This window comes from Mucilaginibacter sp. 3215, from assembly GCF_050433785.1.
Taxonomy (GTDB): Bacteria; Bacteroidota; Bacteroidia; order Sphingobacteriales; family Sphingobacteriaceae; genus Mucilaginibacter.
In genome coordinates, this window is the sequence record NZ_JBNPWO010000017.1 from 1 (window position 1) to 57,671 (window position 57,671).

The 57,671-nt window shown below is 44.5% G+C and carries 49 protein-coding genes and 1 riboswitch; of the genes, 27 read left to right on the forward strand and 22 right to left on the reverse strand.

Annotated features, from left to right (window positions below; all coding sequences use genetic code 11):
• The first annotated feature begins 511 nt into the window (after positions 1–511).
• The 3 genes from ABIC84_RS21835 to ABIC84_RS21845 all read left to right on the forward strand — a co-directional run bounded on the left by ABIC84_RS21835 (position 512) and on the right by ABIC84_RS21845 (position 2,819).
• Entirely contained in the window at positions 512–1,411 is a 900-nt protein-coding gene (locus tag ABIC84_RS21835) for a LysR substrate-binding domain-containing protein (protein ID WP_429264931.1), read from the forward strand.
• Positions 1,412–1,488: 77 nt separating this feature from the next.
• A complete protein-coding gene (locus tag ABIC84_RS21840) occupies positions 1,489–2,499 on the forward strand; it encodes an NAD(P)/FAD-dependent oxidoreductase (RefSeq protein WP_429264932.1) in 1,011 nt (336 codons plus the stop codon).
• Positions 2,500–2,501: 2 nt separating this feature from the next.
• Complete coding sequence (locus tag ABIC84_RS21845; RefSeq protein ID WP_274986207.1) at positions 2,502–2,819, forward strand: 2Fe-2S iron-sulfur cluster-binding protein; 318 nt, start codon at positions 2,502–2,504, stop codon at positions 2,817–2,819.
• A gap of 182 nt (positions 2,820–3,001) precedes the next feature.
• Here ABIC84_RS21845 and ABIC84_RS21850 read toward each other — a convergent pair whose 3' ends face one another.
• From ABIC84_RS21850 to pdeM, 4 genes are all read right to left on the reverse strand, one after another.
• Complete coding sequence (locus ABIC84_RS21850) at positions 3,002–3,787, reverse strand: succinate dehydrogenase/fumarate reductase iron-sulfur subunit (protein ID WP_429264933.1); 786 nt, start codon at positions 3,785–3,787, stop codon at positions 3,002–3,004.
• A 104-nt stretch (positions 3,788–3,891) separates the two neighbouring features.
• Positions 3,892–5,826 carry a fumarate reductase/succinate dehydrogenase flavoprotein subunit gene (locus ABIC84_RS21855; protein ID WP_429264934.1) on the reverse strand — a complete coding sequence of 645 codons (1,935 nt, stop codon included), beginning with the start codon at positions 5,824–5,826 and terminating at the stop codon, positions 3,892–3,894.
• Positions 5,827–5,868: 42 nt separating this feature from the next.
• A complete protein-coding gene (locus tag ABIC84_RS21860; protein WP_090530615.1) occupies positions 5,869–6,660 on the reverse strand; it encodes a succinate dehydrogenase cytochrome b subunit in 792 nt (263 codons plus the stop codon).
• Between the two features lie 181 nt (positions 6,661–6,841).
• Entirely contained in the window at positions 6,842–7,525 is a 684-nt protein-coding gene (pdeM, locus tag ABIC84_RS21865; protein WP_426583963.1) for a ligase-associated DNA damage response endonuclease PdeM, read from the reverse strand.
• 145 nt (positions 7,526–7,670) lie between these two features.
• Between pdeM and ABIC84_RS21870 the strand changes: the two genes are divergently transcribed.
• Complete coding sequence (locus tag ABIC84_RS21870; RefSeq protein WP_274986202.1) at positions 7,671–8,045, forward strand: DUF6249 domain-containing protein; 375 nt, start codon at positions 7,671–7,673, stop codon at positions 8,043–8,045.
• Positions 8,046–8,208: 163 nt separating this feature from the next.
• Here ABIC84_RS21870 and ABIC84_RS21875 read toward each other — a convergent pair whose 3' ends face one another.
• Complete coding sequence (locus ABIC84_RS21875) at positions 8,209–8,724, reverse strand: DinB family protein (RefSeq protein WP_426583961.1); 516 nt, start codon at positions 8,722–8,724, stop codon at positions 8,209–8,211.
• On the reverse strand, positions 8,699–9,916 hold the full coding sequence (locus tag ABIC84_RS21880) for a sensor histidine kinase (RefSeq protein WP_426583959.1): 1,218 nt from the start codon (positions 9,914–9,916) through the stop codon (positions 8,699–8,701). The genes ABIC84_RS21875 and ABIC84_RS21880 overlap by 26 nt, the downstream gene beginning before the upstream one ends.
• A 169-nt stretch (positions 9,917–10,085) precedes the next feature.
• On the opposite strand from ABIC84_RS21880, the gene gltX reads away from it, so the two are divergent.
• Positions 10,086–11,609, forward strand: a complete 1,524-nt coding sequence (gene gltX, locus ABIC84_RS21885) for a glutamate--tRNA ligase (RefSeq protein ID WP_429264935.1) — start codon at positions 10,086–10,088, stop codon at positions 11,607–11,609.
• A gap of 120 nt (positions 11,610–11,729) precedes the next feature.
• On the opposite strand, the gene ABIC84_RS21890 is transcribed toward gltX, so the two are convergent.
• The 5 genes from ABIC84_RS21890 to ABIC84_RS21910 all read right to left on the reverse strand — a co-directional run bounded on the left by ABIC84_RS21890 (position 11,730) and on the right by ABIC84_RS21910 (position 16,475).
• On the reverse strand, positions 11,730–12,485 hold the full coding sequence (locus ABIC84_RS21890; RefSeq protein WP_429264936.1) for a 2-phosphosulfolactate phosphatase: 756 nt from the start codon (positions 12,483–12,485) through the stop codon (positions 11,730–11,732).
• A 198-nt stretch (positions 12,486–12,683) separates the two neighbouring features.
• A complete protein-coding gene (gcvT, locus tag ABIC84_RS21895; protein WP_429264937.1) occupies positions 12,684–13,763 on the reverse strand; it encodes a glycine cleavage system aminomethyltransferase GcvT in 1,080 nt (359 codons plus the stop codon).
• A 437-nt stretch (positions 13,764–14,200) separates the two neighbouring features.
• The gene (locus ABIC84_RS21900; protein ID WP_429264938.1) at positions 14,201–14,689 is read right to left on the reverse strand and encodes a TlpA family protein disulfide reductase; all 489 of its coding nucleotides are present in this window, start codon (positions 14,687–14,689) and stop codon (positions 14,201–14,203) included.
• A gap of 39 nt (positions 14,690–14,728) precedes the next feature.
• Positions 14,729–15,745 carry a Gfo/Idh/MocA family oxidoreductase gene (locus ABIC84_RS21905; protein ID WP_429264939.1) on the reverse strand — a complete coding sequence of 339 codons (1,017 nt, stop codon included), beginning with the start codon at positions 15,743–15,745 and terminating at the stop codon, positions 14,729–14,731.
• Positions 15,746–15,866: 121 nt separating this feature from the next.
• A complete protein-coding gene (locus ABIC84_RS21910) occupies positions 15,867–16,475 on the reverse strand; it encodes a DUF4142 domain-containing protein (RefSeq protein ID WP_090530637.1) in 609 nt (202 codons plus the stop codon).
• A gap of 196 nt (positions 16,476–16,671) precedes the next feature.
• On the opposite strand from ABIC84_RS21910, the gene ABIC84_RS21915 reads away from it, so the two are divergent.
• The 6 genes from ABIC84_RS21915 to ABIC84_RS21940 all read left to right on the forward strand — a co-directional run bounded on the left by ABIC84_RS21915 (position 16,672) and on the right by ABIC84_RS21940 (position 21,902).
• Positions 16,672–17,277 carry a hypothetical protein gene (locus ABIC84_RS21915; protein WP_429264940.1) on the forward strand — a complete coding sequence of 202 codons (606 nt, stop codon included), beginning with the start codon at positions 16,672–16,674 and terminating at the stop codon, positions 17,275–17,277.
• Between the two features lie 39 nt (positions 17,278–17,316).
• Positions 17,317–17,976: a DUF6624 domain-containing protein gene (locus ABIC84_RS21920; protein WP_090530642.1), complete on the forward strand. Its 660-nt coding sequence runs from the start codon at positions 17,317–17,319 to the stop codon at positions 17,974–17,976.
• Between the two features lie 542 nt (positions 17,977–18,518).
• Entirely contained in the window at positions 18,519–19,916 is a 1,398-nt protein-coding gene (fumC, locus tag ABIC84_RS21925; RefSeq protein ID WP_373615222.1) for a class II fumarate hydratase, read from the forward strand.
• A 187-nt stretch (positions 19,917–20,103) separates the two neighbouring features.
• On the forward strand, positions 20,104–20,544 hold the full coding sequence (locus ABIC84_RS21930) for a fumarate hydratase (RefSeq protein ID WP_176625408.1): 441 nt from the start codon (positions 20,104–20,106) through the stop codon (positions 20,542–20,544).
• Positions 20,544–21,338, forward strand: a complete 795-nt coding sequence (locus tag ABIC84_RS21935; RefSeq protein ID WP_429264941.1) for a S1/P1 nuclease — start codon at positions 20,544–20,546, stop codon at positions 21,336–21,338. The genes ABIC84_RS21930 and ABIC84_RS21935 overlap by 1 nt, the downstream gene beginning before the upstream one ends.
• Positions 21,339–21,449: 111 nt before the next feature.
• A complete protein-coding gene (locus ABIC84_RS21940; RefSeq protein ID WP_429264942.1) occupies positions 21,450–21,902 on the forward strand; it encodes a low molecular weight protein-tyrosine-phosphatase in 453 nt (150 codons plus the stop codon).
• A 7-nt stretch (positions 21,903–21,909) separates the two neighbouring features.
• Here ABIC84_RS21940 and ABIC84_RS21945 read toward each other — a convergent pair whose 3' ends face one another.
• Positions 21,910–22,452 carry a GNAT family N-acetyltransferase gene (locus ABIC84_RS21945; RefSeq protein ID WP_429264943.1) on the reverse strand — a complete coding sequence of 181 codons (543 nt, stop codon included), beginning with the start codon at positions 22,450–22,452 and terminating at the stop codon, positions 21,910–21,912.
• A 161-nt stretch (positions 22,453–22,613) separates the two neighbouring features.
• Here ABIC84_RS21945 and ABIC84_RS21950 point away from each other — a divergent pair, with 161 nt between their 5' ends.
• The 3 genes from ABIC84_RS21950 to ABIC84_RS21960 all read left to right on the forward strand — a co-directional run bounded on the left by ABIC84_RS21950 (position 22,614) and on the right by ABIC84_RS21960 (position 26,865).
• Entirely contained in the window at positions 22,614–23,843 is a 1,230-nt protein-coding gene (locus ABIC84_RS21950; RefSeq protein WP_175490032.1) for a DEAD/DEAH box helicase, read from the forward strand.
• Positions 23,844–24,018: 175 nt separating this feature from the next.
• Positions 24,019–25,014 (forward strand): glycoside hydrolase family 43 protein, encoded by a 996-nt coding sequence (locus tag ABIC84_RS21955; protein ID WP_429264944.1) that lies wholly within the window; start codon positions 24,019–24,021, stop codon positions 25,012–25,014.
• A 234-nt stretch (positions 25,015–25,248) separates the two neighbouring features.
• Complete coding sequence (locus tag ABIC84_RS21960; RefSeq protein ID WP_429264945.1) at positions 25,249–26,865, forward strand: aminopeptidase P N-terminal domain-containing protein; 1,617 nt, start codon at positions 25,249–25,251, stop codon at positions 26,863–26,865.
• A gap of 308 nt (positions 26,866–27,173) precedes the next feature.
• Here ABIC84_RS21960 and ABIC84_RS21965 read toward each other — a convergent pair whose 3' ends face one another.
• The 5 genes from ABIC84_RS21965 to ABIC84_RS21985 form a co-directional block, all read right to left on the reverse strand.
• Positions 27,174–29,081 (reverse strand): beta-N-acetylhexosaminidase, encoded by a 1,908-nt coding sequence (locus ABIC84_RS21965; RefSeq protein WP_429264946.1) that lies wholly within the window; start codon positions 29,079–29,081, stop codon positions 27,174–27,176.
• Between the two features lie 266 nt (positions 29,082–29,347).
• Positions 29,348–30,475, reverse strand: a complete 1,128-nt coding sequence (locus ABIC84_RS21970; RefSeq protein ID WP_426583927.1) for an acyltransferase family protein — start codon at positions 30,473–30,475, stop codon at positions 29,348–29,350.
• A gap of 113 nt (positions 30,476–30,588) precedes the next feature.
• Entirely contained in the window at positions 30,589–32,370 is a 1,782-nt protein-coding gene (locus ABIC84_RS21975; protein WP_429264947.1) for a RagB/SusD family nutrient uptake outer membrane protein, read from the reverse strand.
• Positions 32,371–32,393: 23 nt separating this feature from the next.
• Positions 32,394–35,894: a TonB-dependent receptor gene (locus ABIC84_RS21980; protein ID WP_429264948.1), complete on the reverse strand. Its 3,501-nt coding sequence runs from the start codon at positions 35,892–35,894 to the stop codon at positions 32,394–32,396.
• Positions 35,895–36,113: 219 nt separating this feature from the next.
• Positions 36,114–37,178: a FecR family protein gene (locus tag ABIC84_RS21985; RefSeq protein ID WP_429264949.1), complete on the reverse strand. Its 1,065-nt coding sequence runs from the start codon at positions 37,176–37,178 to the stop codon at positions 36,114–36,116.
• A gap of 241 nt (positions 37,179–37,419) precedes the next feature.
• Here ABIC84_RS21985 and ABIC84_RS21990 point away from each other — a divergent pair, with 241 nt between their 5' ends.
• The gene (locus ABIC84_RS21990; RefSeq protein WP_429264950.1) at positions 37,420–37,980 is read left to right on the forward strand and encodes an RNA polymerase sigma-70 factor; all 561 of its coding nucleotides are present in this window, start codon (positions 37,420–37,422) and stop codon (positions 37,978–37,980) included.
• A 281-nt stretch (positions 37,981–38,261) separates the two neighbouring features.
• On the opposite strand, the gene ABIC84_RS21995 is transcribed toward ABIC84_RS21990, so the two are convergent.
• Both ABIC84_RS21995 and ABIC84_RS22000 read right to left on the reverse strand, forming a co-directional pair.
• On the reverse strand, positions 38,262–39,599 hold the full coding sequence (locus tag ABIC84_RS21995) for an efflux RND transporter periplasmic adaptor subunit (RefSeq protein ID WP_090530676.1): 1,338 nt from the start codon (positions 39,597–39,599) through the stop codon (positions 38,262–38,264).
• A 36-nt stretch (positions 39,600–39,635) separates the two neighbouring features.
• Complete coding sequence (locus tag ABIC84_RS22000) at positions 39,636–41,081, reverse strand: TolC family protein (RefSeq protein WP_429264951.1); 1,446 nt, start codon at positions 41,079–41,081, stop codon at positions 39,636–39,638.
• A 101-nt stretch (positions 41,082–41,182) separates the two neighbouring features.
• Between ABIC84_RS22000 and ABIC84_RS22005 the strand changes: the two genes are divergently transcribed.
• Both ABIC84_RS22005 and ABIC84_RS22010 read left to right on the forward strand, forming a co-directional pair.
• Positions 41,183–41,803, forward strand: coding sequence for a polysaccharide deacetylase family protein (locus ABIC84_RS22005; RefSeq protein WP_429264952.1), 621 nt, complete (start codon positions 41,183–41,185; stop codon positions 41,801–41,803).
• Positions 41,804–41,938: 135 nt separating this feature from the next.
• Positions 41,939–42,685, forward strand: a complete 747-nt coding sequence (locus tag ABIC84_RS22010) for a class I SAM-dependent methyltransferase (RefSeq protein WP_429264953.1) — start codon at positions 41,939–41,941, stop codon at positions 42,683–42,685.
• A gap of 3 nt (positions 42,686–42,688) precedes the next feature.
• Here the strand turns inward: ABIC84_RS22010 and ABIC84_RS22015 are convergent, their stop codons facing one another.
• The 3 genes from ABIC84_RS22015 to bshA all read right to left on the reverse strand — a co-directional run bounded on the left by ABIC84_RS22015 (position 42,689) and on the right by bshA (position 45,903).
• On the reverse strand, positions 42,689–44,077 hold the full coding sequence (locus ABIC84_RS22015) for a voltage-gated chloride channel family protein (protein WP_429264954.1): 1,389 nt from the start codon (positions 44,075–44,077) through the stop codon (positions 42,689–42,691).
• Positions 44,078–44,135: 58 nt separating this feature from the next.
• Positions 44,136–44,200, reverse strand: a riboswitch (Fluoride riboswitch).
• 262 nt (positions 44,201–44,462) lie between these two features.
• A complete protein-coding gene (locus tag ABIC84_RS22020; protein ID WP_090530691.1) occupies positions 44,463–44,654 on the reverse strand; it encodes a hypothetical protein in 192 nt (63 codons plus the stop codon).
• Positions 44,655–44,748: 94 nt separating this feature from the next.
• Positions 44,749–45,903: an N-acetyl-alpha-D-glucosaminyl L-malate synthase BshA gene (gene bshA / locus ABIC84_RS22025; protein ID WP_090530693.1), complete on the reverse strand. Its 1,155-nt coding sequence runs from the start codon at positions 45,901–45,903 to the stop codon at positions 44,749–44,751.
• Between the two features lie 176 nt (positions 45,904–46,079).
• Here bshA and ABIC84_RS22030 point away from each other — a divergent pair, with 176 nt between their 5' ends.
• The 10 genes from ABIC84_RS22030 to ABIC84_RS22075 all read left to right on the forward strand — a co-directional run bounded on the left by ABIC84_RS22030 (position 46,080) and on the right by ABIC84_RS22075 (position 57,548).
• Positions 46,080–46,502 (forward strand): VOC family protein, encoded by a 423-nt coding sequence (locus ABIC84_RS22030; RefSeq protein WP_426583907.1) that lies wholly within the window; start codon positions 46,080–46,082, stop codon positions 46,500–46,502.
• Positions 46,503–46,698: 196 nt separating this feature from the next.
• The gene (locus tag ABIC84_RS22035; RefSeq protein WP_426583905.1) at positions 46,699–47,373 is read left to right on the forward strand and encodes an energy transducer TonB; all 675 of its coding nucleotides are present in this window, start codon (positions 46,699–46,701) and stop codon (positions 47,371–47,373) included.
• Between the two features lie 54 nt (positions 47,374–47,427).
• Positions 47,428–47,931 carry a hypothetical protein gene (locus tag ABIC84_RS22040; protein WP_429264955.1) on the forward strand — a complete coding sequence of 168 codons (504 nt, stop codon included), beginning with the start codon at positions 47,428–47,430 and terminating at the stop codon, positions 47,929–47,931.
• Between the two features lie 234 nt (positions 47,932–48,165).
• Entirely contained in the window at positions 48,166–50,484 is a 2,319-nt protein-coding gene (locus ABIC84_RS22045) for a PSD1 and planctomycete cytochrome C domain-containing protein (protein ID WP_429264956.1), read from the forward strand.
• Between the two features lie 4 nt (positions 50,485–50,488).
• Positions 50,489–51,946, forward strand: a complete 1,458-nt coding sequence (locus ABIC84_RS22050; protein WP_091167486.1) for a DUF1501 domain-containing protein — start codon at positions 50,489–50,491, stop codon at positions 51,944–51,946.
• 202 nt (positions 51,947–52,148) lie between these two features.
• A complete protein-coding gene (locus ABIC84_RS22055) occupies positions 52,149–53,174 on the forward strand; it encodes a hypothetical protein (RefSeq protein ID WP_429264957.1) in 1,026 nt (341 codons plus the stop codon).
• Between the two features lie 25 nt (positions 53,175–53,199).
• The gene (locus ABIC84_RS22060) at positions 53,200–55,356 is read left to right on the forward strand and encodes a c-type cytochrome domain-containing protein (protein WP_429264958.1); all 2,157 of its coding nucleotides are present in this window, start codon (positions 53,200–53,202) and stop codon (positions 55,354–55,356) included.
• A gap of 474 nt (positions 55,357–55,830) precedes the next feature.
• Positions 55,831–56,838: an NAD(P)H-dependent glycerol-3-phosphate dehydrogenase gene (locus ABIC84_RS22065; protein ID WP_426583894.1), complete on the forward strand. Its 1,008-nt coding sequence runs from the start codon at positions 55,831–55,833 to the stop codon at positions 56,836–56,838.
• A 29-nt stretch (positions 56,839–56,867) separates the two neighbouring features.
• Positions 56,868–57,179, forward strand: coding sequence for a hypothetical protein (locus ABIC84_RS22070; RefSeq protein WP_429264959.1), 312 nt, complete (start codon positions 56,868–56,870; stop codon positions 57,177–57,179).
• Between the two features lie 48 nt (positions 57,180–57,227).
• Positions 57,228–57,548 carry a hypothetical protein gene (locus ABIC84_RS22075; RefSeq protein WP_090530718.1) on the forward strand — a complete coding sequence of 107 codons (321 nt, stop codon included), beginning with the start codon at positions 57,228–57,230 and terminating at the stop codon, positions 57,546–57,548.
• Positions 57,549–57,671: the final 123 nt, after the last annotated feature.

The window sequence follows — 57,671 nt, forward strand, 5'->3', positions numbered from 1 at the left end:
CCCTGCAGCCGCACCGCCCAGCATCGTTCTGCTCGTTTTCACCCGAAGCTGATCTGCTGCGAAAAACCACATTTTTTATCTTGTCATGGGTAGCCTGTCGAAGGACGCGCGCAGAGGCCCACCCGCTATGCTTCGACAGGCTCAGCATGACCCCATTTTTTAATTATGTCATTAAGCAGCGTGGCAATCGCACGGACGCATAGCCGCCGTGTATAGTACGCGATGCCGCGCTGCATAATGACATAATTGTAGGTTATTGATTACTAAGTGTGTTTTCCGACCTGTTTTATAGGCTGGGCGTTGCCTGCGGCCCGGGCTTTCCGTTACAAGTCCTCGCTTTTCCTTCCCACAATCCCAATCCACGCTGTGGGCTTTACACTGCAATCCCTAACGCTGCCCTCGCACAACATCCTTAAAATAAATTCCTTATGTCATAGCTATTTTTTCAGGTTGCCTTTATGCTTACTCACAATGCCATGCCGGATAAACTATTTATTCCTAAATTGGCCCAATGATATTTGATTTCAGGCTGAAGGTTTTTTATACGGTAGCACAGCGGTTAAGCTTTACCAAAGCTGCATCCGAACTGTTTATTACCCAGCCGGCGGTCACCAAACATATCAAGGAACTGGAGCAGCAACTCAGTGTACAGTTGTTTAAACGAAACGGCAATAATATTTCCCTTACCGCCGCCGGCAAGATCCTTGAAAAATACGCCGAGAAAATTTTTCAAACCTACACCGACCTGGAAACTGAACTGGCCCAGCTTAATACCCTGGAGGCTGGTACGCTGCACATAGGGGCCAGTACCACCGTGGCGCAAACTATTTTGCCCAAGCTGCTGGCCATGTTTAAAAAAACATATCCCAAGGTTACTTTCAATTTTATCCAGGCCAATACCGATCAGATCTCCCAGCTGGTGTTAGCCGAAAAAATAGATATTGCCATTGTAGAAGGGGCTGCCCATTCGCCGCAATTATCCTATACCGATTTTATTAAAGATGAAATTGTACTGGTGACCAGCGCTAACAATAAGTTATCCAAAAAGACCGAGATCACACCCAAACAATTGCCTGCCATTCCCTTGGTTTTAAGGGAAGCCGGATCGGGCACCCTGGATGTTATCTTCAATGCCCTGGCCGCCGTGCAAATCAACCCTAAAGACCTGAACATCGAGATTCAACTGGAGAGCAGTATCGCCATAAAACAATATCTTTTATACTCAGAAACAGCAACATTTCTCTCCATCCAATCGGTAGTAAGCGAGTTAAAATACAACGAGCTCACCATTATTGATGTTAAAGGATTAGAGATTTTCCGCACTTTTCAGTTCATACAATTGCATGGCAAACACAGCAAGCTGATAGAGTTATTTAAACGTTTTTGCCTTGCCAATTATAACTTAAAGTAATCTCATATTACTTTATATCATTTGATTGCCAGTTAGTTTAGCGGCAAATTTGATTGCTGAATCAAAGGCGATCATACATGGAAAAAATTACTACCGATATCTGCATTATAGGCGCGGGACCTGTTGGTTTATTTGCTGTTTTTGAAGCCGGGCTGCTAAAAATGCGCTGCCATCTTATCGATGTGCTGCCACAGGTTGGCGGCCAGCTTTCCGAAATCTATCCGCATAAACCTATTTATGATATTCCCGGTTATCCTGATGTTACCGCACAGCAACTGGTGGATAATTTGATGCTGCAGATAGCCCCGTTTCACCCCACCTTTAGTTTGGGCGAGCGGGTAGAAAACCTGCAACGCAATGATGACGGTTCCTATGACATCATTACTAACGACGGCACAACCGTTCATTGCCAGGTAGTAGTAATTGCCGGCGGCCTTGGCTGTTTTGAACCCCGCAAACCGGAAATTGACCGCCTTACGGATTTTGAGGGAAAAGGCGTAGCCTATATGGTGAAAAATCCCGAACATTTTCGTGATAAAAAAGTGGTGCTTGCAGGTGGCGGCGATTCCGCCCTGGACTGGGCTATCTTTCTGAGCAATGTAGCCGAGCGGGTTACACTGGTCCATCGGGGGGACACTTTTCGCGGAGCACCTGATAGTGCCGAAAAGGTATTTGAACTGGCCAGGGAAGGCAAAATCGACCTGATCCTTAAATCAAATGTAGTTGCCTTAACCGGCGATGACTGCCTGCGGGAGATCACCCTGCTTGACCGGGACCAGCAGGTAAGCCATATTGAAGCCGACCACCTCATTCCTTTATTTGGCCTTAGCCCTAAGCTTGGCCCTATTGCAGACTGGGGTTTGAATATCGACAGATCAGCCATCGCGGTAAATACAGTTGATTACAGCACCAATATTGAACGCATTTATGCCATTGGCGATATCAATACCTACCCGGGTAAGCTTAAGCTGATACTCTGCGGTTTTCATGAAAGTGCCTTAATGGCCCAAAGTGCTTTCAAATATGTTTACCCGGAGCAAAAACTGAGTTTTAAATACACCACCGTTTACGGTGTAAGCGCTTTTTAGCCATGATAAATTTAACCATAATTGACCGCGATGGCGGCAGCAGGCCCGTTGAAATTCCGGAAGGCATAAACCTGAGCCTGATGGAAGTACTGAAGGCATCCGAGTACGATATACTGGCTACCTGCGGCGGCATGGCGCTTTGTGCTACCTGTCATGTACAGGTGATAGAAGGGCCCGAAGAATATTTTACTGCTACGGATACCGAGCTCGACGTATTGGATACGCTCCCCTACGCTCCACCCGCAAGTCGGTTGGCCTGCCAGATCAGGATCTCCGAAGACATGGATGGGATGGTATTTAAGCTGGTGGGAGAGGAGTAAAGTCGAAAGTCTTAAGTTTTAAGTCTTAAGCCGGATAAAAAAAGATTTGTATGCTTATTTCCAAAAACGGATGAGCGTTTTTATTGTCTTACTTTATTTAAACCCGTTTTAACAACTACTGAATAAAACATAAAACGGCCCGGACAAGCCGGGCCGTTTACTATATCCTAACAGAAGATCAATTAATGACCTTGCTCGTGTACTTCTTCTTCCCTGAACAGTTTCGCGCTAAAATAGTCGTTGTTCATGCGGGCAATGTTGGTCAATTTAATTTCCTTAGGGCACTCGGCTTCGCAGGCACCGGTGTTGGTGCAGCTGCCAAAACCTTCCTCGTCCATCTGGGCAACCATTGATTGCACGCGACGGTAGCGCTCCGGCTGACCTTGCGGTAATAAGCCTAACTGGGTGATCTTAGCCGATACGAACAACATAGCCGAGGCATTTTTACAGGCAGCAACGCAGGCACCGCAACCAATACAGGTAGCCGAGTTGAAAGCTTCATCAGCAATAACTTTAGGGATTGGGATAGCGTTACCATCAGGTACACCACCGGTGTTTACCGAAACATAGCCACCAGCTTGTTGGATCCTATCGAAGGCAGAGCGGTCAACCGCTAAGTCTTTAACAATTGGGAATGCCTGAGCGCGCCATGGTTCGATAGTGATGGTTTCACCGTCGTTAAAGGTACGCATGTGCAGCTGGCAGGTAGTGATACCGCGTTTTGGTCCGTGCGGGTGACCGTTGATATATAATGAACACATCCCGCAGATGCCTTCGCGGCAGTCGTGGTCAAAGTTAATTGGCTCATCGCCTTTATGGGTCAGGCTTTCGTTTACCACGTCGAGCATTTCAAGGAACGACATGTCGGGCGAAATGTTTTCAGCTTTGTAGCTTACGAATTTACCCGGGGTTTGAGCATTTTTTTGACGCCATACTTTAAGCGTCAGGTTCATATTTCCGTTACTCATCTTTGTTTTAGATTTGAGTTATCGTTATTTTTTGTTGATTGAGTGAATAGATGATTGGAGAAATGGGTTTAACTTAATCAACCATTCTCCTAATCAACCAATCACTATGCATAATTACGTTGTGATAAATGAACTGCTTCAAATGTCAGTTGCTCTTTATGTAACTCTTCCGGTTGGTTCTCGCCTTTGAACTCCCAGGCGGCAACAAACGCGAAGTTTTCGTCATCGCGAAGTGCTTCACCATCGGCAGTTTGTGATTCAACCCTGAAGTGGCCACCGCATGATTCTTTACGCATTAAAGCGTCATCTATCATCAGCTCGCCAAGTTCAATGAAATCGGCCACGCGACCAGCTCTTTCTAACGAAGCGTTCACTTCTTCGTTTTCGCCGGTTACGATAGCATTTTTCCAGAAATCGGCTTTCAAAGCCTGGATCAGGTCTTTGGCTTTTTTCAGGCCTTCCTCGGTACGGGCCATACCGCAGTACTCCCACATAATGTGGCCAAGTTCGCGGTGGTATTCGTTAGTGGTTTTAGTGCCTTTTAACGACAATAATTTGTTTACGTGGGCAATTACATCCTGCCTGGTTTTTTCAAACGCCGGGTGGTTGGTGTCAACCTTTTTAGGACCAATCTTAGCCAGGTAATCGCCAAGTGTATAGGGGATCACAAAGTAACCGTCAGATAAACCCTGCATCAATGCAGATGCGCCAAGGCGGTTAGCACCGTGATCGGAGAAATTACACTCACCTAAAGCATATAAACCCGGAATGGTAGTACTCAGGTTATAATCAACCCAAAGGCCGCCCATGGTATAGTGAACCGCAGGGTAAATACGCATTGGTTGTTTATATGGGTTCTCGTCGGTGATCTGGATGTACATATCAAACAGGTTACCGTATTTGGCTTTAACGGTTTCTTCGCCCAGGCGCTTAATCGCGTCGGCAAAGTCAAGGAATACTGCAAAACCAGAACCTCCTACGCCTCTGCCTTCTTCAACCATTTCCTTGGCGTTACGTGAAGCCACGTCACGAGGGACAAGGTTACCGAAAGCCGGATATTTACGCTCAAGGAAATAATCGCGGTCATCTTCTTTAACCTGGTCTGCTTTCAAAGTGCCTTTGCGCAGTTGCTCGGCAATTTCAACAGTTTTAGGAGCCCATACACGGCCGTCGTTACGCAATGATTCAGACATCAGCGTTAACTTAGACTGGTGATCGCCGGTTACCGGGATACAGGTTGGGTGAATTTGAGTATAGCAAGGGTTACCGAAGAAAGCGCCACGTTTGTGTGCCCTCCAGGCTGCCGTTACATTTGAGCCTATAGCGTTTGTTGACAGGTAGAACACGTTGCTGTAGCCGCCTGTACACAATAATACCGCATGGCCGGCATGTGTATCGATAGCGCCGGTAAGCATGTTACGGGTAACAATACCTTTGGCATGACCGTCGATAGTTACCACGTCAAGCATTTCATGGCGGGTGTACATTTTTACTTTACCGGCATGGATCTGGCGGTTAAGGGCAGAGTAAGCACCTAATAATAATTGTTGCCCTGTTTGGCCCCTCGCGTAAAATGTACGCGATACCTGCGAACCACCGAATGAACGGTTGTCTAACAAGCCGCCGTATTCGCGGGCGAAAGGTACACCTTGTGCAACGCACTGGTCAATGATGTTTACCGAAACCTCGGCCAAACGGTGAACGTTGGCTTCGCGGGCGCGGTAATCACCACCTTTAATAGTATCGTAAAATAAACGGAAAACGCTGTCGCCGTCGTTTTGATAGTTTTTAGCGGCATTGATACCACCCTGTGCTGCGATAGAGTGCGCACGGCGGGGGCTGTCCTGGAAACAAAATGCCTTAACGTTGTAACCCAGCTCGCCTAAAGTGGCAGCTGCCGAAGCGCCTGCCAAACCGGTACCTACAATGATGATATCGTATTTACGCTTGTTGGCGGGGTTAACCAGCTTCAGATCAAATTTATGCTTGCTCCATTTTTCGGCTAATGGGCCTTGAGGAATTTTAGCATCTAATGTCATCTCTTCTTTGTATTTATGTTTGTGGCTTTTGGCCAGCTAAACTTAGTGAGCTCCCTGGGTTGATAAATAGTAATAATAAACCGGCATGGCGGCAAAAAGCAGCGGAATGATAACTGCAAACAGCCATGTACCAATAAAGTAAACTACCGGTGTATATTTACGGTGTACCCAGCCCAGCGTACGGAACGCGCTCTGGAAACCATGTAACAAGTGAAATGCTACAGCACCCATGGCTATTACGTAAAAAATAACGTAGATAATGTTGCTGAAACTGTAAGCAACACGCGCGTGCAGGTCTTTTACCCTTACAACTTCCACATTGTTTTCGGTTGATACCGAGTGGCTGAATTCGGCATTGGCCGGTGTGTAATCGCTAACCTTTGTTTCGCCTGTTGCCAAATCGGTACGGTACTCTTTAAAGCCCATGGTTTTGTCGTTATGGTAACGGAACCAGAAATCGCCCATGTGGATAACTATGAACAGGAACAGGACTGAACCAAGCAGGCCCATGTTTTTTGATGACCATGAGGCATCAGATTTTGCCGCTACCGCATAACGTACAGGGCGGGCTTTACGGTTCTTGACAGTCAGGATCAAACCGTATAGTGCATGCACTAAAATGGAAAGGTACAACAGGTATGCTATAACTTCAATAGGCGGAAAATGCGTAAGGAAGTTGGCATACACGTTAAAACTGAAACCGTTATCGTTGTTAAACAACAACAGGTTGCCGCCTACGTGCACAATTAAAAAGGTACACAGAAACAAGCCTGTTAAAGCCATGATCAGCTTTTTGCCCAGCGACGAGTTTAAGGTTTGTTTGAATTCGCTCATTATGAATTGGATTTATTAGGCAAAAGTATTTATTAAATAACAAAACATAGAAGAGGTTTTGGCTTATTGGAGACCAAAAAGCTATTTAGAATCAATCTAAAATAATGCCCTGGTATTCAACATCCAAATACAATACGATGACAGGGAAATTGATGAATTCAGTACATTTTGTAGATGAAAATCAGGCTATAGCCACAACTTTATCTTTCAAAACGGCAAAGATCCTGTCGTTTTGAAGGCTCCGGATAGCTACCCGCCCGGTAAATTTTCCGAAGGATGGTAAAATTCCCTGTTTATTGCCGAAGGCAAAGCAGGGCAATGTAATACTTTGACGTGCCCGGCCGCTTAAGTTTACCCCTGGATGGATATGCCCACAAAAAACGTAACCCGCTTTTTCGTCCCCGTCATTGGCAAGCGGGTGGTGCATCATGAGGAAAGGGCCGATCAACAGTTCGTCATGCAGCTCGATATTCAGGTTATGATAATGCTTATCTGCAATGATATCATGGTTGCCGCGGACCAGGATGATCTTTAACGCGGGGAACTGGCTGCGCCAAAGGATAAACCAATCCCAATCGTTATTTATATCGCTGTGGAACAGATCGCCCAAAAAAATTAACTTTTCCGGCTTGTGTTCATAAATAAGATCAGAAAGTACGGCCAGGTCGCTTTGCTCCATATCCCGCGGTATAGCTATACCCGCTTTACGGAAATGGCCCACTTTGCCCAAATGCACATCGGCAATTATCAGGGCGCTTTGCTGCTGCCAGTAAATAGCTTTTTGTGGTAATAATAAAAGATCCTGACCCAGCAGGTTAAAAGGAGTAGCCGCACTTATCATTAAAGCAAAGTTAATAAATGCCATCCGCCCTCCTAAAAGGGAGTAATAATTTTTTTCAATCAGGGTGTAACCTGTTTAAAAAACATGTGGTCATAGCTTACAAATACACCGCAGTGGCGTGTTTACAGAGAGAAAAAACAGTATTAACTTAATTAAAAAAACAAATATTATGGGACCTGGACAATTGGGCGTATTAGCCGGAATAATAATACCCCTCAGCTTATTCGCGATGATCTTCGGCATCGTTTACTTAAACAAACGGGAGAAATTAGCAATGATAGAACGAAACATGGATCCAAGGAGTTATAAGCCACAATCGGCTCCTTATCAAAATTTAAAATGGGGTTTGCTGCTCATTGGTTCTGGTATCGGCTTGTTTTTAGCCTATGTTTTAAACCGGGGCATATTCAATAGCTTTGACGATGATGTTTTCTTTTTATATGTATCACTGATCGCTATTTTTGGAGGGGCGGGCTTGTTTTTATCATACCGCATCGAGAAAAGAGAAGTGCTGGATAAAGAAGAATTGTACAAAGAGAAATAAAAAAATAGCTACGGCTTCTCTTTTACTCTCGCAAATTGCGGAGCTCAGGCTTACGAAGTTTAAAAAGAACTTCGTAAGTCTTTATCTTTAACGATCTTGCCGTCTCCTCACTAAGAATAAAAATTCTCCCCACTGGTTACGACACGTTATATAATGTAATACCTTACCCTATCCCGTACCGCTCTTTAAATAAATTTAAATGATGGCGCTCATGGCCGGCCAGCATAAATACAAATGCCGCAACAGTAAACAAATGGTTGCTGGCAATACCGTTACGATTTAGCTGCTCATCGCTGAATGCTTTAATCATATAAAGGTTTGCCTGGCGCAATGCACGGAACTCTTCGGCGAGGTCTTGTATATTTTGGCTGTTAAAATCGGCATTATTAACATAAACATCCTGGTCAAAGCCTGGCAGCTCGATATGATTGCGCGAAAATACGAGGGCACGATAGGCAAAGGTACGTTCGGTATCAATCATATGGCCCAATGCCTGCTTAACTGTCCATTTGCCGGGTGCATAAGCATACAATCCCTGCTCATCGGTTAAACCTCTGAATAGCTGGTAACTGGTATCCATTTGCTGTTCAAGCATGTTAATTACATCATTGTCGCCAACAAGGCCCACATATCCCGCTGCAAATGGTGAATAATCACCTGGTTCTGGTTTTGTTATCATTGCGCGTGTTTTTTAGTACTATCCTGAAAGTTGTTCCTTTACCTATTTCCGAATCTTTTACAAAAACCTGCCCGTTATGGTAGTTCTCCATGATCCGTTTGGTGAGCGACAAACCCAGCCCCCAGCCGCGTTTACGAGTGGTATAGCCAGGCTGAAAAACAGTGTCAAACTTAGAGCGCGGAATGCCTTTGCCGGTATCTGTAATATCAATAAAAATCTGGTTCTTAACCTTGTTGCCACTAATCTCAACCTTAATGTTACCCTTGCCCTCAATGGCGTTAACAGCATTTTTTAACAAATTTTCCAGTACCCAGTCAAACAGCGGAATATTGAGCCCGGCCTTGAGGTGCGGATTACCCGTCATTTCAAAGCTGATGTTTTTGCTGACACGAACTTTGAAGTAATCAACAAAATCTTTCACTACAGCATAAACCCCGTGCTCCTCCAGTACCGGTTTGGATCCGATCTTCGAAAAACGGTCGGCCACAATTTCAAGGCGCTTTACGTCGTTTTCCATTTCCGCCATCAGAACATCGTCTTCGGCATGGAATTTTTCCTTCATTAGCTCAATCCAGGCCATGAGCGATGATATAGGCGTACCCAACTGGTGTGCTGTTTCTTTGGCCAGGCCCACCCAAACCTGGTCCTGTTCCGATTTACGTGAGGAACTGAAGGCGGTATAAGCCATCAATAGAAATATAGCAATTACTGTAAGCTGTACGTAGGGAAACAGCCGGAGCTGCGTAAGTAAAGGAGAATCTTTATAGTAAACATAATTGTCGTCGCCCAAAACTTTGTACTTTATGGGGGCGTGCTGGCCTTTCATGTATTGCAGCTCATTCTCAAAATATGTTGGGTCGTATTTTTTTCCTTTTTTATTCTCGGCTTCGAGCTTGTTGTAGGTTTTGGTGGTGTCTAATCCGCGCCATAGAATAATTTCGCCTTTTTCGTCGGTGATAATTGCGGGGACGGTTAAACTGTCACGAACAGAAATTACATAACTAAAAAAATCGTCATCGTCTGAGTTTAGTAACTGCCTCATAGTCATGGCCCAAACCTGGGCACGGGTACGCTCAGAACGGGCAATGTTTTTTACCAGGTAGCTGGTGTAAAATAACGAACCGCTGGCAATTACCACTGCAAAGGCAAGGAGCAAATATTTCCAACGTTTTTTCTGTTGATATGGGTTCATGCTGGGCACAGCCCAAATAACGTAAAATTGCTTTGTAAAATATAATTTTTGTTAGTAGTTCATAGTTGATGGATCATTGTTCATAGCAGCGCCATTTCTTTTATAATGCCATGAACCATGATCTATGAACTATAAGCTTTGCGCTTAATAACATATCTTTGCCCCCATCATGACCGATAAAAAAGTAAGAGTCCGTTTTGCGCCAAGCCCTACAGGTGGTTTACATCTTGGCGGCGTGCGCACCGTGTTGTTCAATTATTTATTCGCCAAAAAACATGGCGGTGATTTTGTTTTGCGAATTGAGGATACCGACCAAACCCGCTATGTGGAAGGTGCCGAAGAATATATTTTAGATTGCCTTAAATGGTGCGGCCTTCACCCCGACGAAAGCCCGGTTGCCGGCGGTCCTTACGCGCCATATCGCCAAAGCGAGCGTAAACCACTTTACCGCGAATATGCCGAACGCCTGGTTATGGAAGGGCATGCTTATTATGCCTTTGATACCGCCGAAGAGCTGGACAAAAACCGGAAGGAAATCCCCAATTTTCAGTACGGCCTGGCCTATCGCCATACCCTAAGAAACTCGCTTTCATTGCCTCAGCACGAGGTTGATGCCTTGCTTGCTGCCGGTACGCCGCACGTGATCCGCATTAAAATGCCGGAGGGTGAAACTGTGAGTTTCAATGACATGATCCGCGGATATGTGAGCTTTGAAACCGGCCTGGTTGATGATAAAGTGTTATTAAAAGCCGATGGCATGCCTACCTACCACCTGGCCGTTGTGGTTGATGATTACCTGATGAAGATCACGCATGCTTTTCGCGGCGAAGAGTGGCTGCCTTCGGCCCCGGTACATTTGCTGCTTTGGGAATACCTGGGCTGGAAGGCCGACATGCCCCAATGGGCGCATTTGCCGTTAATCCTAAAACCGGATGGTCATGGTAAGCTGAGCAAGCGCGATGGCGCCCGCCTGGGTTTCCCTGTGTATGCTATGAACTGGTTCGATGCAAAATCGGGTGAGTTAACGCAGGGTTTCCGTGAGTTGGGTTTTTTACCAGAAGCATTTTTGAACCTGCTGGCTACGTTAGGCTGGAACGACGGTACCGAGCAGGAGATTTTTACGCTTGATGAGTTGATAGAAAAATTCTCGATAGAACGCGTTAATAAATCGGGCGCCAAGTTTGACTTTGAGAAAGCCAAATGGTTCAATGCCGAGTGGATTAAGAAGTTGGCAGTAGGCGATTTGCAGTTGGCAGTTAAGAAAGTATTTGCGGATAAAGGAGTTAACGTTAATGATGATGAGTATTTGGCCAAGGTTATTGGTTTAATCAAAGATCGTTGCGTGCTATTGCCAGATTTTTATCAGCAGGCAGGCTTCTTTTTTGAGCAGCCCGCGACATATGACCTTAACGCGGTAAAACCAAAATGGACCGATGCCAAAACAGAGTTTTATCATGCGTTTATCGCCTTGCTAAATAACGAAGCAGTTATTGAAGCGCATGACCTGGAAGCTAAATTCAAAGCCCTTGCCGAAGAAAAAGGTTTAAAAGTTGGGGATGTAATGCTGCCTTTCCGCATTATGCTGGTTGGCGGCAAGTTTGGCCCGCATGTATTTGATATCGTTGCCCTGCTTGGTAAAGAAGAAACCATCAGCAGGATTGAAAAGGCGCTTGTGGAGTTCACTGCGGAATAAAACTAATCAAAATAGAACGTCATTGTGAGGAACGAAGCAATCCCAAACTGTACAGGGTGGCCCTGCTAATCGGGGATTGCTTCGTTCCTCGCAATGACGTTTTTTTAATGTAGGTGTTTATTACACCGCCAACTTCACCAGCTTCTCCCCTTCCAAAACAGGAATGGCGGTAGTCAAGTCAACCTGTAAACAAAACTCGATATCTTTTTCGATGCCTAATTTTTTAAGGCGTTCGCCATGCGATGTTTTTTTGAGATACTGGTTGATGTCGTTTTTACCAACCTGAAAGAGATCGTTGGCTGCAATCGCGGCATCGTCCAGTGCAAATCCTTTATCTTTTAATTGTTCAATTACGGCGCCAGCAAAAAGGGTATCTTCCAGGTTGAAATTGTTTTTCCAGCCGGCGCATACCAGCAGTACGCTTTCGTTTTGCGTGTTGAGCCAGTTGCTTAAAGCAGTAAGATTCAGGAACGAGCCAATAACAATTTTTTTAGCGCTGCGCGACAAATGGAGCGCGTGTGTGCCGTTTGTAGTGGTTAGCACAACTGTTTTGCAGGCTACCTTTTCTTTAGTGTACGAAAATGGCGAGTTGCCAAAATCAAACCCTTCCACTACCGATCCGTCGCGTTCGGCGGCAAGAAGGTAATCCAGCCCTTTCTCTCTATACGCGGCACACTCCTCAACTTGTGATACGGGTATAATAGCCTCAGCACCGTTTTCAATACCATAACATATAGATGATGTTGCCCTGAAAATATCAATAACCACTACAATATATTCTTCCACATTAAAAAGTGGTAATAATGCAGGGGTTAGGCAAACGTGTGCCCCCCAGCCCCCTGAAGGGGGAGTTTGTGTAGTTGTATTTTCAGACATCTTTTAATTTAAATTAATGAATTATAACAAAAGAGATAAAAAGCCGGGACTGCGCGATTCCCCTCTTGAGAGGGGTGGAGGGGTGTGTTAATATGCGCCAATAAACGATGTATAACACACCCCTGCAACCGCTCTTTCCTCCGCGCCCCCTCTCGAGAGGGGAGTTTGAAGGTTCCTCCCTTCAGCGGTTAGGGGGCCTTATTTATAAAACGGCGGTTTTACAATCTGTGCCTTAATTTTATTATCCCTGATGCTGATATAGATTTCAGTACCTTCTTTGGCGAAAGCGGTATCCACATAACCCATACCAATAGCTTTTTGCAACGATGGAGATTGCGTGCCTGAAGTTACTTTACCTATGGTATTGCCATCAGCGTCAACTATAAGATAGTCATGGCGTGGAATACCGCGGTCTATCATTTCAAACCCTACCAGTTTGCGGTTTACACCAGCTTGTTTTTGTGCCTGTAATGCTTCAGCATTAGTGAATTCTTTATTGAATTTTGTTACCCAGCCTAAGCCGGCTTCAAGCGGTGAGGTGTTATCATCAATGTCGTTACCATATAGGCAGAAACCCATTTCCAAACGTAAGGTATCACGTGCGCCTAAGCCAATTGGCTTAATACCAAAAGGCTCGCCGGCTTTGAAAATTGCATCCCAGATCTGCTCCGCATATTGGTTTTCAAAATAGATCTCGAAGCCGCCTGCACCGGTATAGCCTGTAGCTGATATCAATACATTGTCAACACCTGCAAAAGTTCCTTTTTTAAAGGTGTAGTATTCCATGGATACCAGATCTACCTCAGTGAGGCTTTGTAAAGCCTCGGCAGCTTTGGGCCCCTGGATAGCAAGCAATGAAGTCCGGTCGGATATGTTTTTCATATCTACGCCCTTGGTATTGTATTTGGAGATCCAGTCCCAGTCTTTTTCAATATTTGAAGCGTTAACCACCAACATATAGGTTTTTTCGTCGATCCGGTAAACCAGCAGATCGTCAACAATACCGCCGTTTTCATTCGGCAGACATGAGTACTGCACTTTGCCATCGTATAATTTTGAGGCATCGTTACTGGTAACCCGCTGAATCAGATCAAGCGCGTTCTCTCCTTTTAAAATGAATTCGCCCATATGGCTTACGTCAAAAACACCAACGGCCTTACGCACGGTTTCGTGTTCGGCGTTAATGCCAACGTATTGCACAGGCATGTTGTAACCGGCAAATGGAACCATTTTGGCACCGGCTTTTACGTGGATATCGGTTAATGCGGTATTCTTCATCGTCAACTTAAATATTGGCCGCAAAGGTAACTATTATGAAGCGTAATCAGTACGGTTGATTGGTTTTGATTTTGTTGATTGCTTTATGATCTTCTTATAGCCGCTGCGAGTTTAAGTAAGTTGAACCCCTCTGGGGTTCGGATAAGGGGTGGGTCATTGTTTTCTACAAACCTTTCCCCCCTCTGGGGATTTGTATATTTTATTAAACAACATTATTGAGATGTTTTTAAAGGCAAGTGCACCAGAGGTGCAAAAGGTTTGTAGCATGAAAAGTTATAAAAATATCCATTGCCCCAGCGGGGCAAAACAACACACCTTGCTGATTAAACGACAACAGTTTTGTGAGGTAACTTAGGCTGCGATAGGCCCTGATGGGACGTTAAACAAAAAAACCGGTTAACGTTGCGTTAACCGGCTTGAGCTATAAGTTAGCTACTTTATACTTTTTTAATCGTTTCCATCAACACCGGGATCTTAGGTACTTTGGGATAAGTTTGAAATAATTTACCATACTTATCATAAATAGCGATATATGGAGTTGTTTGTACACTATAAAATTTTTGTACCAGGTAGGTGTAGCCTTCGGTGCCAATGGTGATGTTATGGTATTTGGCCAGATCAAAATCGCGCTGAAAAGTTTGGATCCCTTTAAGCATCGGCATAAAAGTGATCATCACTATCTGCACATTTTTTAATTTGGGTAGCTCGGGTTTCAGATCATACATCAGGTGCTGGCAATGGCTGCAATCGGGCGAAAAATAGATCACCATTACCGGTTTGTTTTTTTTCAGGTTGGCAGGAGTAACGTAAACACTGTCTGTAGTGAGGATGTGATATGGCGGTAAGCCCGAGTTAGCAGGTGGCGTTTGTGCCTGGCTGCACCCGGTGGCAATAATCAGACAAAGCAGTAAATACAGTTTCTTCATTATTTTAATTAGCATTTAATAAGCATAGTTACAACATTTTTAGCTTTCAAGCAATTCAATTTGCCAGGCAACATGCTCCTCGGTTACCGGGAATAACACATTTTGGCGCACAGTATGATATACAGCATCAAATATCCCATTATAATTACCTTTGGGTGACTTTATCCATTCCACGGTTTTTTGCCCGTCGGCACCCATAAGTACCAGTTTACCGTCGCTGCCTTCGGGTTCGATGCCAAAACCTTCGTCGGTAGGCATCATGTCGGCATCAAGCTGTGCTTCCTGAACATCGGTACGCATTTTTACAAAGCTGCCTAATGTTCCATGTACCACAAAGCCATAAGTATGCTCGGCAATGAGCAACCCCGAGGTTAGGTATACATTAAGCTGATTAGGATATTTAAGGTGGATATTGAAATAATCATCAACCTGCGAGTTTGGCCTGAATGCAGCGGTAGTTTTTTCATAGCTCAACGGCCTGCCAAAGATACTGATGGCATTATCAACCAAATGCGCGCCCAGATCATAGGTAAGGCCGCCGCCCGGAACGCCCGCCGTTTCCTTGAATTGTTTTGCACCGATGGCCATGCGGTACCTGTCCAGCCTGAAATGAACCTCGATCAACTCGCCTAACCTGCCGCTTTCAATCACCTCTTTTACCGAAAGGAAACCGCTGTCATAACGGCGGTTTTGGTAGATCATCACTTTCAAATCAAGTTTTTTGCCCAAATCATACAGCGCTTTTACCTCGCTTGAAGTTACGGCTGCGGGCTTCTCAATCAGTACATGTTTACCTGCATTTAGAGCTTGTACAGCATAATCAAAGTGGGTGTTGTTAGGGGTATTAACAATGATGAGCTCTATTTCCCCGTCATTCAGCAGTTGGTCGATGCTATCATAGCTCATCACATCCGGGTATTTTTTGCCGGCTTTTTTTTCATGGCGCTCAACCACGGCCTTAAAAGTAAAGCCCGGGTTGGTAGTTAAAAACGGTGCATGAAAAATCCTGCCCGACATTCCGTAGGCCATGAGGCCGGTTACTATTGGTTTCGACATATTAAAGTAGATTTTGCTGTGTTAAAAGTATCGTTTTAGCTACACCTGTACAAGGGAATTAAACAGAAAAAGGGAGATTGTTACATCTCCCTTTTTCTATCTTGAATTAATCAATAGCTGACTACTTCATGCCTTTTTGAATAGCTTCAATTTCGGCTAAATGGTGCTGGATAACAGGTAATGTTTTAGCTGCAAATGCTTTAAGGTCGGCATCTTTGCAATTTTTTGAAGCATCTTCAAACAGTGATTCAACTTTTTTATGGCCTTTAACCATAGCATCAACATAGTCCTTGTCAAAATCAGCACCTGTTTTGGCTGCCAGGTCGGCTTTCATTTTCTGATGCTCATCATCAGGTGCCGATGGCAGGGTAATGTTTTTGGTTTTGGCTATGGCCATTAGTTCGTCGTTTGCTTTGCTGTGGTCGGTAACCATCATTTTAGCAAAATCTTTTACTTTGGCATTGGTTGCCTTTTCGCTGGCCAATTGGCCAACAGCAACTTCGGCTAAGCCGGCATTGGCCGCTTCGGTTGCAAATTTTGCATCATCGGCGGTAACGGCAATGCCTGTAGCGCCGGTAGTAGTTGTGTCTTTTACTTTGTTGGCACTGTCGGCAGTGTCAGTTGTTGCAGCTGCTGTGCTATCGCCGCTGCCGCTTTTTGCTCCGCCTTTACAGGCCTGGAATGATAATGCCGCCAGGGCCATCATTGCAATTAAACTTAACTTTTTCATAGTAGTGTTTATGTATTTGTTTTTACAGTTAACATTTTTTAGTTAATTAAGTTTGATTTTCTTATTTGTAAATAAAAAACGACAGATAATTGGAGTGTCGTTTATTAACATTTAGTTTTTAATAAATATTTAACATTTGTTTAAAAGCACTTTTATAAGTTGTGGTTTATAATAACGCGACTAAATTATACTTGATATGTTAATAGGATCATTGTTTTTGGGCAAAGTGCATGAGGTTAACGGGCAGTGGATAGAGACCAAATTTGTGGTTATTGGCATTCCGCTGTTCCCAACCAGTTCCATGCTGGTAACCCGGTCGGCCTGGCGAAGCCGTAACGGGTTTAATATTCCGCTTAATCATCAAAGCATCATTGCAGGCTACGCGCGCATGTTTTCGGTGATCATAGCCTTTATTGCTTTCATCTTCTTTTTTAGCGAAAGGGATTCAACCGCTTTGTTAATCGGGGCCATTGGCCTGGCCCTGTGGTTGTATTTTTATTTTGTATTTGGCAGCGCCGATACGGCAGAAGCGGAGGAACGAAAAAAAATGGGCGACCTCACCGGTCTGTACATCAAACCGGAGTGGCTTAGCTATGATGATGCCTACCGGATCTATGATCGCCTTGAAAAAAAATACCGGACAGAGTTTGACAGCGCCGACTGGTTCAACGATCTGCAGCAAAATGAAATAGCGCCGGCCAAGCTGCCGCTGCTGTATGCGCTTTCGCGGTTTAACTATTCGTTAGGGGCTACCGAATGCAACAAAAAGCTATTTGAAAAGGCGGATAGCTTATACTTGTAATACAGGTTTTTGCGTTTATTTGCTTAAACCTCATTGACCATGAAAAACCTGATCATCGTGTTGTTAATTATAACGGCAGGCACAGCATCTGCTCAACAAAAGTTTAACCCTGTTTTAAAGAGACAGCTTGACAGCGTATTGGCACTTGATCAGAAATATCGCGAGATCTTAACTTATCTGATGGATCCGAGCAAAAAGGATTCGGTGTTGAAAACATTACCGGTTAAACCGGAAGAAGCTACAGGCTATTACTGGAAGCTTCAGAGCCAGGCCGATTCGACCAATTTGATTTTTATCGAGAATGTATTTGCGAAATACGGCTATCCCGGCAAATCGCTTGTTGGAGAACCAACCAATGAGGCAGCTTGGTACGTAATCCAGCACTCACCTAAAATAAATCAATACATGCCCCTCATGAAAACCGCTGCCGAAAACAAAGAACTGCCTTTCAGGTTGTACGCCATGATGCTCGACAGGCAGCTGATGTATGAAGGTAAAGAGCAAATCTACGGTTCGCAGGCTACGTCAAAGCCATTACGTAACGGCCAAAAAATTGGTTATTATGTTTGGCCGATAAAAGACGCGGCAGGTGTAAATGAACGCCGTAAGCAAGCCGGTTTTGATCAAACTGTTGAACAGAACGCTAAAAGGTTGGGCTTTGATTACAAGGTTGTGAAAATTGAGGATGTGAAGTGGTAGCCATGATTTAATAAATGGAACTGCTCAATTGAACCCCAATTTGCGTTAGGGATTGAAGCGGATACCGGCCCACGAGCATAATGCCTGCAGGCGTATGAGCGGAAAGCCCGGCCGGAGGCAACGCCCATATCTGAACCATGATTTTTAGGATTTTGGGATTGTTAGGATTTTTATGTCAATTTTTAAACCGGCATAGTAAAAATCGCAATGCTCATTCCCTGTGCTTGGCTACAGGGAATGAGCATTTAAAATAATTCGCTCTTTATTACTAATCTCGTGCTGAAAAATTTCAACACAAATGCTTTGCAAGCGCTCCACAATTAATCGAATTACACGAATCTTAAATTGATTCAATTCGTGTAATTCGATTAATACGTAAAAATTAGTGTGAAAAATTTTCATTTATTGTTTTTCAATTCGTATGTGGTTAAAAGCAGTTTCCCTGTGCTTGGCTTTATATATTTATCCTATCAAAAAGTTTACACCCTGCATTCCCCCGCATCATATAAAAACATAACTTTGCCCCTGCAAAATTTAATACCATGAGTTTCAGAACCGAACACGATACCATGGGCGAGGTACAGGTACCTGCCGACAAATACTGGGGAGCGCAAACCGAACGCTCACGCAATAATTTTAAAATTGGTCCGGAGGCGTCAATGCCGAAGGAAATTATCGACGCTTTCGCATACCTGAAAAAGGCTGCCGCTTTTACCAATACCGATTTAGGTGTATTGCCGGCAGAAAAACGCGACCTGATTGCACAGGTTTGCGACGAGATCCTGGCCGGCGAACTGGCTTCGGAGTTTCCGCTGGTGATCTGGCAAACAGGCTCGGGCACGCAATCAAACATGAACGTGAACGAGGTGGTTGCTAACCGTGCCCACGTATTACAAGGCAACAAACTGGGCGAAGGCAAAACCTTCATTCACCCAAATGATGATGTGAATAAATCACAATCATCAAACGATACTTACCCAACTGCCATGCACATTGCGGCATACAAGATCCTGATTGACGTAACCATCCCGGGTATCGAAAAACTGCGCGATACCTTGCAGGCTAAATCAGAAGCCTTTAAGTCGGTAGTAAAAATTGGTCGTACCCATTTGATGGACGCTACCCCGCTTACTTTAGGCCAGGAGTTTTCAGGTTATGTATCGCAATTGAACCACGGCTTAAAAGCTCTGCGCAATACGCTTGATCACCTTTCTGAACTTGCTCTCGGTGGCACCGCGGTAGGTACAGGGATCAACACGCCTAAAGGTTATGATGTAAAAGTTGCTGAGTACATTGCCCAGTTTACCGGCTTGCCGTTCATCACAGCAGAAAATAAATTTGAAGCTCTTGCCGCTCATGATGCCATTGTTGAAAGTCATGGCGCTTTGAAACAAATCGCGGTTTCATTAATGAAGATAGCTAACGATATCAGGATGCTGGCTTCAGGTCCGCGTTCGGGCATTGGCGAGATCCATATTCCGGATAACGAACCAGGCTCATCAATTATGCCGGGTAAAGTTAACCCTACCCAAAACGAAGCTGTTACGATGGTAGCTGCACAGGTTATGGGGAATGACGTGGCTATTTCTATCGGTGGCTCAAACGGCCATTACGAGCTGAATGTATTTAAACCGGTTATGGCGGCAAACTTCCTGCAATCGGCAAGGTTAATTGGTGATGCCTGCGTGTCATTCAATGATCATTGCGCTGTAGGCATTGAGCCAAATTACGAAGGTATTAAAAAGCACCTTGAAAACTCATTAATGCTGGTAACTGCGCTTAACCCGCATATTGGCTATGAAAACGCGGCAAAAATTGCTAAAACAGCCCTTAAAAACGGCAGTTCACTGCGCGAAGCTGCTATTGGTTTAGGCTTACTAACCAACGAGCAGTTTGACGAGTGGGTTCGCCCCGAAAATATGATAGGCAGTTTAAAATAAGCCTCACCCCAAACCCCTCTCCGGATGGAGAGGGGCTTTTTAATGCATGCAGTTTATGCCAAAACGCTTTAATTTGCGCTATCTCTCAATAACTAAGGCTTTAAGCCTTCTGCCTTCAGCTTTCAGCTTAAAAAAAGCCTTTCGCCTTTCACCTTTCGCCTTTGGCCTCATAATAGCCTCTTGTACTATGAACCCGGATAAACAAACGCCCGGCGAGGGTTATTTGCAGGGCGAATGGAAACAAGACTCGGTACCTGCGCAAAAAAGCCTGGTAACATATTCGCTATATGATATTAAATTCAGCTGTGATTCATTTCTTTTGAAGATTAGTACCGTTAGCAAGGTTAATTACGGGGCTGATACGTGTATGAGCAAAGGCCATTGGGATGAATATGTACGCGGAACGTACTCGCAACGGCGGGACACGCTCCACATTAAGGGGCAGTTTTGCAATGCCGATGGCTCATATAAAAATGAACAGGGCTGTTTCAGGTTTGGTGATTATGAAGAATATTTTAAGGTTCATAAGCAAAGCGACTCGCTGATCCGGTTTGTAAGTACATCCAACGTAATACCTATTAACGCGCATTTAATAAAAAGAACAAGCTGCATTCCAAAACCATTGTAATGAAAACACGAACCTTAAAAAAACTTTTATTGCTGGTGGCGATATTTTATATCCCCCTGCAAAGCATGGCCTGGGGTACTAATGGGCACCGCATTTGCGGCCAGGTTGCGGATAGCTACCTAACCACCAAAGCCCGTAAAGCTATTCAAGCCATTTTGGGTAATGAGTCGATTGCCATTACCAGCAACTGGGCCGATTTTATTAAATCAGACCCGGCTTACAATTACCTGTATAACTGGCATTTTATCAACCTGGAAAAAGCTTACACTTATCCTGAGCTACAGGGCTATTTAAAGGCTGATACGATTACCGATGCCTATACCAAAATGAATTTCCTGGTGGCCGAACTTAAAAAGAAAACTACTACCAAAACCAACAAGCTGCTTTACCTGCGCATGCTGATCCATATTGTTGAGGATGTGCACCAGCCGCTGCACACTGGTCACCTGAGCGATAAGGGAGGTAACGATGTAAAGGTACAATGGTTTGGTAAAGAGAGCAACCTGCATTCGGTTTGGGACAGCGAGTTGATTGACCTTCAGCAATTAAGCTACACCGAGTATACCGCGATGATAAACCACACAACAGCCGCTCAGCGTACTGAACTACAAAAAGCGCCAATGAGCCAGTGGATATACGAAAGCAACCAGATGGCAGATAAACTGTATTCCGAAACTAAAACCGGTGATAAACTTGGTTACAAATACAACTTTAGCCATATAGCAACCCTTAACCAGCAAATGGTTAAAGCCGGCGTACGTTTGGCCGGTTTGCTGAACCAGATATTTGGATAATTTTTGAGTGAGTGGTTTATTGGGTTGATTAGGTGAGCGGTTGCATACCGGTCGATTTTCAACATGAGAAACCACTCACCTAATCCAACCACTCACCCAATCAACTAAACAATGAAAATACTAATGGTATGCCTGGGTAATATATGCCGTTCGCCGCTGGCGGAGGGGGTTATGCAGCACCTGGCAGATGAAAATGGACTTGGCTGGGATGTTGATTCGGCGGGTACCGGAAGATGGCATGTGGGCGAAGCGCCCGACAGACGTTCAATCCGCGCAGCACGGAACCACGGCATTGATATCAGCAAACAAATTTGCCGCCAGTTTAAACGAAGCGACTTTGACGAGTTCGACCATATTTTTGTGATGGACCGCAATAACCTGAGCGATGTGCTTGACATGGCCCGCAACGAAGAACAGGCTGCTAAAGTAAAGCTTCTTTTAGGCGATAAGGTTGTTCCCGATCCATACTATGACGATAACCAATTTGAACCGGTTTTTGAATTAATTGAAAACGGGTGTAGGGATATTATTAAAGAGTTTGCCCCACCCAACCCTCCCCGGTAGGGAGGGCTTATAAGGATTGAGAAGTCTCCCCTGCCGGGGGAGATTTAAAGGGGGCTCCTATCCTAAAAAACGGCACATCCTCACCATACCAAAACACAATCCCTTCACGTACAAAACCGGCTTTAATCAGCACCCTTTGTGATGCTGCATTTTGCGGATGGGTAACGGCGCAAATCTCTTTTAGCCCTATATCATTGAATCCATAACTGATCAGTGCTTCGGCAAGTTCGGTAGCTATACCTTGTCCCCAGTATTTGAGGTGCAGCCGGTAGCCCAGCTCAATGCGGCTCTTGTCGTAATCGCTGGGTTTAAGGGCGCAAACACCTATAAAATCGTTATCGGCAATATTAAAAATCCCCCATCTGCCCAGGCCCGAACCGTTCTGGTATTCCTTCAGCGTATCTTTAAAAACCTGTTTACTCTCTTGCGGAGTACGTTTTTTCACATATTGTGTAAGCCGGTCATCGGCATCTATTGCGGTAACAAGTTCTTCATCTTCGGCTGTAAATTCACGGATCAGCAAGCGTGGTGTTTGAGTGATAATATTCATAGGTTTTCAAAAATATATTTTTGAATTGATTGTACAGGTAAGTTGAGTGTCATATAAAAGGTGATCAGATTCATTTTGATCTTTAAGGGAAGCTCAATTATGCTAAAACCCTCATTTACCGTTAAATTTTTATACCTTGCATAATTTACTTATAAGATATAGTGACTTTCCAGGATTTTAAATTTAACGAGCAATTATTTGAAGGTGTAGAGAGCATGGGTTTCGTAAACCCAACACCCATACAATCTATGGCTATCCCAGCCATTATGGAGGGGCGCGACCTGATTGCATGCGCTCAAACGGGTACCGGTAAAACCGGTGCTTACCTGTTGCCTGTTTTAAACAGCATCAGCAAAACAAATAAACACCATACCAGTGCGCTTATACTTGCCCCAACCCGCGAGCTTGCCCAACAAATAGATCAGCAGGTTGAAGGCCTTGCCTATTTTACCGGCATCAGTTCCATCGCTGTTTTTGGCGGCGGCGACGGCATTGTTTACGAACAACAGCGCCGTGGCATCCAGAATAATGTAAATATCATTGTAGCTACTCCCGGCAGACTGATAGCCCACCTTACATCGGGCGTGCTGAAGCTTAATCACCTTACCCATTTGGTACTTGATGAGGCCGACCGGATGCTGGATATGGGCTTTTCGGACGATATCATGAAGATCATCAGCTACCTGCCAAAAGAAAGGCAAACGCTGTTGTTTTCGGCCACCATGCCCGGCCGCATCCGCTCATTGGCAAAAGCTATTTTGAAAGATCCGGAGCAGATCAATATCGCTATCTCACAGCCGGCTGTAGGGATCGATCAGCAGGTTTACCGGGTTCATGATCAGCAAAAAACGCCGCTGGTACAGCATATTCTGAAAGATTCAGCATTTACAAGTATCATCATCTTTGCATCACGCAAGGAGATCGTTAAAGCGCTATACAAAGAACTTAAGGCTATCAAAATCAACGCCATGTCTTTCCACTCCGATCTGGAGCAGAAAGAGCGCGAAGAGATCCTCCTTAAATTCAAAAACAAGCAATTACCGGTTATCATCGGTACCGATGCCCTTTCGCGGGGGATTGATGTGGAGGGTATCGATCTGGTGATCAACTACGATGTTCCCGGCGATCCGGAAGATTATATTCACCGTATTGGCCGTACGGCCCGCGCCGCTACCACCGGTACCGCCATAACCTTCGTTAACCACCGCGATGAGCGCAAGCTTAAAAATATTGAGAAACTGATTGAAAAGCCGATAAAGCTGATGGCACTGCCGGATGAACTGGCCACGATACAACCCCTGAAGCCCGAACAGCCTCAAGGAGATGCCAAAAGGAAACCTAACCGTCGCTGGGGCAAAAAAAAGCCGAAACAGCAGAATACGGGTAACTAAAAAAGTTTTCACGAATATCATTTTGGTTTCGATTTAATTTGATCGAATTACACGAATTAATAGTTGGCAGTACAAAGCTCAATAATTAAAAATTCGTGTAATTCGAAGAAATTCGCGCCTCATCACTAAAACGTTTTATCTATTTTAATATCTTAGACCAAAAATCTATTTCCCAATGATCATTCCTAAAAAACTGGTTTTACTGGCAACGCTTGGTATGGCAATTATCATATCTGCAGACAAGGCTTTAGCACAGGAGAAGAAAACATCAGGTAACCCTATTGTTGAAGGTTGGTATGCCGACCCTGAAGCCAAGATCTTTAATAAGCAATATTGGGTTTACCCTACCTACTCGGCTAAATATAATGAACAGGTGTTTATGGATGTCTTTTCATCGCCCGATCTGGTTAACTGGACAAAGCATCCGCATATTATTGATACCGCCGCTGTAAAGTGGGCTAAACGTGCCATGTGGGCTCCGGCAGTAACTGAAAAAGACGGTAAATACTATATCTTTTTTGGCGCTAACGATATTCAGAACAACAACGAAGTTGGCGGTATAGGTGTTGCCGTTGGTGATAAGCCTGAAGGCCCGTTTAAAGATCTTTTGGGCAAACCGCTCATTGGGCAAATCATCAATAAAGCGCAACCTATCGACCAGTTTGTTTTTAAGGATGACGATGGTCAGTATTATATGATCTACGGTGGCTGGGGCCAATGTAATATCGTAAAGCTAAAAAACGACTTTACAGGTATCGAACCATTTAAAGACGGAGAAACCTATAAACTGATCACTCCCAAAGATTATGTTGAAGGCCCGGTGATGTTTAAACGCAAAGGCAAATATTATTTTATGTGGAGCGAAGGCGGCTGGACTGGTCCGGATTATCGCGTGGCGTATGCAATCGGCGATTCGCCGTTTGGTCCGTTTAACCGCATCGGAACAATATTGAAACAGGACCCGAATATTGCTACAGGAGCAGGCCACCACTCCGTGATCCAGGTACCTGGCAAGGATGAATGGTATATTGTTTATCACCGCCGTCCCTTAACCGAAACTGATGGCAACCACCGCGTTACTTGTATCGATAAAATGTATTTTGACAAGGATGGCAAGATCCTGCCCGTTAAGATCACCAATGAAGGGGTTGGGGCAAGGAAGATTAAATAGCCCCCCAAATATATTTCTACACCCGTCATTGCGAGGTACGAAGCAATCCCCAAGAGGCAGAGCAGCTATGCAAGTGTCTCTGTATTGTTTGGGATTGCTTCGTCGTTCCTCCTCGCAATGACGTTTTTTATTACTATGCACATCGTGCATTTCCCCCTAAAAGGGGGAGCATGATAATCCCTGATATTTAGTATCTTAAACCGTTTTTTTGACTGACATTATTCCTTTATCATTATGACGCGATCATTTTTTCGGGCATTAGTAATTTTACTTGCCCTCACAGGCAGCAATCGCTGTTTCGGACAAACCGCCGAAAACTTACCCACCGATTATTTGAGCAAAGAATTTCATGCCGGAAGGCGACAGGCCCTGCGCAACCTGATGCCAGCCAATTCGGTGATGGTGATCTTCTCGTACCCTGAACAGGTGTTTTCGAACGATGTTAACTACGTTTATCATCCTAATCCCGATCTGTATTATTTTTCAGGATATAAAGAACCCAACTCGGTGTTGTTGGTATTTAAAGAGATGCAGGCTGTGGGCGACAGCAGCTATAATGAGGTGCTATTTGTACGTCACCGGGATGCCGGTCGCGAGCAATGGACAGGCAGGCGTTTGGGTGTTGAAGGCGCTAAATCGCAGCTTGGTTTTAAACGGGCTTACAACAGCGAGGATTTCGCGAAATTCCCCGTTGATTTTAAAAAGTTTGCCAATGTGTATTATGATGCACTGCCCGAAGATGTTACCGGCGATGGATCGACCGGCGAGCTAAAAAAACTGATCGCAGCTTTTAAAAGTAAGGCTGGCATAACGAAAACCAACAGGCAGGTTATGAGTGATCTTAATTTGATAGCAAGAATGGTTACTCCTCAAAATTTAGCCCGTTTCATGACTTATTTTAAAGATAAGTTTGCTGATGAGGATCACAAGAATAATCCGCTTATACAACAATTGGCCGCCAAACCCGATTCTGCAACGCTTGCCGATGTTAAGGCAAAAATTGGCACAACTTACGGCGGTAACATCGGATATGCTGAATTTACTTCAAAACTCCGCGGCGTAAAAACACCGGAGGAAATAGCCGTATTGAAAAAGGCGGTTGAGATCTCAAGCCTTGCCCATCTGGAAGTAATGAAATCGGTAAAACCCAATATGAGCGAGCGCGAGGTTGAAGGCATCATGACCTACGTGCATAAAAGATACGGAGCAGAAGACGAGGGCTATCCACCAATTGTAGGTGCAGGCGCTAATGGCTGCATCCTACATTATGAGGAAAACTCGGCCACAAAAATCAATAACCAGTTGCTGCTGATGGATGTTGGTGCGGAGTATCACGGATATTCTGCCGATGTTACCCGTACTGTACCGGCTAACGGCAAATTTACCGAGGAGCAAAAAGCCATTTACCAATTAGTTTACGATGCGCAGGAAGAGATTTTTAAATTGTGTAAAGCGGGAGTTCCCTATGCAAGCCTTGAACAAAAATCGGTAGAGGTATTATCTGCCGGATTAATTAAGCTTGGTATTATCAAGGATGCTTCAGAAGTGCGCAAATATTACCCGCATGGCTGTTCGCACCATTTGGGGCTTGATGTGCATGACAAAGGCGGTCGCGGTAATTTGGAAGAGAATTGGGTGATCACCGTTGAGCCGGGGATCTATATCCCTGCCGGCAGCCCATGTGATAAAAAATGGTGGAATATTGGCGTACGTATTGAAGACGATGTGCAGATAGGTAAAGACAAGGGCACAATCCTGTCGCTAGATGCGCCGCGCAAATGGCAGGACGTTGAAAAAGCTGCGACTGAGAAAAGCATTTTTGAAGCAGCTAAATTTCCGGGGCTGAAATAAAAATAAAGCCAATAGAAAAAGCCCGCCGCCGCTCGGCTGAAGCCGAGTGGCAACTATTAAGCGGCCTCTGGCCGCCGAAGCGAAAATACCTTGCGCTCGTTTGTAATGCGATATCCGCGATGCAATCGCTGAACCATATTAAGCGCTCGTTGCAAACAAGCGCAAGAAAATAACAGAACTTCGGCGGCCAGAGGCCGTTTGATAGTAAACACTCGGCTGGAGCCGAGCGTTGGCGATAGTATAAGCGTACTTAAACACGAAAGCCCTCCGAAATTCAATCCGGAGGGCTTTCTATTTATGAATTATTCTTACTTCTTAATCCTGCTCTTCAACTCGGCCAATGGCATGGTAACCATACGGCCAATCGGTTTTTTACCACGATAAGTGATCACCCTTAGTGTAGTTGCATCTTTAGGGGCATCTATCGGCGCTGTATATTTAGGATAAAACCTGTCGGGGAACGAGTTGTCAAAGCTGTAATAAGTGTCCAGCCCGTTTACCTCATTGGTTAAAGTGATTTTTAACGTGCTATCAGGATTCAACACCGCATCAAATGATGGATCGTAAGCGCTCGGGGCTATCTTGGTTTCGGCTTCATCAAAGCGCGGGAAGTGTTTCTCCACCCGGCTGAAAAATCCGTCCCAGTTTTTAGTTCCTTTTGGCGACCATACATCCTCGGCAATAGCCATGCCACGTGGCCATGTCATATATTCAGCCTGGCGGATGTTGTATACCTGCTCGGTCCATAAGTTGGCCTGCCCGCCTTTTATGAGGCGTGCATCAACACTATCAGGTACAGGCTCCCATGAATAGGTTTTGTTTAAGCGAAGTGTGGCATAGATCTTGGTTTCGTTTACACGATCGCTTTGCATATAGTCAAGATATGCAAATGTTGTCGGGCTCATTACCACCTCATGACCTGCTTTAGCGGCAATGATGCCACCCTGGATACCGCGCCAGCTCATAACCGCGGCGTTAGGACCCAGACCGCCCTCAATGATCTCGTCCCAACCCATGAATTTTTTACCTTTCGACTCTACGATTTTTTCAAGTCGCTTTTCGAAATAAGCCTGTACTTCGCTCATCGTTTTCAGGTTTTCTCTGGCCATTAATGCTTTGATAGCGTCGCTTTGCTCCCAGAAGTTTTTGGCGCACTCGTCGCCCCCTAAATGGATATAGCCGAAGGGGAACAGTTGGGCAACTTCAGTAACCACCTTATCCATAAAGGTATAAACCGCTTCATTGGCCGGGCAAAGCGTGTTATCAACAATAGCGCGGTTATGCGGGCCGCTCCAATCCATGAAAGGCTCGCCGGAGTTCACCACATATTTATCGGCACCCGGTGTGCATGAAAGCTCGGGATAAGCAACCACAGCGGCGAGACTATGGCCCGGAACATCAATTTCGGGCAGGATGTTCACAAACCTGTCTTTGGCGTATTGTACCAACTCTTTGATATCTTCCTGGGTATAAAAACCGCCGTAGGTACGTGGTTCATCAGGTGTAGGTGGAGTAAACGTACCAAACTGGCCTACTTTTTTTACGTTGTGCGATCCTACTTCGGTTAGCCTTGGCAGGCTTTTGATCTCCACTCGCCAGCCTTCATCATCGGTAAGGTGCAAGTGCAGCAGGTTAAATTTGTACTTAACCATAGCATCGATATATTGCTTAACCTCGGCTTTGGTAAAAAAGTGACGGGATACATCAAACATCAATCCTCTCCAGCCAAACCTTGGATAGTCGGTAATTTCGACTGCCGGGGCAGTCCATTTTACGTCCTTGGCTACTTCCAGTCCTTCAATTTCTTTAGGCAACAGCTGGAAAAACGTTTGTACGCCATAAAATAATCCCGCGGCATCATTAGCACGGATCACTACTTTTCTAGGAGTTACAGATAATTTATAGCCTTCAGTTTTGAGTACGGTATCGGCTGTTTTATTTAGAATTAGCCTGATGGGCGCTGTTGGTGCAGTGCTTTTTACGGTTATGAACGCTCCTGTTGACGCAGATAGTTTTCGTTTAAGGTAGGCCGTTACGTTTGCCACATCGGCAGATGAACCGGCTTCTACAATTACTGTTTTGGGCAGCACAAACTGGCCGGTAGTTTGGGTAACTTTTACCGGTTGCGGAATAAGCGCGAGTGCCGGTTTCGCTGTTTGGGCCGCAGAAAGCAGGTGTGCCATACAGCCGCAAAGCAATAAGGATAATTTCTTCATAAAGAATTGTTATTTAATTGGATGTACGCAAATTAAACTTTTTAAATAATATTAAGAAGTGTATTTTCTGAACCATGATTTTTAGGACAGGATATTGTCTGAACTCGAATTTTAAAAGAATTATTAGATTCTTTTTTGAATTTGCAGAGCGTTCTGTAATTATTTAATTCCTTAAAATTCCTGTTCAGACAAAATCGGTGAAATCAAAAATCAATTGATGAAACCCAAAAAATCCGAAATCGAACATTCGAAATCCAAAATTCCAATCACACCCTGATATAAATATTCCGTTTATCAAGGATATAGGCCACCAGCCAGCATATCATCATAAAGCTGATGGCAAACAGCAATGACCCGATAGGTCCCGGAGCTATAGCCTGGTAAAAGGAGGTGTTGATCCATTCAACAGCGTTGGTGCCGCTTATTATGATCATGCTTACCGGGATCAGCAGTATTTCGGAAAGTACATAGATTGGTAACGGGTTTTTGCCCATGGTGGTGAAAAAGCGCGCCCAATTACCTTTGTTCCAATTATTGATCTCCAAAGCATATATCAAGGCTGAGAGGATCACTAAATCCAACCCGGTGGTTACCAGCACAAAAGAGCTTGTCCACAGTTTTTTATTGATCGGGAAAACCATGTTCCAGCATAAGGCCAAGAAGATAAACAGGCAGCCTGTTAACAACAGTTTGGTAGTAGTATCATATCCCTTCCCTTTTTGCTGAATGAATTTGCCGGCATAGTAACCAACCACTACATTTACAATGGCCGGTAAAGTGCTCAACACACCTTCCGGATCGAAGGGAATACCTTCGCCATGATATAAATGATCCGGACCAAATAAAAATTTATCAAGATAAATGCCCGCATTGCCGGTCATGCTCAGCGGATCAGCCGGGTTACCGTACACCAGCAGGATGATCCAGTAGATCACTAAAAACAAACCGGATAAAATAAAGACTGTTTGTTTGGACAGGAAATGGATCATAAGTGAGGCAAAGCAATAACACAGGGCAATGCGTTGCAAAACACCCATGATGCGGGTATGTGTAATAGGTTTTAAATGAAAGCCGCCACTGGTTGAAAAGAATGGGAACCAGTACATGAGGTACCCTATTAAAAATATAAGCAGCGTACGCCTGAAAATTTTGCTAAGCACAGCCGCGTTGCCCATTTCCTGGTAGCGTTTCATTGAAAAGCTCATGGCATTGCCTACGGCAAACAAAAAGGAAGGGAACACAAGATCGGTTGGGGTGAAGCCATGCCATGCGGCATGTTCAAGTGGTGAAAAAGGGGCCGCTCCGCTGCCCGGCGTATTTACAATGATCATGAAGCATAACGTCATGCCACGAAATACATCCAGCGATAAAAACCGCGATGATGATTTGTCCATAAATGAGTTTAAAAATGTATATAATCAGCTTTACAAAAGGCAGGGGTGTTAAGGCAAGATAATAAACTTACCGGGAATTGTGCAATCCCGGTAAGTTTATTGAAGAGGCATTATTAATGATAGCCCGGATTTTGTTTCAATTGCGGTGTACCACCTTTGGCGCTTAAGTCAATCTCTACCAGCGGTATGGGGAAATATTCGCTTTTACCTTTAATGAATTTACCTCCTTTTACATCATTGGTCAACGTGCTTTGATATGCTATGTAAGTATTAAGCTCGGTATCGGCAATGCCCCAGCGTACCAGGTCAAAAAAGCGGTGCCCTTCCATGGCAAGCTCAATTTTACGCTCAAAATAAATGGCTTTAAGCGCAAAATCTTTGCTGGCAAAAGCACCGCCGGGATAAGGGCTCACTTTATAGTTAGCTGCTGCCTGGGTGGTGAAACCTGCCGTAGGATCATCATTATCTTTGTATTTATGTACAAAACCTTCGGGATTAGCTGCGCGGTTACGCACCATGTTTACATAGCTTTCGGCTTTATCAAGGCTACCAACCTGTGCTTCAACCTCAGCGGCCATTAACAGTACATCGGCGTAACGAATAATGTTATAATTGATGCCTGAGCCTGGCGCCCATGAGGTATTATCGCCGTTTACATCCTGCTCGGCCTGGCCGTAAACGTTTTTGATAGGCGAATAAGGGCCACCGTACTGCTGATCTCGGATCCAGTCGGCTCCCGGATGTAAGCCCCAGTCAAGATAAGGGATTCCGCGGCGACCGGCGGTCCAGTCAAGGCGCGGGTCAATTGTGCCGGCATCCGGGGTATAATCGTCGGCCGATGCCAGGCCCATATCTGTTTTTATAGCGTGACTGTTATAATCGTCAAGATATGGTAAACCGGTAGCCGAATTGGTGCGGAAATGATTAACCAGATCAATTGATGGCTGGTAAAAACCGCAGCAGCTAAACGGACTGCTATTGCCATACGGAAAATTAAGCATATCGCCGTTATTGGCTTGTGAAGGGCCGTTAGGGTCAGTATTGGCAGCAGCCTGAACAGCAAAAACAGATTCGGCGCTATTGTTGGTAGCCGTTCTGAAATTGTCGTTGAATTTAGCGTTAAGTGCATACTTTTTACCATCGGAAGTTACACCCTGCGCAATAACCGCATCAAATACAACCTTTGCTTCAGCATATTTATGCTCGTACAGGTATGTTTTACCTAAGTATGCACCGGCAGCCCATTTATTGGCGCGGCCAACTTCGGTTTGGGTATTAGGCAGATTGTCGTAAGCGTATTTGAAATCCGCTTCAATCTTTGGCCAAATATCTGTGTTGTTAGGTTGATTAATGTCGGTTGTTGTTTCATCAAGATAGGGCACATTATTGAACATCTTTTTCAGGTCGAAGTAATAATGCGCTCTTAAGAAACGGGCCTGTGCCAGTATATTGGTTTTGTTTGAGGCTGATATGGAAGTAACCTTATTGGTTATTTTGATAGTGTTGTTTGTGCGTGATACCCCCTCGTAATCGGCCCGCCATTTGCTGTCAAAAAAGCCATTGCTGGCATCGGCGTTGTATTTCATCATCGGTTCTATCGGTTGCTGATCGCCGGCAATACTGCCTTTTGACGCATCACCGCCTACTACACCGCCATATACCCAGTTATCCGGTGATGCTTCCCATGCTCCGCCGCCGCCCACTGCGGCATCGCCGCCCTGCTGGCCATCCAACACTGCATAAGCACCTACAAGCAGTTCATTAGCTCCTGATTCTGTTTCGAGAAATTGAGGCTCGAGGGCGCCGTTGATAGGCTTATCGAGATATGATTTTTTACAGGCGCCAAGCGATAGTGTGCTTAAAAGCGCTATGGAAATAAGTTTTTTAGCTTTCATTGTAATCCGTTTAAATATTGCTGTTATAATGAAAAATTAACTCCGAATATGAAGGTGCGCGGGCTCGCGTAGCTACCCTCGTCAATACCAAAATCTTTGGTGTTGCCGCTTAGTTCAGGATCAACACCGCTGTAACCTGTTAAGGTAAACAGGTTGGTTGCCGATACATAGATCCTTAATTTTTGGATCCCCGCCTTTTTAAGCCCTGCAATGTTAAAGGTGTAGCCAACCTGCGCGTTACGCATGCGCAGGTAAGTGCCGTTTTCAACAAAGTATGAGTTTGGTGTAGCGCCGCTGCTGGTTGATGCGTCAAGTTCCTGGATAGGTGCCTTTGCATTTTGATGAGTTGGTGTCCATGAATCGTTAAGCGCGGTATAGCTTTTTGCTGTACCGAATGAAGCATAGAAATCCCGCCAGTATTTAACGCTGTTCCATAGTTTATTGCCGAATGAGCCGTAAAGGAAAACGCTGGCATCAAAGTTTTTATAGTTTACACCCAGGTTTAAGCCGGCAGTAACTTTCGGGTTTGGATTACCGATAAAAGTACGGTCGGCATCGGTAATGACACCATCACCGTTTACGTCTTTATACCTGAAACGGCCAACCTTTACATCTGATTGATAGTAAGCATTCGGATCGCCGGTGCGGGTTTGTACACCTTTGTCGGCTGCGTCAATTTCGGCCTGCGAATTCCAGAAGCCCACGATCTGGTAGCCATAAAACTCGCCTAAAGAATGACCTACCTGGCTGCGGGTAATTGGGTTATCAAACCTGCTTGTTGCTGAGCCGGGGAAGTAATCCCTGTCATCAGATACTTTTAATACTTTATTATTATAAGTGGTTAAAGTACCGGTAGCATTAAAGCTCAGATCGCTGCTGGCCCTGAAGTTGCCGGTAACAGAAATGTCAAGACCATCGGTTTTCATTTTACCAACGTTTTGCGCCGGGAAAGCACCGTTGCCCGCGGTACCTAACTGGGTAGCGTTAAACAACAGGTCCTTAATGTCTTTGCGGTAGTAATCGGCAGTTACGGCTATTTTGCCGCCAAATAAGGTTGCATCAAAACCAAAGTTGGAGTTAATATCTTTTTCCCAAAGCGCGTGAGGGTTGGCTGTTTGATCCTGGTAAAAACCAGGGGTTAGGTTAAGAGAGCCGTCAATAGGATAATACGACTGGCCAATATCATTGCTGAACGTAACATAAGCGTCTTTACTGCCCATATTGATCTGGTTACCCATAATACCCCAGCCGCCTCTTAGCTTCAGGTCGGTAAGCCAGGTAATATTTTTCATGAAGTTTTCCTGCGAGATACGCCAGCCAGCGCTGAATGCAGGGAAATAACCATAGCGTTGATCAACAGGGAATTTTGATGAGCCATCACGACGGATAGTGGCGTTAAACAGGTAGCGATCGTTATAGGTATAATCCAAACGGGCAAACTCCGAAAATAACGAGTTGTTAGATTTGCCGCTGTAAGTGTTTTTATTGGTGGTACCGGTAGACAGGTTTACATAATCAGGATCAAAAGTGTAAAATCCCTGGATGCTGCCGCCCACATAACGGTCGTGATCCTCAACGGCCTCGGTACCTACCACTATGTTAACATTGTGTTTGCCAAATACTTTTTGATAGCTAAGGGTGTTGGTCCAGTTGTAGGTATAGCTGTTGTCCGAGCCTTCGCTGTAAGTATTTGTTGACGAGTTTTCAACGTTTTCATACGTAGGGAACGAAAACGAATGGTTGTTGCTGTTGATAATGTCGCCGCCAAAGCTTGTGCGTACGGTAAGGCCGGGAATAATGTCGGCTTCGGCAAATACGTTACCAAGCAAACGATAGCTTGTTGACTGGTTGTTCTTCGTACGCTCCTGTATGGCAACAGGGTTGTTGGCGTCGCCAAGGCCGGTACCATAGCTGCCTGCGTAGTTGCCTTTAATATCATAAACCGGAATAATAGGTTGCTCGCGCAAAGCATGTGCAATAACGCCATCCGGGTCATTGGTGCTAACCTGCGAATGTGATGTTCCATCATTTACCTGCGGCTGCCTGGTTATAGAATAACCCAGGTTTTCGCCTACCCTGATGTGTTTAGTTACATTGTAGGTGGTATTTGAACGCAGGGTATATCTTTTAAGATAAGTATCAATCAGGGTACCTTGCTGGTTAAAATAGTTTAACGAGAACAAATAGCTGGCGTTATCGGTACTGCCGCTCAATGATATATTGTGGCTATTCATGGGGGCCGATTTAAACAACTCATGATACCAGTCGGTACCGGCTTTGTTGGCCCTTGTTATCCTGTAAAAATTGCCAAGGTCTGTCGCTGATGTATAAAAAGGATTTACATAGTATTTTGATGGATCGACAGATGGGTCACCTTCTTTAGCACCTGCCGGGGTAATGTAATCAGGCAGTGTAAAAGCCGAGCCTGTACCGGTTGGATTGTACAAGGCATCTTTAATGCTGTTATCGCCCGAATTTTTCTTAGCTGTAAGTTTCAGATCGGCCATTTGTTGCGGCGTAATGGTATTCCAAACGTTGCCGCCTTTTGGCCTTTGTGTACCGTAGTAGGCATCATATTGAATATTTACTTTGCCTTTACCCCTTTTGGTAGTGATGATGATGACGCCGTTTGCCGCCCTTGCACCATATATTGATGCCGAACTCGCGTCTTTTAACACCTGGAAGGTTTCCACATCATTAGGGTTCAGCGTGCTTACATCATATGTTTCCACACCGTCTACTACGTATAAGGGAGTATTATTTCCGAAAGTATTAAAACCCCTGATGTGTACCTGCGGCTCTTCGCCGGGTTGTCCTGACCCGGTAACGGTAACGCCCGATGCCTGGCCTTGCAATTGCGAGTTTACTGATGACGATGCCTGTTTGTTGAGGTCTTTAACGTTAACTACCGCAACGGCGCCGGTAAGGTCTTTCTTTTTCTGCGTGGTATAACCAACCACAACCACCTCGTTCAGCGCTTTTGACTCTTCAAGCAAAGTTACGTTGATGGTTGTTTGTCCGTTTACCGGAATAACCTGCGTGGTAAAGCCTAAAAAACCAAATTCAAGCGTGCCGTTACCATCGGGCAGGGTGAGGGTGTATTTACCGTTGATGTCGGTAACTGTGCCTAAATTACTGCCCCTGAGCTTTACGCTAACACCCGGTAAGGGTTGACCGCTCACATCTTTAACAACACCGATTACAGTTACCGTGACAATAGGCTTTGCATCGGCAGGTTTTATAATGATGATATCATCAACCACCTGGAAGGTTAAAGGCTGTTTTTGCAGTACCTTCTGCATCACGGTTTCAATAGGCGCGTCCTGCACGTCCACGTTTATTTTCTTGTCAACATCAACCTGGTCAAGCCTGTAAAAAACAGTGTATTTGCTGTTTTTTTCAATTTGCTTAAACATTTGCTTAACAGAAATATTGCTTACATTAAAGTTGTAAACGTTTTGTGAATAAGCGGCAGCGTGTATTTGCATAATGCCCGTTAAGAGCAGAACGGTTACCAGCTTCATAATTTTGATCGTTTTTTGCCACGGGCCGGCGGCCAGAATGGACTTTCTGTAAAAATTAATCATAAATTTGTTTGTTAATCAGTTAATACGATGCTTCCCCAAGCGTAGGGTATTAGCTTTGATTGCTTTAGGCCCGGACGTGTTGGTAGCACATCCGGGTTTTTATGTAAAAGAGAATGTTAGTTTTTGATCATAGGGTTCCTTTTGTTTTTTTAGTGGTTAATCATTATTGTTGTTTCGTGTAATGTTTACTGCATTGCCATTCACCGAATAATTGATGGCGGTATTGGCCTTTATAATAGCCAGCACCTTTTCAATGCTGGGAATGTTTTTGAAACTGCCCGAATAACGGATGCTGCTCAATTCGGCATCGGTCATGTTAATAGTGACGTTATATCTTCGTTCAAGCACTTTAGCTATCTCGCTAAGGGTTGCGCCGTCAAATACCAGCAGGTTTTCCTTCCAACCGTCATAACGGTCAAGCTTGGCCGAATCAATCTCCGATACCTGGATCTCGTTCAGGCTTTTTGGATCTGGTGTGGTATAGCTATAGTTTTCTTTTTTGGGATGGTAATAAATGCGGAGCACCTGCCGCGGCTTTACATAAATGCGGCTCATTTCATGCGCATTGTTATCTACATTACCCTCAACCGATACCTCGCCTTTTACTACTGTGGTTTCAAAAAACGGGTCGGAAGCATAGGCCTTAAGATTAAACTTTGTACCGATGTCCCTTATGGTATAGTTTTTCGTATTTACAATAAAAGGGACCTCTTTTTTACCGGGGGCGATATCAAAAAACGCTTCGCCTTCCAGGTAAACGGTACGGGTTGTTTTACCAAAATCGGCCGTATAATTAAGCTTGCTGTCTGCATTAAGCCAAACCTGCGTGCCATCGCTCAAAACAATTTTTTTAATGGCGCCGGGGTTAGCGGCTATTTGCCTTACACTTTCTGCATTTTTTGAATACCTGTTATATAAGGTAGCCGTAACCGCTGCCAGTAAAGCAACAGCCGCTGCCACTTTGCCCCAACTGATCAGCCTTGCATAGCGCGACGGCTGCTTTGGCTCGATATCGGCCGAAAGCTTGTTATAAGCATTGTCTTTATTTACAACCGCGGGTTGCAGGTAAAGCATATTGTGCCAGGTTTCGTACAGTTGTGCAAAATACTGTTCGTTCTCGGGGTGCGCACTTATCCACTGTTTAACCTGCTCCATCTCCTGTGGGGTAGCTTCACCGGTTATGTATTTTACCAACAGCAGTTTTACTTCTTCGTTATCCATTTGTAATATTATCGTTAAGACAATCGAAAAAACCGATACCCTCAAAGCCTGTTGAAATATTTTTCAATTTTATTCGGCTACCCGGAGAAATGCACCCCGCATGTTACGCATAACTGTTTTTTTACAGAATGTTTGTGCTTAGCTTTTCATTATTTCCATATTAAATTTGATACGGAATGAAAAACTCTGTAACTTGTTAAAGTTTTTTAAAAAGTATTCGGATTAATTAAAGGCGGGATTAATGATCCAGGAAAACAAACTACCTATAACCTCATTTACACAGGGTGATGCGAAAACGTTTGAAACCCTGTTCAGGCTATACTATACCCGCTTAACTTTGTTCTCCAATCGTTTTGTAAACAATTTAACCGTTGCCGAAGAAATTACTGCCGATGTATTCACCCACCTGTGGGAGCGCGGGCATGAGGTCAATTTTTGCTCATCAGTAAGTTCCTATCTTTTTAAAATGGTGCAAAACCGAAGCCTCAACTACCTCAAACGCCAGAAGATAGAAAACCTTTACGTTAATTACCTCGAAAAAAACAACCTGTTTGATGAGTTGCGCAATACGCTCGAAAACGGACTGGAGGAAAAAGAACTCGCCCTACAGATAGAAGCAGCCATAGCTACCCTTCCCGAAAAATGCCGCGAGATTTTTGTGCTGAGCCGTTTCAGCGATATGAAATATCGCGAAATTGCCGTACAGCTTAATATCTCACCTAAAACAGTAGAGCGCCAGATGAGCATCGCCCTTGAAAAATTACGCCAGGTGTTGAAGCATGTGAGTTATATGCTTTTTTAAATTGCCGGTAAGTTACTATATATAGTTGTCGAAAGGTTGGTCATCCCAGGTGTCGAAAACCGGCGAACAGTGAAGGTAAAATAACAAAAAGAGGCCTATCAAGCCTGAGCCTGTCGAAGCGTGGACGGCAGGGCTAGGACCGCCGTTCATCTTAAACTCGCGCCCATTTTTAACGATGGGTTTAATCATCGGAAATTCCGTTCACAAAAAAGCCCGGCGAAACCGGGCGTCTGAAAATCTAATTCATCTGCGCATCTGAAACCAGCACATCTGCTTATCAATTATTTAGTATTATCGGCGTTAAATAATTTTGACTTATCTACTTTCTGAACCGCTTGCCCATCGCTAAGCGTTTTTGAAATAGCCGAATACGGAGCTGATACAACTTCTTCGCCACCTTTAAGGCCGGATAAGATCTGGATATAACTATCGTTCTGGATACCCGTAGTTACCTGTACCTGTTTAAGCTTACCCGCGTTTAGTACAAATACATATTCTTTGGCTACCGGGCTGATTTGTGGTTTACTCTTATCCTCATCAGCTTTAGGCGGGCCGTTATTTTCTTTCTTTTCCTCGCGGGTGGTTACCGATTGGATTGGTACCGACAGCGCTTTGGCCGAATTGGTGCTGATATCAACGGTGGCTGTTAACCCCGGACGGAAAGGTGATGGATTATCGGCTGTTTTCTTTAACAGGGCGGCATATGAATCGGCATTGATCCTCACCTTTACAGTAAAGTTTGTTACCTGGTCGGCAGATGTACCTACCACGTTTGCCGAGCTGCCTATTTCAGTTACCACACCGGTAAATTTCTTGCCTAAAAACGCGTCTACTTCAATTTTTGATGAATCGCCAAGGGAGATACGGTTGATGTCGTTTTCATTCACGTCAACATTCACGTCCATTTTGCTCAGATCAGATATAGTCATGATCTCGGTACCGGCAAATTGCTGGGTACCCAAAACACGCTCACCTTTTTCAACAGATAGTTTTGAAACCACACCATCAACCGGCGAATAGATAGTTGTTTTCGCGAGGTTATCCTGTGCTTCCTTAACTGATGCCTGTGATTGTGCCAGGCCATATTGCGAGCCTACCACATTTTGTTTGGCAGCTTCAAGCGATGCTTTAGCGCCTTCATAAGCAGCTTTGGCATTTTCAAATTCCGAAACCGTTAACACTTTTTTATCATAAAGCTCTTTACTGCGCTTGTAAATACCGGCTTGGTTAGCATAAGTAGCTTCGGCTTGTTTAAGCATCTGGCTTGAATTACCTACGCTTGCTTTTTGGGTATTATATGACGCGATAGCCCGGTCATAACCTGACTTTAAAATGTCCGGCCTGATCTTACAAAGCAATTGACCTTTTTTAACCACATCCCCCTCTTTTATTGGCAGCTCAACCACCTCGCCCGATACTTCAGGGCTTATCTTAACCTCAACATGTGGTTTGATCTTTCCGCTGGCCGATACGGTTTCATTTATTTCGCGTGTTTCGGCCTTTTCGGTAGCTACCTGGGTTAGCGCGGGCTTGCCTATCAGGCCCGTAACCTTAGCAATGATCAGCAGGACAATCAGTGCGCCAAGACCTATCAGAATATATTTAGTAGTTTTTCCCATGACGGTGAATTTGGATATTTTACGGTTAAGATTTTATTAAAGTGTTATAGGGTTGCCTAAATAATAGTCAATGACTTTGCTTCTGAAAATCACCTGGTATTGCGCCTCAATCATATCAAACTGCGATTTGTTGAGATTGGTCAGCGATGTATTATAATCAAGCGAGTTAACCAAACCTACTGTATAGCGTTGCTGTATAATATTAAACGCATCTTTATTGGCATTGTAGGTCTGTGTCGCCGATGCATAACGCTTATCGGCGGCCTGTAAATCCCATACTGCCTGGTAAATGATTTTGCTCAGGTTATTACGCGCCAGTTGCGCAGTTACTTCGGCATTTTGGTTTTGCAGTTTCGCTTTCCGTACCGCAGTGCGCGAAAGGAACCTGTTGAATATCGGAATCTGCAAGCTTACCCCTACCGACTGGTTAAAGTTGTCACCCAGTTGCCTGAAAAAGGGGTTGCTCTTGAAGCCTACTTTGTAATTAGGCACCACAACCGCCTGCTGCGAGTTTTGAACAAAGCCAACGGTATCAAATTTACCGGTTGGTGTAGCGCCAAAAGGCGTGTTCTTGGCATCAGAAAAGTATGAACCGGCAGCACCAAATAATACTACCGACGGATAGTAGTTGCCTCTTGCTATTTTAACACCCTGCGCCGCAGCTTTTTGACGTTGCTCGGCCAATAACACATCTGGGTTTACTGCAAGAGCGGTTTTTACAACTTCCTGGGCATCATATACAGTTTTCACATTGTTTAACTTACTGATGTCGGGCCTTTCAACTCTAATATCAGTGCCGGGATCCATCTCCATATATTGCTTTAGGGTCAGGAGCGATTGCTCCAACTGATTTTCGGCATTGGTGTAATTCAGATCGTTGGTTGAGAGCTGTGCTTTGGCCTGCGACAGATCGGCAAGGGTTTGATTACCCACATCAAAGCTTTTCTGGGCGCGGTCTAAAGCTATTTTAGATACATCAATTTGCTGTTGCGCAGCCTTTACCAGATCCTGGTTGGTTAGCACCAGCAGGTAGGTAGTAACCACGTTCAATATCAGGTCGTTTTTTACTTTGGCAACATTAGTTTTATCGGCATCAAGCAAAATCTTGTTCTGAATTACTGTATTGCGCAATTGCCCGCCCTGAAACAGTGTTACCTGCGAGGTAAAGTTACCATTAACCGCCAGGATGCGCTGGTTGCTGAACTGGTTGGTTGAAGGGTCGATATTACGACCAAAGTTGAATGATCCCTGTGGGCTCACAGCTAAATTAGGCAACTGATTATATTTCGATTGCTTAAGGTCTTCGTTGGTGATGGCAGCTGTGAACTCGGCTTGTTTAATAGTAAGATTACGTTCAAGGGCCAGGTCTACTGCCTTTTGCAAGCCTATTACTTCCTGCGCGTCGGCATTAAAGCTGCATACCGAAATTATAATTGTGCAAATGAGCGTTGCTTTAACTGATAGTAATAATTTTAGTTTCATAAGGTTTTTCTATACAATGGTAAGCAACTGTTCATTACATTGCAGTGTTTATTTTTGTTAAATGTTGTTAATAGGGATAAAACACAAACTACCTCATCTGTATGTACCTGGTTAAAACTCCCTGGCTGCTAAAAAAGCTTTATCCCCAACTTACCTGGGATATAAAATCAACTGACCGTTGCATTTATCTCACTTTTGACGACGGCCCTATACCAATTGTTACACCGGCTGTATTAAATATTTTAAAACAATACAATGCCAAAGCCACCTTTTTTTGCATTGGCGACAATGTACGCAAGCACCCCGATATTTTTGAACAGGTAAAAGCCGGCGGCCATGCCATAGGCAATCATACTTTCAATCACCTTAAAGGGTGGGAAACCGATACCCAAACCTATCTTGATAATTTTTTACAGGCCGATAAATTGCTGGATACGCCATTGTTTCGTCCCCCGTATGGGCGGATAAAAAGGGCGCAGATCCGCGCGCTGAGAACCATAAAGCCTGAGTTGAATATTTTTATGTGGGATGTGCTCAGCGGCGATTTTGATGCGGCCCTTAAACCTGAAGATTGCCTAAAAGGAGTGCTTAAATATACCGAAGCAGGATCGATGGTAGTATTTCATGACAGCATCAAAGCTTTTGATCGATTGGAATATGTACTGCCGCGGGCTTTGGAGGTTTGGAGTAAGGAAGGGTATAGTTTTAAGGGTTTACAGTAAGCAGCTGGCAGTACTCTGTTGGCGACTGTAAGTTGTTAAACATTCCCATTTATTAAATACTGCTTACTGCACAATGAAAACTGCCAACTGAAAACCGCCGACCGGAAACTGCCTACTTTTTATACCTTTGCACCCATGAGCAACGAACTCACCGACAAGGCATTTTGGGCCGGTTACTGGGAATCAAAAAAAGACCTGGCTTTTAATGTGCCAGCTAATTATACTTTTCATAAGCTGCTAAAAAAGACTATCGATACGAATAAACCTGCGTCGGCTATTGAGCTTGGAGGTTTTCCGGGTTATTTTGCCATTTTTTTAAAGAAGTATTTCGGGTTAAAAACTACGCTGTTCGATTTTTATGTGCACCCAAAAGTTTTAAAGGAAGTACTGGATGCCAATCAGCTTAATGATCAGGATATTGTAGTTATTGAAGGCGACCTGTTCAAATACCAACCCGAAACCGAATATGACCTGGTACTTTCATGCGGATTGATAGAGCATTTTAATGATACCAAAGGCATTATTGAAAAACACCTCTCTTTCCTTAAACCGGGAGGCACGCTGTTTATTACCCTGCCTAACTTTACCGGTGTTAACGGATGGGTACAACGCAACTACGACCTTAATAACTACGAAAAACACAACATCAATAGTATGAACCCTCCATTATTGGCCAGCTATTGCAAGGAATTGGGCTTAAAAAATGTTGAGGCATATTATTACGGCAAATTTTCGGTTTGGCTGGAAGATAAGGCTAACAAGCCTGCCATAGCTAAAGCCATCACCAAACTGGTGTGGGTAGCAGGCAAGGTTTTTACCAAAATCATCCCGGTAGAATCAAAGCTATTATCTCCTTACATTGTGGTTACCGCCACTAAATAATGCTTATTCCTTCGCTTTAAGGAAACTATATTTTGCCAGCTTATGATATAAATATCCGCGCCTTTTCATTGCTTCCGAAAGCGTTTTGTCATCGGCCGGTCCACCGGTTAACTTAGTAACTCCAATTCTTTGGGAGCCATATATACCCGTATGCCCGCTGAAAAGATAGGCTGTGAAACAGGCCACGGCAAACAACAGGGCGTGTTCGCCACCAAAAAGCTCTATACCCATAAAAGTACAGGCCAGCGGGGTATTAGTTGCGCCTGCAAAAACCGCTATAAAACCTAAAGCGGCAAAAAGGCTAACCGGCGCATCAAGTAAACCGGATAAAGTGTTACCCAAAGTAGCGCCAATATAAAACAGCGGTGTTACCTCTCCGCCTTTAAAACCTGTACCTAAGGTTACGGTAGTGTAAATGGTTTTCCACAGCCAGCTCCAGGTATCGGCACCGCCGGCATGAAAAGCTGAAGGGATTGTAACAGCACCAGCATGTTCGGCATCTACCCCTAAACTTAGGTAATCGGGTTTGCCATTAACAAAAGTAAGCGCGATAATGATCAGCCCGCCAATAAACGGGATCAACCAGGGCGTTTTGATGTATTGTGTAAAAAAACTTTTGATGCCATGTACCATTTTGGCAAAAAGGTAACTGACCAGCCCGAAAGCGATAGAAGCTACTATAGTTTTGAAGATCATTAACAGGTCGGTTGAAACATAGCCTGAAAACCAATGCGGGATAACGGGAATAATATCAATATGATAAGGCGTATGATGAACACCCCACGCGGCCACCGTAATATCGCCGGCAACGCCCGCAATAAGGCAGGGCAGCAGCGCATTATATTGCACCCGGCCTATCGTCAGCACCTCCATTGCAAAAACAGCACCTGTTAACGGCGTACCAAATACCGCACCGAAACCCGCCGCTATGCCCGCGGTAAGCACTGTTTGGGTATCAGCTTCATTCAGCTTAAGCCATTTGCCTATCATTTGGGCTAAGCTGCCGCCCATTTGTACCGCCGTTCCCTCGCGTCCGGCCGAGCCGCCAAACAAATGAGTGATAATGGTGGTAATCAGCACCAGTGGGGCCATACGCTTAGGGACCCCGCCACCGGGGTTGTGGATTTCATCAATAATTAAATTATTCCCCTTTTCGGCCGGACCACCAAAAAATTTATAAATGAAAAATATCGCGATACCTGCCAATGGCAGCAAAAACAACAGCCAGTTATGTGCAAACCTAAAATGGATAGCCCAACTCAACAACCACAAGAATAAAGCAACCGCGCTGCCAATAACAACAGCTATGGGGATGATAATGACCGTCCACCGGAGGGCGTTTTTAAGAATTGCGAAATGTTGCGAAGAAAAAAGTTGGTTTTGATTTTGCATATTGCTGATATTTATGTACCCACAAAAAATTAGCACAGGATAAAAGCCTGTGAGTTAATTATCTGTAGGCGCCATCAGCTTTTTAGGGCGGTTAAGTAGGAAGACACCATTTCCTTTTGTGACGCTAATATAGGTTTCTTTTGTTCTAAAACAAAAGTTTTAAAAGCTCGGGATGTGCGATTCCCCTCTTGAGAGGGGTGTAGGGGTGTGTTTCTGCTTTAGTAAGGCAATCGTACAAACACACCCCTGCTAATGCTCCCTCCCATCGCGCCCCCTCTCGAGAGGGGATCTAAAATCTACAAAATAAAATAGCCTTACTTAGCACGTATGCATGAGTAAGGCTATTTTCCCTTGTCTTTTGAACAGACCGGCTCAAGTTATCTACTTAAGCAACGCTTAGTGTTTCCACATCCTTAAGTGCCAGAAGCATTAATTTACCCTGGTATTCCACCCAGATGTCGGCGAAACTATTCTCATCGTACCCCATAAATTTTAATGGATGACCAATGTGCAGGTTTTTCCATTTCTTTCCGATGTACTTAAGGAGTTGTCCGCTTTTTAGTGTGTGCTTTGCCATAAGTTTTAACTTTTAGGAGTGAAAAACTAAATTAATTAACGAAACCGATAAAATTTAACTTTTAAAGAATATTTTTTGAATTGTATCAGGTTTATTACAACTGTTGGTTAAACAGCTTAGCTTTATTTTGCTCAATTACCTCAAGGTAAAAGTTTTCATATTTGGGCAAAATGGTAGATAATTCAAACTCTTTGGCGTGTGCCAGTGCATTTTCTTTAAATTTAGCTAAACGTTCTTCATCCTCCAAAATAAATATTGCTTTTTCTGCCATACCTTCTACATCTCCTGGCTCTTTCAAAAAGCCTGTTACGCCATCAATATTTAATTCGGGCAAACCACCGGCATTACTGCTGATCACCGGCACTTTACAAGCCATAGCTTCAAGCGCTGCTAAACCAAAACTTTCTGATTGCGATGGCATCAGGAACAAATCGGATACAGAAAGGATTTCTTCAACAGCATCCTGTTTACCTAAAAAGCGTACATTATCGGTAACGCCCAAATCGCGGCAAAGCTGTTCGCACATGGAACGTTCGGGGCCGTCGCCAACCATCAGCAGTTTCGACGGGATCTTTTTGATCACTTTAGCAAAAATCTTCACTACATCTTCGGTACGTTTCACCTTACGGAAGTTGGAGGTATGTACCAGGATCTTTTCGCCCGAAGGTGCAATCGCTTTCTTAAAATGATCTTTAGGTTTAAGGCTAAACCTGCTAAGGTCAATAAAGTTAGGGATCACGAGGATATCCTTCTTAATATCAAAAAACTTATAGGTGTCCTCTTTAAGGTTTTGCGATACGGCTGTTACACCATCACTTTGGTTGATGGAAAAAGTAACAACCGGTTTAAAGGTGCGGTCTTTACCAACCAACGTAATATCTGTACCGTGCAGTGTAGTTACCACAGGGATATAAATACCATAGGTCATTAATATTTGCTTGGCCATAAACGCGGCCGAAGCATGGGGTATAGCATAGTGCACATGCAATACATCCAATTGCTCATGACGTACCACATCAACCAGCCTGCTTGCCAGGGCCAGCTCGTAGGGCGGAAAATCGAACAGCGGATAGTTGGAAACCGAAACTTCGTGATAAAACAGGTTTTCGGAAAAGAGATCCAACCGCGCCGGCTGGTTATAGGTCACAAAATGAACCTGGTGACCACGGTCTGCAAGGGCTTTACCAAGTTCAGTGGCAACAACCCCGCTTCCGCCAAAGGTTGGGTAACAAACAATTCCGATCTTCATTAATATGTTTTAATTGGTGCAAGTTTAACTGCAATTTACATCAAATGTGTTAAGCTTGTGTAAAATGATGGATGGATGATAATTACTGCATATTTATTTTGCCGGCGTTGCCAACCATATCTGTTACCGAGTGTTTAAACATACATTAGATCGATAATAAACAACTGATTATCAGCATGAGCAATCATATAAATTTAGCAATAAACGGAATACAACATATCGGCGTGCCGGTAACCAATATTGAAGCATCACAACAATTTTACGCCAGACTGGGCTTTAACAATGTAATGCAAGCCCCTTTTACCGATAACAGCGGTACCGGCACCTGCGTTATGATGCAGCGCGGCAATATGATCATGGAGCTTTACCAATTGCCTGAAGCTTCGCTGGCCGGGATCCGTTCAAGATCAAACGGGCACATTGATCATATAGCCTTTGATGTTGATGATATCAACCTCGCCTTTAAAACTATTAAAGAGGGCGGCTTTAACGTGCTTGAACCAGAGCCCGTGTTTTTACAATTCTGGAAAAATGGCTGCAAATATTTCAACATCACCGGGCCGGATGGCGAGCGGCTGGAGTTTAACCAGGTGCTTTGATTTGGGAATTCGGATCTTCGATTTCGGTTTAGTTGTACAGATAAAACAGGTGGTAAGAAATGACAGCAAGTCGATTGGTAAGCCGCCTTGCAAATGGGATACTGAAACAAATATGACTATCCGTTTAGTTATTCAACCATAATTCTTTCTAAGGCTATCTAAACATAATCCACAATTTATTGTCGATATTTATACTATGCTTAAAGCACTTTGTCTCCATATCGCGTTGATCATTTTTACAGCGAGTACATTGCTTGCCCAGCAGCCTGCGTTTAAAGGCGGACAGCAGGCGTTTAATGATTTTCTGAAGACAAAGATCATTTATCCTGAATATTCGCGGCAAAATTGTATTTCGGGAACCATCAATGTTTCGTTTATGGTTGATAAAGATGGTATGGTACATGATGCTAAAGTACAGGATGGCCCCGGTATCGACCTTGACGATGAAGCTTTGAGGGTTATTAAACTTACATCGGGCCAGTGGGTGGTTCCGGCGGGGTATAATCTTAAAACCAATATCGTTCAACCCATCCGTTTTGACCCTGATCCCGCACGTTGCGGGCCTACCAGCATCCGCGACATGCAAAGCGCCATTGCCAGCTATAAAGCTCAGCAGGAACTGGAAAACGCAGTGACCAATTACTACAGCAATAAATACAAAGGCAAGGCCGATACCACCAAAGAGGCTATCATTATTAACCTCAAAAAACAACTTGGCTACGATGATGATTTTATTAATGATGTACTAAGCCAGGCCGGCGAAAAATTTAAACAAGGCGACAAAGAAGGTGCCTGCCATGACTGGAATTTTATCCGCAACATAGGCAGCGATAAAGCCGATAATTTTATAAAGAAGTATTGCGCCCCCTAACCCCCTAAAGGGGAATATACAATCTACAATCAAATTCCCTACCTTGCTCTTGTTATGAAAACCGAACCTGAACTTCGCAAAAAAATAAAAACCTGGGTCATTGTATTTATCATCGGTCTGGTACTAAGTGGTGTAACCGCCTTCCCTATCGAAACTGAACTTGCCTGGCTTGCTAATCATGCCTCTGTATTTCCAGGATTTATGCAGAACTGGCTAACCAATGTTTATCTCGCTGTAAAAACAACCAATCAAAACTATCCTTACCTGGCTTATGGTACCGACTGGCTGGCTTTCGGTCACCTGGTTATTGCTATGGCATTTGTTGGTCCGCTGAAAGATCCGGTTAAAAACATTTGGATAATTGAGTTTGGCATGATTGCCTGTGTAATGGTGTTCCCGCTGGCCTTTATTGCCGGCCCAATCCGCGGTATCCCCGTTTATTGGCGGTTCATTGACTGCTGCTTCGGTATTTTTGGGATCATCCCTTTGTATATCGTTTACCGGGATATTAAAAAGTTGGAAAAGATGAGCAATCAGAACATTGCTCGTTTACATTAAAAAAAACAAATATTATCCCGTCGATTCAATTTTTGGCTCATCGGCTATTCCACTTTTATTCTTTAAAAATGTCCTCCTCTGCTTGTATGTTAAAACATTTGTACAAAATGTATGAACATATCATTTTTCATGCTATATTGCCCTCGTTAAATCAATTTGAGTACATAAATATGTATTTGCAAATTGTGCTATAAATTATATAACTTTAATTTCTGTTTAACCAATTTTAAACCCATGTACCGGAAGTTGTATTATGTGTGGCTTACAATAGCCATCTGCATGCTGTACACGCTTTATTCCTGCCATTCATCAGGCGGGATAGCCGAAGAACAGGTGCCCGATACCATCAGCTACAACTTTAATATCCGCCCAATACTTTCAGACAAGTGCTATAAATGCCACGGCCCCGATGCGTCCCATCGCGAAGCCGACCTTAGGCTCGATCTTCCGGAGAGCGCCTACAAGGCATTAAAAGATAACCCATCATCGCACGCGCTTGTCCCCGGAGATCCCATGCAATCGGAGGTTTATCGCCGAATCTCTACCAAAGACACCACCGAGCAGATGCCGCCGGCGTCATCCAATTTAAAGAGGTTATCGCCCTATGAAGTCGAACTCATTCACAAGTGGATAAAACAGGGCGCCAAATATGAAAAGCACTGGGCTTTTGTCGCTCCGCGAAATTACCCGGTTCCGCAGGTAAAAAACACGGCATGGCCTAAAAATGCTATCGATAATTTCGTACTGCAAAAAATGGAGCAGGCCAGCCTGGAGCCTAATCCCGAAGCGGATAAAGAACGCCTGCTGAAACGCATTTCACTCGATTTGACCGGTCTGCCGCCATCCCTTGCTTTAATGGATGAGTTTTTAGCCGATAAAAGCGCCAATGCTTACGAAAAAATGGTGGACAAGCTGATGGCAACTCCGCAATACGGCGAAAAAATGGCGTTGCACTGGCTGGATGTTGCCCGCTATGCCGACTCGCACGGTTATCAGGATGATAATTACCGCACCCAATGGCCATGGCGCGACTGGGTGATCCATGCCTATAACGAAAACCTGCCTTATGATAAATTCATTACCTGGCAGTTAGCCGGCGACCAACTGCCTAATGCCACCAAAGAACAACTATTAGCAACCGGCTTTAACCGCAATCACAAAATAACTGAAGAAGGCGGTGTAATTGATGAGGAATACCGGGTTAGTTATGTAACCGACCGAACCAATACCTTCGGCAAAGCCATGTTGGGCGTTACATTGGAATGTGCCCATTGCCATGACCATAAATACGATCCTTTTTCGCAAAAAGAGTACTACCAGGTTTATGCCTTTTTTAACAATGTGAAGGAAGTGGGCTTGCAATCAACCGTTGGTGGGCCCGAAACCTACGCCAAAAATCCGATGATGCAGATCAGTAACGACGATGTTAAAAAGATCCTGACTTTTGTGAACAAGCGCGATACCGATAAGCTCATCGTATCCATCATGACGGATAGTGACAAGGTGCGGCCGACATACATCCTCAAACGAGGCAACTACGATGCCCATGGCGATGAGGTACAGGCCGGCACACCTAAATCCATATTACCGTTTACTAATAACTATCCTAAAAACCGCCTGGGCTTAGCCGAATGGCTGTTTAACAAAAACAACCCGCTTACCGCCCGCGTGTTTGTAAACCAGATGTGGCAGGAGTTTTTTGGCAAGGGCATCGTAAAAAGCTCCGGCGATTTCGGAATGCAGGGTGATCTACCGTCGCACCCGGAACTGCTGGACTGGTTGGCTGTCGATTTCCGCGACCACGGCTGGAATATTAAACGGCTGGTAAAGCAGATGGTAATGTCGGCCACTTACAGGCAATCGGCAGCAGCCACACCCGAAAAACTGAAGGAAGATCCGGATAATACTTTATTAGCCCGGGGTCCAAGGGGCCGTTTACCTGCCGAGTTTGTGCGCGATTTGGTGCTGGCCAGCAGCGGACTCCTTAATCCAACCATCGGCGGCCCGAGTGTTAACCCTTACCAGCCGCCGGGCCTTTGGGAAAACGCCACATCGGGCAGGGGGATTTTGGCAAATTATAAACAGGTACATGGCCCTAACCTGTACCGCAGGGGAATGTATACCTTAATTAAACGTACCGTTCCGCCAGCATCCTTAGGTATTTTTGATGCCAGCAACCGCGACCAGTGCGAAGTAAAACGCCTGCGTACCAATACTCCTTTGCAGGCTTTGGTTATGCTTAACGATCCTACAGTATTAGAGAGTGCGCGGGTTTTAGCAGCGAAACTTTTGCAGGATAAAAGCACATCGACAGAAAAGATCACCAAAGCTTTCCGGCTGATCCTGTGCCGCCATCCACAAGAAAAAGAACTGGCCATTTTAACCTCATACTATGCCGATGAATTAAAAAGCATGAAAAAGGCGGATGCCGAAAAACTGCTCACTGTAGGCGAATACCCGGTACCGGCCAATCTGGATAAAATAACCCTCGCAGCTATGATGAAAGTGGTTGATACCATGTATAATCTGGAAGAAGCCATAACAAAAACCTGAGCACATGGAAAAAGATTTTTTAGAAAACAGGCTTAACATCAACCGGCGCAGGTTTCTTTCCAGGCTCAGTCTGGGCATTGGCAGCGTGGCATTGGGTTCATTGCTCATTCCTGATCTGTTTAGTGGCAAGGGAGATGAAGCCGAGGCTGATTTTATCCCCGGCATCCCCAACTTTGCGCCAAAGGCCAAGCGGGTAATCTACCTGTTCCAGGATGGGGCACCCTCGCAACTGGAGTCATTTGATTACAAGCCCAAGCTGCGCGAAATGATGGGGCAGGAGCTGCCGGCATCGGTACGCGGCAACCAGATCCTTACCGGCATGACGGCTAAACAGGCTTCGTTCCCGCTGGTAGGTTCATTTTATGATTTTAAGCAATATGGCGAGTCGCGCGCCTGGATCAGCGATATGTTTCCGCACATAGGCAAAATTGCCGATGACATCTGCATTATTAAATCGCTTAATACCGATGCCATCAACCATGACCCAGCGCTAACTTTTTTCCAGACAGGGGCACAGCAGGGTAACCGCCCAAGCATGGGCTCGTGGGTAAGCTACGGCCTCGGCAGCGAAAACAAAAACCTGCCGGCTTTCACCGTATTGTTATCTAAAGGCAAGGGAAACGGGCAGGGTGTTTACTCCAAATTGTGGAGTAATGGCTTCTTAGATTCCATTCACCAGGGCGTACAGTTCAGCAGTGGCGAAGACCCAATCCTGTACCTGAATGATCCTGAAGGACTGAACCGTCACGAGCGCCGTAAAATGCTGGATAAACTGGCCGAGCTCAATGACATGAACTACAAAGAGTTCGGCGACCCGGAAATAAATACCAAGGTACAGCAATATGAAATGGCTTACCGCATGCAAACAGCCGTACCCGAAATTATGGACGTAAGCAAGGAGTCGGACGATATTGTGAAGATGTACGGGCCGGAGTGCCTTATTCCCGGCACTTATGCGGCTAACTGTTTGCTTGCGCGCAAGCTCTCGGAAAATGGTGTCCGCTTTGTGCAGCTCTATCACCAGGGCTGGGACCAGCACAGCAACCTGCCACAAGAAATGGCGGGGCAGGCTAAAGATGTCGACCAGGCATCCGCAGCGCTGGTTACCGATTTGAAACAACGCGGCCTGTTGGATGAAACACTGGTAATCTGGGGCGGAGAATTCGGACGAACCAATTACAGCCAGGGTAAACTGGAAAAAGCCAATTACGGTCGCGACCATCATCCCCGCTGTTTTAGCATCTGGATGGCTGGCGGCGGTATTAAACCGGGCATCGTTTACGGCGAAACAGATGAGTTTGGCTACAACATCGTAAAAGATCCGGTACACGTGCATGATTTCCATGCCACCATTTTAAATCAATTAGGTATCGACCATAAAAAACTAACTTATAAAAGCCAAGGCAGGAGATATAGACTGACGGATGTAGCGGGGAATGTGGTGAAGGGGATAATAGCGTAGCCCCCTCTAAACCCTCCCCATTCAACTATGTCATTGCGAGGTACGAAGCAATCGCACGGAGGCCGAGGCACTATGCAAGTCCGCCCTGTAAAGTTCGCGATTGCTTCGTTCCTCGCAATGACGGGATGAACAAGAATTCAAAAAATCGGTGTAATCAAAAGAAATAATCAGCGAAATCAACGCAATCATAAAAATCAACGGTATGGAAAGAAGAGAATTTATCAAGCACACTTCAGTTTTATCAGCAGGCTTTTTTATAGCGAAAGACATGTTAGCGAAAGATGACGGCCCAATTTACGGTCATGGTAATATGCGCTACCGCATGGATAAAAACTGGAGCAAGGCCGATTCACAGAAGAACCCGGTGAATGATTGCCATGAGATGGTGCAGGATTCAAAAGGCCGCATTTTGCTGCTCACCAACGAAACCAAAAATAATGTGCTCATTTATAATAAATCGGGCAAGCTGCTAAGTACCTGGGGGCATGATTTCCCCGGCGCACATGGCCTCACCCTATTTAATGAAAACGGCACCGAGGTACTTTTCATAACCGATACCGTAAAACACCAGGTATACAAAACCACATTAGATGGCCGTATTTTAATGACCATTGATGTACCGCTCGAAACCGGTGTTTACAAAAAAGCCGAAGAGTTTGTCCCTACAGAAACCACTATTGACAGCAATGGCGACATTTTTATTGCCGATGGCTATGGGGCCCAATACGTTACCCATTATGATAAGGATGGCAAGCTAAAAGGCTTCTTCGGCGGTAAGGGCGAAGGCGACGAACATTTAGATAACGCGCACGGGATAGTGATAGACAGGCGTTATAGTACGCCAACATTATTGGTTACCGACCGCACCCGCAACTGCTTTAAACGCTTCAGTATGGATGGAAAATTGCAGGAAGTAATTAAACTTCCGGGAGCCTGCGTTTGCCGCCCGGTAATTAAGGGCGATCATTTGTATGCCGCTGTACTGCGTTCGCCCGATCTGGGCAAGGAAAATACCGGCTTCACTACCATATTAGACAAGAACAACAAAGTTGTATCCAACCTTGGAGGCACCGAGCCGGTTTATACCGATGGCGTACTGCAACCCATAGCACAGGCCGAAAAGATTTTCCTGAACCCGCACGATGTTTGCGTGGACAACGACGAAAATTTGTACGTGGCTCAATGGGCATCGGGCAAGGTATATCCTTATAAATTCACAAGGGTTTAATTAATACACATACAGCCCGGCGTATATGAAAAGCAGCCACAAAGGTTTTGCCGAAGGGACATTATTTGCCCTTAATATTTTTATCGCAGTGCTGCTTATAGCCGGCGATAGCCTGGTTGTGCCCCGCTGGCTGCAACCTGTTGGCCGCATGCACCCGCTCATTCTGCATTTTCCCATCGTGATACTGATGCTGGCCATGGTGATGGAGTTTTTCCGTTACCGGCCCGAGTTTATTAACGAAAAACTGTATCAAACTTTTACAAGTTACCTGCTGCTTTTGGGCGCTCTGCTATCCTCTATAACGGTGATCATGGGCCTGTTCCTTTCAAGGGAGCCGGGCTATGAAGGCGATACCTTGCAATGGCATAAATGGTTTGGGGTAAGCGTGGCCTTCTCCGGGTATGGCGTATATCTCATCCGTCACACCTCAAAGTATACGGTAAGGCTGGCTAAAGCCGGAGCTATAATAACCGTTTTCTGTTTAATTGTTGCCGGGCACCTTGGCGGCAACCTTACCCATGGCAATGATTTTGTTTTGGGGCCGGTAATGGATAAGAGCAAAAACGTGGTACCGATAGATCAGGCGCTGGTTTATAACGATGTGATCCGCCCTATATTTGAGGTAAAATGCCAAAGCTGCCATAATATCGATAAAAAGAAAGGCGGCTTAATGCTTACCGATTCGGCAGCAATCATGAAGGGTGGAAAAACCGGCAAACTGTTCATCGCCGGCGACCCGGCTATGAGCTTGCTGCTGCAGCGCGTGCACCTGCCCGAAAACGAGAAAAAACACATGCCGCCTACCGGCAAAACGCAGCTTACTGATGATGAAAAAATGCTGCTTTACCTTTGGATAAAAAGTAAAGCGCGCTTCGGCAAAAAAGTGATCGACCTGCCAGCTAACGATTCATTACGGATGATAGCCGCCACCCACTTAAAACCCGCAGAAAGCGAAGAAGAGGTTTATGACTTTTCGGCAGCTAACGAAAAGGAAATTCAAAAGCTGAACAACAATTACCGGGTGATTTATCCACTGGCCAGCGAGTCGCCGGCGTTAGCGGTTAATATCTACAATAAAAGCGCCTATAATGTAAAAGTGCTGGAGGAGTTAAGTTCTATAAAAAAACAGGTGGTATCGCTCGATCTGAACAAGATGCCCGTAAAGGACGCCGACCTGAAAACCATCGCCAAATTTGAAAACCTTCGCAGGCTAAACCTTAACTTCAGCGATGTTACGGGCAAAGGTTTAAAGGAATTAGCAGGTTTAAAATACCTCAAAAGTATTTCACTAACGGGTGTTAAACTTAATATAGCCGATGTAAAACAGCTCGTCGCTATAAAAAGCCTCAATGAACTGGCGGTATGGAATAGCGGCCTGAACCCGGCCGATCTGCAATCGCTTCAAAAACAAAACCCCAAACTGAGCCTGTTAACCGGCTTTAAGGATGATGGTAAGGCGCTTAAGCTCACCAGTCCGCAGTTAAAAAATACGGCAGTTATATTTAAGCAGAGTTATGCTTTACTACTTAGCAACCCTATAAAAGGTGCGGATATTCGGTACACTACTGATGGTTCGGTGCCTGATAGTATCAAGGCTGCATCTTACAAACCGGGAATTATACTTACCCGAAGTACTGCGATCAGGACAAGGGCGTTTAAAGCGGGATGGATTGGCAGCGATACCGTGCAATTCAATGTTTATAAATGTGCCTATACGCCTGATAGCATCAGCTTTGTCAAATATCCTGACGACAAATACAAAGGCGATGGCGCTAAAACAATTATCGATAAAGAATTAGGCGGCGACAATTTTGGCAACGGAAAATGGGTTGCATCGCAAAAGGATCTGGCGGTGATCATGTGGTTTAATAAACCGATTGATCTGCATTCGGTTAGTCTCAATGTAATGCGTAATACAGGTTCCCAGATCTTTTTACCCGCCGGAGTTGAGGTTTGGGGAGGCACCGATCAAAACCATCTCAAGCTATTAAGCACACTTAAAACAGGGGCACCAAAAAAGTCTGATCCGTTTGCTTTGATCCCATTGGAATGTAAGTTAAAATCCGAACAAAAGATATCCTGCATCAAACTGGTTGCCCAACCGCTTAAAAGCGTGCCGGCATGGCATCCGGCCAAAGGCAAACCGGGCTGGGTATTTTTGGATGAGGTGTTTTTGAATTGATGCTTAACAACTAATAACATCCTGCGCTCTCCTGCTATTCTTTAACCTACCATCCCGACAAAAGAAACCCGGGAGCATGCAAACTATCTTAAACTCTTTATCTTAGAAACTGTTTATTTTTGACAAATATCGTTTACAGGTAGATAAAACTTCATTGCCGTTGGTTTTAACCAACGGAATAAAGCATTCACAACAAGAGGGCTTCAGCCCAAATCCGCTTGCATAATTAGGCTAAAGCCAGGAGTTTTCGGCTCTTAATCCGTTGGTTAAAACCAACGGCAATTAATATTCTTCATTCTTAAACAGCTTCTTAAAAAAAAACGGAAGCATCGGCCCGGAGCCAGATTATTGTCTTGCAAAAAGACTCAAAAAAGTAGTTAAGCCTACTTTTTCTATCATTCGCCAATCTGCATAATATTTCATTAATTTGCTTAGCCGATTAAAACCAGGCAGCGATATTTCTATTATTTATTGATGGATAAAAAATTAAACAAGATCACAGTTGTTGGCGGGGGGAGCTGGGCTACGGCTAATATCAAAATGCTTATCGACAACACCACCCCAAAAGAAATTTTTTGGTGGATGCGTAATGCCGAAGCTGTGGAACATTTGAAAAAGTTTGCGCGTAATCCGCATTACCTGAGTTCGGTGGAGATCAAACTTCCCGAACAAAATATATCTACCGATCTGAAACCGCTTATCGCAGCTGCTGACATTGTGTTGCTTAATGTACCGGCTGCTTTTTTGAAAGATGCGCTAAAAGATATAACTGCTGCCGATCTGAAAGGTAAAAAGATAGTATCGGCTATAAAAGGTATCGTGCCCGATGAAAATTTGATAATTGCCGAGTTTCTCCATCAAAAATACGATATATCGTTTGATGATTTTATGGTGATCAGCGGTCCGTGCCATGCCGAGGAAGTAGCGCTCGAAAAATTATCATATTTAACTATAGCTTCCGGAGATACAAGACTTGCCTCACGGTTTGCGGGAATGATCAATACCCGGTATATCAAAACAAACATTTCTGATGATATCTATGGTACAGAATACGGGGCCGTTTTAAAGAATGTATATGCCATTGCCAGTGGTATTTGCCACGGTGTGGGCTATGGAGATAATTTCCAGGCGGTGCTGATATCAAACGCCATTCGCGAATTGGAACGTTTTGTGGCCGCTGTACATCCTATCGACAGGGATATTAAAGAATCCGCTTACCTGGGCGATCTGCTGGTTACTGCTTATTCGCAATTTAGCCGTAACCGCACCTTTGGTAACATGATAGGCAAGGGATATACAGTAACATCGGCCCAACTGGAAATGAACATGATTGCCGAGGGGTACTATGCAGTAAATTGCCTACATGAAGTTAATAAGCAATACGGTGTAAGCATCCCTATTTGCGAGGCGGTTTACGCTATTTTATATCAAAAGCGCTCACCTGTGATAGAAATGAGAAATTTGGCCGAAAAATTGAGTTGATTTTATTAAAAAACTTAATTACCGTCAATATGAAAAATCTGTTTAAAATAGCCCTGTTTGCTGCCGGTACATTTATGGTTAGCCCGGGCTTTACTCAAACGCATAAGGATTCAACCCTCGGTGGTAAGATCAGCAAAACCACAAAAAAAATAGGCCATAAAACATCCGAAGTTGCGGCCAAAGGCGCAGCTACAGTAGCTGATAAGAAATATGCCGGCAAGGTTGGCCCTAATGGCGAAACCATTTACATTGATAAATATTCGCATTATTTTTATGTGAATAAAAAAGGTCACCGGGTTTATCTGAAAAAATCTGAACTGATAGATAAACCTGTCCAATAATTAAATTCAACAAAGGCGTAAGCCGTTCTGAAAAAATCCTGATCCGTCATGAAAAAGTTTGCTCCCATATTTGCTGCAGTTGCAGGCATGTTATTGATATACGCTTGTTCTCAGCCGCCGGCTGCCAATAAAAAGCTGGAAGGTAACTGGAAATCAAAAGATGGTGCTACCAAGCTTTCGATAACGGATAAAGATTTTATTATGGACGACGGGCAGGCCAGCAAAGAGGATTATTTTGTAAAAAATGATACCATTTACACCTCATACCAGGGGAGCAGGCCTTATACCAAGTTTTTTATTAAGGAACTTACCGACAGTAAGCTAACGCTTTGTTATCCTGATTCGGATATTGTTGAATTTAGCCGTTAATGTAAGCGGAAGGCAGAATGCCTAAAGCCGAAAGCTCATAAGTTTTATGGATGGGTTGAAGTTTGCTTATGACCAGAAAAGGCGGGCTTATATATAAAACAAAAGCCTTTGTTCCCGTATGCA

Excerpts from the sequence above, each read along its gene's own strand:
- pdeM (WP_426583963.1), bottom strand. The coding sequence starts at position 7,525 with ATGGCATTTATTAACTTTGCTTTAATGATAAGTGCGGCTACTCCTTTT.
- ABIC84_RS21915 (WP_429264940.1), top strand. The coding sequence starts at position 16,672 with ATGTTAATAGGATCATTGTTTTTGGGCAAAGTGCATGAGGTTAACGGG.
- ABIC84_RS22070 (WP_429264959.1), top strand. The coding sequence starts at position 56,868 with ATGAAAAATCTGTTTAAAATAGCCCTGTTTGCTGCCGGTACATTTATG.
- ABIC84_RS22040 (WP_429264955.1), top strand. The coding sequence starts at position 47,428 with ATGAAAACCGAACCTGAACTTCGCAAAAAAATAAAAACCTGGGTCATT.
- ABIC84_RS22000 (WP_429264951.1), bottom strand. The coding sequence starts at position 41,081 with ATGAAACTAAAATTATTACTATCAGTTAAAGCAACGCTCATTTGCACA.
- fumC (WP_373615222.1), top strand. The coding sequence starts at position 18,519 with ATGAGTTTCAGAACCGAACACGATACCATGGGCGAGGTACAGGTACCT.
- ABIC84_RS21980 (WP_429264948.1), bottom strand. The coding sequence starts at position 35,894 with ATGAAGCTGGTAACCGTTCTGCTCTTAACGGGCATTATGCAAATACAC.
- ABIC84_RS22065 (WP_426583894.1), top strand. The coding sequence starts at position 55,831 with ATGGATAAAAAATTAAACAAGATCACAGTTGTTGGCGGGGGGAGCTGG.
- ABIC84_RS21970 (WP_426583927.1), bottom strand. The coding sequence starts at position 30,475 with ATGGACAAATCATCATCGCGGTTTTTATCGCTGGATGTATTTCGTGGC.
- ABIC84_RS22075 (WP_090530718.1), top strand. The coding sequence starts at position 57,228 with ATGAAAAAGTTTGCTCCCATATTTGCTGCAGTTGCAGGCATGTTATTG.
- ABIC84_RS22045 (WP_429264956.1), top strand. The coding sequence starts at position 48,166 with ATGTACCGGAAGTTGTATTATGTGTGGCTTACAATAGCCATCTGCATG.
- ABIC84_RS21935 (WP_429264941.1), top strand. The coding sequence starts at position 20,544 with ATGAAAACACGAACCTTAAAAAAACTTTTATTGCTGGTGGCGATATTT.
- ABIC84_RS21855 (WP_429264934.1), bottom strand. The coding sequence starts at position 5,826 with ATGACATTAGATGCTAAAATTCCTCAAGGCCCATTAGCCGAAAAATGG.
- ABIC84_RS21960 (WP_429264945.1), top strand. The coding sequence starts at position 25,249 with ATGACGCGATCATTTTTTCGGGCATTAGTAATTTTACTTGCCCTCACA.
- ABIC84_RS22060 (WP_429264958.1), top strand. The coding sequence starts at position 53,200 with ATGAAAAGCAGCCACAAAGGTTTTGCCGAAGGGACATTATTTGCCCTT.
- ABIC84_RS21965 (WP_429264946.1), bottom strand. The coding sequence starts at position 29,081 with ATGAAGAAATTATCCTTATTGCTTTGCGGCTGTATGGCACACCTGCTT.
- ABIC84_RS21920 (WP_090530642.1), top strand. The coding sequence starts at position 17,317 with ATGAAAAACCTGATCATCGTGTTGTTAATTATAACGGCAGGCACAGCA.
- ABIC84_RS21955 (WP_429264944.1), top strand. The coding sequence starts at position 24,019 with ATGATCATTCCTAAAAAACTGGTTTTACTGGCAACGCTTGGTATGGCA.
- ABIC84_RS21990 (WP_429264950.1), top strand. The coding sequence starts at position 37,420 with ATGATCCAGGAAAACAAACTACCTATAACCTCATTTACACAGGGTGAT.
- ABIC84_RS22035 (WP_426583905.1), top strand. The coding sequence starts at position 46,699 with ATGCTTAAAGCACTTTGTCTCCATATCGCGTTGATCATTTTTACAGCG.
- ABIC84_RS21930 (WP_176625408.1), top strand. The coding sequence starts at position 20,104 with ATGAACCCGGATAAACAAACGCCCGGCGAGGGTTATTTGCAGGGCGAA.
- ABIC84_RS21880 (WP_426583959.1), bottom strand. The coding sequence starts at position 9,916 with ATGAACCCATATCAACAGAAAAAACGTTGGAAATATTTGCTCCTTGCC.
- ABIC84_RS21975 (WP_429264947.1), bottom strand. The coding sequence starts at position 32,370 with ATGAAAGCTAAAAAACTTATTTCCATAGCGCTTTTAAGCACACTATCG.
- ABIC84_RS21890 (WP_429264936.1), bottom strand. The coding sequence starts at position 12,485 with ATGTCTGAAAATACAACTACACAAACTCCCCCTTCAGGGGGCTGGGGG.
- ABIC84_RS22015 (WP_429264954.1), bottom strand. The coding sequence starts at position 44,077 with ATGCAAAATCAAAACCAACTTTTTTCTTCGCAACATTTCGCAATTCTT.
- ABIC84_RS22030 (WP_426583907.1), top strand. The coding sequence starts at position 46,080 with ATGAGCAATCATATAAATTTAGCAATAAACGGAATACAACATATCGGC.
- ABIC84_RS21940 (WP_429264942.1), top strand. The coding sequence starts at position 21,450 with ATGAAAATACTAATGGTATGCCTGGGTAATATATGCCGTTCGCCGCTG.
- ABIC84_RS22050 (WP_091167486.1), top strand. The coding sequence starts at position 50,489 with ATGGAAAAAGATTTTTTAGAAAACAGGCTTAACATCAACCGGCGCAGG.
- ABIC84_RS21900 (WP_429264938.1), bottom strand. The coding sequence starts at position 14,689 with ATGAAGAAACTGTATTTACTGCTTTGTCTGATTATTGCCACCGGGTGC.
- ABIC84_RS21995 (WP_090530676.1), bottom strand. The coding sequence starts at position 39,599 with ATGGGAAAAACTACTAAATATATTCTGATAGGTCTTGGCGCACTGATT.
- ABIC84_RS22005 (WP_429264952.1), top strand. The coding sequence starts at position 41,183 with ATGTACCTGGTTAAAACTCCCTGGCTGCTAAAAAAGCTTTATCCCCAA.
- ABIC84_RS21905 (WP_429264939.1), bottom strand. The coding sequence starts at position 15,745 with ATGTCGAAACCAATAGTAACCGGCCTCATGGCCTACGGAATGTCGGGC.
- ABIC84_RS21985 (WP_429264949.1), bottom strand. The coding sequence starts at position 37,178 with ATGGATAACGAAGAAGTAAAACTGCTGTTGGTAAAATACATAACCGGT.
- gcvT (WP_429264937.1), bottom strand. The coding sequence starts at position 13,763 with ATGAAGAATACCGCATTAACCGATATCCACGTAAAAGCCGGTGCCAAA.
- ABIC84_RS21910 (WP_090530637.1), bottom strand. The coding sequence starts at position 16,475 with ATGAAAAAGTTAAGTTTAATTGCAATGATGGCCCTGGCGGCATTATCA.
- ABIC84_RS21860 (WP_090530615.1), bottom strand. The coding sequence starts at position 6,660 with ATGAGCGAATTCAAACAAACCTTAAACTCGTCGCTGGGCAAAAAGCTG.
- gltX (WP_429264935.1), top strand. The coding sequence starts at position 10,086 with ATGACCGATAAAAAAGTAAGAGTCCGTTTTGCGCCAAGCCCTACAGGT.
- ABIC84_RS21835 (WP_429264931.1), top strand. The coding sequence starts at position 512 with ATGATATTTGATTTCAGGCTGAAGGTTTTTTATACGGTAGCACAGCGG.
- ABIC84_RS21870 (WP_274986202.1), top strand. The coding sequence starts at position 7,671 with ATGGGACCTGGACAATTGGGCGTATTAGCCGGAATAATAATACCCCTC.
- bshA (WP_090530693.1), bottom strand. The coding sequence starts at position 45,903 with ATGAAGATCGGAATTGTTTGTTACCCAACCTTTGGCGGAAGCGGGGTT.
- ABIC84_RS22055 (WP_429264957.1), top strand. The coding sequence starts at position 52,149 with ATGGAAAGAAGAGAATTTATCAAGCACACTTCAGTTTTATCAGCAGGC.
- ABIC84_RS21850 (WP_429264933.1), bottom strand. The coding sequence starts at position 3,787 with ATGAGTAACGGAAATATGAACCTGACGCTTAAAGTATGGCGTCAAAAA.
- ABIC84_RS22020 (WP_090530691.1), bottom strand. The coding sequence starts at position 44,654 with ATGGCAAAGCACACACTAAAAAGCGGACAACTCCTTAAGTACATCGGA.
- ABIC84_RS21875 (WP_426583961.1), bottom strand. The coding sequence starts at position 8,724 with ATGATAACAAAACCAGAACCAGGTGATTATTCACCATTTGCAGCGGGA.
- ABIC84_RS22010 (WP_429264953.1), top strand. The coding sequence starts at position 41,939 with ATGAGCAACGAACTCACCGACAAGGCATTTTGGGCCGGTTACTGGGAA.
- ABIC84_RS21945 (WP_429264943.1), bottom strand. The coding sequence starts at position 22,452 with ATGAATATTATCACTCAAACACCACGCTTGCTGATCCGTGAATTTACA.
- ABIC84_RS21845 (WP_274986207.1), top strand. The coding sequence starts at position 2,502 with ATGATAAATTTAACCATAATTGACCGCGATGGCGGCAGCAGGCCCGTT.
- ABIC84_RS21840 (WP_429264932.1), top strand. The coding sequence starts at position 1,489 with ATGGAAAAAATTACTACCGATATCTGCATTATAGGCGCGGGACCTGTT.